The organism is Butyrivibrio sp. AE3003, from assembly GCF_000686065.1.
Taxonomy (GTDB): Bacteria; Bacillota; Clostridia; order Lachnospirales; family Lachnospiraceae; genus Butyrivibrio; species Butyrivibrio hungatei_A.
Genome location: NZ_JMLX01000001.1, coordinates 2,941,251 through 2,998,921, shown reverse-complemented (window position 1 = coordinate 2,998,921; position 57,671 = coordinate 2,941,251). Strand labels below are relative to the sequence as shown.

Below are 57,671 nucleotides of genomic sequence, written 5' to 3'. Positions count from 1 at the left end.
TGTTGGTCAGCACATCCATTCTGTGCTGCTCGTTGATCATTCCTGTGTAAGCAGTATAAAGACCTTTTACCATTCTCTTTCCCTCATACCGTCCTGGTTATTCTTTATAGTTCAATCCTTGATATATATTATCGCAGATCATCAATCCTGATGATAACCTACAATAAACTCTACATAACGGCCGGTTCCGATGGCAACCGCTGTCATAGGATCCTCTGCTGTCATAGTATTGATTCCGGTCTTGGAATAGATAAGATCCTCAAGTCCGCGAAGAAGTGCTCCGCCACCTGTAAGAACTATTCCTCTGTCAGCAATATCCGCTGCAAGTTCCGGAGGTGTATTCTCAAGAACGCTGTGAATAGCCTCGATGATCTGAGATGTAGGCTCTCTGAGTGCCTCTTCTGTCTCTTCAGAAGATACTCTTACAGTTTTGGGAAGACCTGTAACAAGGTTACGTCCTCTTACATCCAGGAAATCATCTTCCGGTCTCGGATAAGCTGAACCGATCTTAATCTTTATATCTTCGGCAGTTCTGTCACCGATAAGAAGATTGTGCTTCTTTCTCATGTAACGAACAATTGCCTCATCAAAATCATCTCCTGCGACCTTAACGGATGTGCTTACAACCGTTCCGCCGAGTGAGATAACTGCAATATCAGATGTACCTCCACCTATATCAACAATCATGTTTCCGCAAGGCTTTGTAATATCAATTCCTGCTCCGATCGCTGCTGCAATAGGTTCCTCGATAGTCTTAACATCTCTCGCACCGCAAAGTCTTGTAGCATCTTCTACGGCTTTCTTCTCTACTTCCGTAGCTCCACTGGGAACACATACAGCGATAAAAGGTTTTCTATGAATTTTCCTTCCGATAGCCTTCTTAATGAAGTATCTCATCATCTGCTCAGTGATTTTGTAGTTAGAGATAACTCCCTGTCTCAGAGGTCTTACGGCAACAATATTACCGGGTGTACGGCCAAGCATAAGCCTCGCATCCTCACCGATTGCCTTGATTTCCTCTGTGTCTCTGTCATAAGCTACTACAGAAGGTTCCTTAAGAACTACTCCCTTGCCTCTTATGTAAACGAGAACAGATGCCGTTCCTAAATCAATTCCGATGTCTGCATACTGCATAATTTAAGGTACCCCTTTCAAAACTGTGTGTCATTTATTTTAGCGCATAAGTGCGGATAATAAAATGTTAATAATACATTGCCATTATAAACCATCTTATAAAGATTTAAAAGGGGCTACCTCTATTAATATCGGACATTTCCTATCAAAACTTAAGTATCCTGTTAAAATCTTAAGTATTTTAGCCATGTGCTCAAAAAAGAGTTTCGAAAACACCTAAATTACGCGCATTTCAGGAAATACCATACTAAAATTAATCATTATTTTTTCAACATCTTTTTTATGTATGCTCCGGTATATGACTTCTTACACTTAGCAACTTCTTCCGGCGTGCCGCAGGCAACAACCGTTCCGCCGCCCGAACCGCCCTCGGGTCCCATATCTATGATGTAATCTCCTGTTTTGATGACATCCAAATTATGCTCGATAACAACAACCGTATTTCCCTGTTCTACCAGCTCATGCATTATCTTCACAAGCTTCTGAACATCGGCAAAATGAAGTCCCGTCGTAGGCTCATCAAGAATATAGACTGTCTTGCCCGTTCCCACCTTACTAAGCTCCGTCGCAAGCTTTATTCTCTGCGCCTCACCACCTGAAAGCTCTGTACTGGGCTGTCCAAGCTTAACATATCCAAGTCCCACATCGTAAAGAGTCTGTATCTTTCTCTTAATCGTCTTAACATTCTCAAAGAAAGTAAGCGCCTCTTCAACCGTCATATCAAGGACATCATAAATATTCTTTCCTTTATATCTGACTTCAAGAGTTTCGTGGTTATAACGTTTTCCTCCGCAGACCTCACACGGAACATATACATCCGGAAGGAAATGCATTTCAATCTTGATAATTCCGTCACCGCCGCAGGCTTCACATCTTCCGCCTTTAACGTTAAACGAGAACCTTCCCTTCTTGTATCCTCTTGCTTTCGCATCGGGGGTACCTGCAAAAAGATCCCTTATCATATCAAACACGCCCGTATATGTCGCAGGGTTTGATCTCGGAGTTCTTCCGATAGGCGACTGATCTATAGCAATGACCTTATCAACCTGCTCAAGCCCTTCAATTCCCTTGTGTTTTCCGGGTATACATCTAGCCCTGTTAAGATCTCTCGCAAGATGCTTGTAGAGTATCTCATTGACAAAAGAGCTCTTTCCGGAGCCCGAAACTCCCGTAACTATGGTAAGTACGCCAAGCGGAACATCAATATCTATATTTCTTAAGTTATTCTCACTCGCACCTAGCACCTTAAGCCATCCCTTCGGCTCTCTTCTGACTTCCGGAACGTCGATCTTAAGTTTGCCTGCCAGATACTGGCCGGTTATCGACTCCTCAACTTTCATGATATCTTCGGCAGTTCCCGTAGCAACGATCTTACCGCCTCTTGAGCCCGCTCCCGGTCCCACATCGACGATATAATCAGCCTCTCTCATAGTATCTTCATCATGTTCTACTACAATAAGAGTATTTCCAAGGTCTCTGAGATTCTTAAGCGTATTAAGAAGCTTATCGTTATCCCTCTGATGAAGTCCGATACTCGGCTCATCAAGGATATAGCATACTCCGCAAAGGCCCGAACCGATCTGTGTAGCGAGTCTTATTCTCTGTGCCTCGCCGCCTGAAAGTGTTCCCGTGGCTCTCGAAAGCGAAAGGTAACCCAATCCTACATCCACAAGAAATCCCACTCTCGCCCTGATTTCTTTCAGAACCTGTGCACCGACAAGTTCCTGATGCTCACTAAGTTTGAGATTTACAAGGTAGTTCTGAAGTTCATCAACCGACATTGATGTGATCTCATAGATATTCTTATCGTCTATGGTAACCGCCAGTGATTCCTTCTTAAGCCTCTGTCCGCCGCAAAGCTGACAGGGCGTGATTCTCATAAACTCCTGATATTCAGCCTTCGCCGTCTCAGAAAAAGTCTCTCTGTATCTCTGTTCAACATTCTTGATAAGTCCGTCAAAAAGAATCGGGTAATCACCCTCACCTCTTGACCCCTTGTAGTGAACATTGACAGTCTTGTCAGCTCCGTGTATGAGCATATGTCTTACCTTCTCGGGAAGATCGCAGAAAGGAGTATCAAGGCTGAATTTATAAGCTTTGGCAAGCGCTTTCAAAGTCGCATTACTAAAACTTCCCTCCTTATTTGCAGACTGCCATCCCATAACAACGATACATCCGTCATTTATTGAAAGAGTCTTGTCGGGGATCATGAGATCTTCGTCAAACTCCATCTTATATCCAAGTCCCGCACAGTCAGGGCAGGCTCCGAAAGGATTATTGAACGAAAAACTTCTGGGTTCAATCTCGGGAATACTGATCCCGCAATCGGGGCAGGCAAAATTCTGGCTGAAATTAAGCTCTTTTCCATCCACCACATCAACAGTAAGAAGTCCCTCCGCAAGCTGCAGGGCACTCTCTATTGAATCGGCAAGTCTCTTCCTTAGATTCTCGTTGTCATCTCTTATGACAATTCTGTCAACTATTACTTCTATGTTATGCTTGATGTTCTTATCAAGCTTGATTTCTTCAGAAAGCTCATACTGACTTCCGTCAATTCTTACTCTGACATAACCCGCTCTTTTTGCCCTGTCCAGAGTCTTGGCATGCTCACCTTTTTTGCCTCTTACAACAGGTGCAAGAAGCTGGAGCTTGGTTCCGTCACCGAGAGCCATGATCTGGTCGCACATCTCATCAACCGTCTGTCTTCTTATCTCTCTTCCGCAGTTCGGACAGTGCGGTATACCTATTCTTGCATACAACAACCTGAAATGATCGTATATCTCGGTAACCGTTCCCACAGTCGATCTGGGATTCTTGTTAGTGGACTTCTGGTCAATCGAGATTGTAGGAGAAAGTCCTTCGATTCTCTCGACATTAGGCTTATCCATCTGTCCCAGAAACATTCTTGCGTAAGATGAAAGCGACTCCATGTACCTTCTTTGACCTTCCGCAAAAATAGTATCAAAAGCAAGTGAAGACTTACCCGATCCCGACAGTCCCGTAAAAACTGTCAGAGTCTCCCTCGGGATCTTAACACTCACATGCTTAAGATTATGTTCATCTGCACCGCGGACTCTGATGTAATCATGAATATCCGTGGGAAGAATTCTCTTTGCTGTCGTATTCTTTTTTGTCATTCTACTGTTATCCGGCATATATTTATCTCCTGTCACCTATCTCAGGTTATTTACCTTCCGTCAGATCATTATATATTTTCTTGAGTTCAATCATTTGGTCTCTGAGTGTCGCCGCCGTTTCAAAATCCAGCTCTGTGGCCGCACGTTTCATCTTCTTCTGAACCTGTCCGATAAGTTTCTCAAGTTCATCCTTATCCATTGCCTCAGGATCTTTTTCAAACTTAACTTCTTCCTTGGCGATAGCCTTGGTAACTGCGATAAGCTCTCTTACCGCCTTCTTTATTGTCTGCGGAGTTATTCCGTGTTCCTTATTGTATTCTTCCTGTATCTTACGTCTTCTCGCCGTTTCATCGATAGCTTTCTGCATCGACTCCGTCATATTATCGGCGTACATGATAACGTGTCCTTCCGCATTACGCGCAGCACGTCCGATTGTCTGAATAAGCGACGTCTCCGAACGAAGAAATCCCTCTTTGTCCGCATCGATTATCGCAACAAGTGATATTTCAGGAATATCAAGTCCCTCTCTCAAAAGGTTGATTCCGACAAGAACATCAAAGACATCAAGACGCATATCTCTGATTATCTCAGCTCTTTCAAGCGTATCGATATCGGAATGAAGGTATTTTACCCTTATTCCCGACTCTGCAAGGTACTCTGTCAGATCTTCAGCCATTCTCTTGGTGAGCGTAGTCACAAGAACCTTATTCTTCTTATCTATCTCTGTACGAATCTCACCTATGAGATCGTCAATCTGTCCCTCAACAGGGCGTACGGAAATCTCGGGATCGAGAAGTCCCGTAGGCCTTATTACCTGCTCGGTTCTTAGAAGTTCATGCTCTTCCTCATATTTTCCCGGAGTAGCGGAGCAAAAGAGCATCTGGTCAATGTGCGATTCGAACTCCTCAAAATTTAGCGGTCTGTTATCAAGCGCAGACGGAAGCCTGAATCCATAATCAACAAGCGTAAGTTTCCTGCTCCTGTCTCCGTGATACATAGCACCGACCTGCGGAATCGTCATATGCGACTCATCAACGATTATCAGGAAATCTCTGTCAAAGAAGTCCAAAAGAGTAAGCGGCGGTTCACCAGGCGCCATAAAGTTAAGGTGTCTTGAATAGTTCTCAATTCCCGAGCAAAAGCCCGTCTCCTTAAGCATCTCTATATCAAAATTGGTTCGCTCAGAGATTCTCTGGGCTTCAATAAGTCTGTCCTCTCCCTTAAAGAACTTGATCTGTTCCTCAAGCTCTTTCTCAATTTCAACGCACGCCATGTTGATCTTCTCCTGAGGAACAACATAGTGTGAAGCAGGATAGATCATAACGTGCGAAAGCTCACTTCTTACCTTAGCTGTGACAGGTTCAATCTCAGTAATCCTGTCTATCTCATCGCCAAAGAACTCTATCCTTATCAGATAATCATCCGCATTAGCAGGGAAAACCTCTATCGTATCGCCCCTTACCCTGAAATTGCATCTTCCGAGCTCAAGATCGTTTCTCGTATACTGTATCGCAACAAGCTCTTCTATCGTCTTGTCTCTGTCCTTCTGCATTCCGGGTCTAAGTGAGATTGACATTCCCTTAAATTCATCAGGGCTTCCAAGTCCGTATATACAAGATACGCTGGCAACAACGATAACATCCTTCCTCTCCGAAAGTGACGCCGTTGCCGAAAGCCTGAGCTTATCAATCTCATCATTTATCGACGAATCTTTTGCAATATATGTATCTGTCTGAGGAACATACGCTTCAGGCTGATAGTAATCGTAGTAGGATACAAAATACTCAACTGCGTTTTCGGGAAAAAACTCCTTCATCTCGCCATAGAGCTGGCCTGCCAGAGTTTTATTGTGGCTGATGATCAGCGTGGGTTTATTTAGCGCCGCTATGACATTTGCCATAGTGAACGTCTTACCCGATCCCGTAACACCAAGTAAAGTCTGAAATTGATTGCCTTCCTTAAAACCCTTAACCAACTCCTCTATTGCTTGGGGCTGGTCTCCTGTGGGCTTAAACTCAGAGTGTAATTTGAAATCCATATCTCAGTTCCCCTCGATAATTTGATAAGTATCTTCTACCAAACAAAAAAGAAATGATATACCGCTGTTACAGTATATCATTTCAGAATTCACGCGTCTATAAAAACTTGAACACATGTTCGCAATATTCACTTCGCCACAATATCCCGAACCAGCTTCGCATCATCGCCCGCAACAATGAAATATCCAAATCTGGAAGAGCTGTCCACAACTTTTCTGTCGGTAATCTCTTCAACACTACTCTCAATAACAAGATCCTGATATTTTGAGCAAATCTCCTGACAATAATCGGCATCTTCCCGGCAGAAAACAAACTTGATTCCCGCTGCGTTGTGCTTCTTGCCGGAAGTGAGGTCGGGCACGTTTCCAAGAGCCACATCGATGACTGCTTTGACAAAATCAATGCCGGTAGTCAGCTGCACAAGTGAACTTCCGATGCAGTCGCCGCCCATTCTCCCGCCAATTTCGACAATCTTTATAACGCCGTCTTCGCGGATAAGAATCTCGGAATGTGACGCGCCGTTCTCTATCTCAAGCGCATCAAGTGCGCCATATATGACGTTTCTGATGTTCTCATAAGTCTTTTCATCTACAGGTGCAGGTTCAAAGTGTCCGGTCTCGATGAAATTCGGGCTTCCCGTTGTGAACTTCTCGGTCACGGCAAGAAGTGTATGTTTCCCGTTGTATGAGATACACTCAACACTGTACTCTTTTCCCTCAACGAATTCCTCGATGATCGCGGTCTTCTCAAAGCTCACATCTCTTGCAGATGCTATCGCAGCCATGATTCCAGACTTTGACTTAAGCTTTGTAACAGCTCTGCTTCCGGATCTGTCCGTGGGCTTTACGATTATCGGATATTCAAATCCAAGCTCATCAACATTGACCGAGTCATCAGCCAAAACGTATTTAGGGCACGGAACATTCTTTTCCGTAAGGGCATTTCTCATTGCAAACTTATTGGTCGACTTGTACGTGCATGAAAGCGAATTGCCCGAAAGCCCCATCTTATCTGCAACATAGTTTACAGTGAGCATCGCAAGATCGGATGCAATACTGCATATTCCGTCAATTCCTATCTCTTTGCACTTCTCACAGATAGCCTCTTTTTCAACAATACTTATCGGATAAAAGAAATCGGCCGTAGCTTCGCCTACATCTCCAACGCCCCATGCGAACACATGAGTTTCAAGTCCCATTTCTTTTGCCTTTAAAATCAGCGGATTCTGAAGATATGAAGCGCCGATGATCGCCAGTTTTTTCATATACTACTCCTCTTCGTGTCGGTTAAGCATTTCGTCAATAATATAAATAGGTCTTCCTTTACTCTCGGAAAATATATTTCCAATGTATATCCCGACTATTCCCAAGGCGCTCAGCATAAGTCCGCCCATCATATATATCGATGCAATGACCGAAGGCCAGCCTATATCCAGATCTCTCACAGCGTAATTTCTGATAACAAGATAGATCAAAAATATAAATGCCGCACATGAAAGTGCAAATCCCAGCTTAACCGCCATAAACAGCGGCTTGTTGGACTGCGCGGTAATAAGGCTGATCGCAAGATTAACTTTTTTGCTGAAAGTATATGACGACTTTCCCGCAAATCTTTCATCCGACTCAAGCTCGATGGTTGTGTCATTATAGCCAAGCCACATGAGGAACATGATGTAATCTCTGGTCTGCTCTTTCATCTTAAGAAAAGAATCTACGACTTTTCTTTTGGCAACACTGTAATTACCCACCTCGAAGTCGTACTTCATGTCTGAGAGCTTATTATATACAGCGTAAAAAGATCTTGATAAAGCTTTTACAATAAAGGTATCCTTTCTTTCTTTTCGCTTGGAATATACGATATCGTAACCTTCCTCTATCTTGTCCAAAAACAGTGGCAAAAACTCAGGTCTGTCCTGAAGATCGCAGTCCATTACAGAAACAAGATCTCCTGTCGACTTCTCAAGACCTGCGGTTATCGCACGCATCTGTCCAAAGTTCCTTGAAAGTTTTATTCCCACAACGCGCTTATCCTTAACGCAGAGCTTCTCGATCTCTTCCCACGATTTCTGCGGGCAATGGTCGTCCACCATAATTATCTCAAAGGATTTTCCTGCATCTTCAAGCGTTGCAACAAGCCTCTTATATAGTTCGGGTACCGCCTCCCTGCATCCGTATACAGGGATAACTACTGAAATATCCATAAATATCCTCGTGTTTTCTTTTTGAATTTCATAGTTATAAATATGAAACCAACATAGGATATTTTATCATATTACAATCAAAGATTAAACGAATCATATGTATAGACCATATCCTGTTCAATCACGAAATCATCGCAAAAAGTATTCCTCTTTGTATCGATATGATCCAGGAGCTGCGTCGTGCACATTGCGGCAGTCGCATCTCCCTCAGGTATTTCAGGCTTTGCGCCGCCTTTCGTAAGCAGACTTGCAAGTCCCAGTATCATCATGATTCCTATAAAGATCACTCCGAATGTGTATAAAAAAATAATCATTTCCCCTCCTGAAAAAATTCTTTATCAATAAATTCAGCTATTCTCTCTTTTGCATTATATAATCGCCCCTTAAATGCGGGCACACGCTCTTTTGCATCGCTCCCAACGTAATTCATGACAGGTTCCGCGTACAAGATTACTCCCGACATTGTCGCAGCAACGACCGCTACTGCGACGCCTCTCTTTATATATCTGACAACAATGTCACGTTTTCTTTTCACAATACTGTCCAAAAGAGCTTTCTCTATCTCTCCGCAGGATCTGAACCTGTCATCGCGCCCGGGCTTTATACATTTATTTATTATCTTCACGAAATCGCCTGAAAGTCCCGGCGCTCCGTTTAGCTTAAAGTTTTCAAGTGCCGCTTCGTTCTTGATATCTATCCCCGTTGTCATCTGCAAAAGAGTCATCCCAAAGCAATATATATCCGTTTTTGGATCTGTTTGGCCCAGAGTCCCGTACTGTTCGGGCGCCGCAAATCCCACGGTTCCAAGATAAGATGTGTCGGACTTTTCGCCTTTTCTATAGATCCTCGCCGCTCCGAAATCTATCAGATGCACCTTTCCGTCCTTGCCGATAATGATATTCGCAGGCTTAAGGTCCCTGTATATTACTGGTTCCCGCAATCCGTGAAGATACTTAAGTATCCTGATAAGCTCAATAGCGATTCCAACGGTCTCTTTCTCGGAAAAAACTCCGTTCATCCGAAGTTTCTCCGAAAGGCTGTTTCCCGAGATATACTGCATGACCATAAATCCTTCTTCATAATCTACAAGTTTCTGTATTCCCGGATAATTGAACCTCTTTAACATTAACGCCTCATCTTCCAAAGACGACTTTGCCTTGAAACTCTCCTTCTTAAGAGCTTTTACCGTAACCTTTTTGCCGGTACGCATATCACGTGCCGCAAAGACTGCGCTTGTTCCGCCCTCTCCGATTTTCTTTATTATCCTGTATCTTTTTATATCTTTCATGCACCAAGCTCCATACAAAGCGCCGCAACAGATATATTGTCCGTTTCATTTCTGTCGTATGCTGTCTTTACAAGCTTTTTACATGCATCCAGCATATCCTCCGATGTAACGCACATCTGCGGGCAAAGCATACTGTAAAGCTCACTCTTTTCCATTGTTCTCCAGAATCCGTCCGAACACGCTATCACGGTAGAATCATTTTTAAAAGTTCCTCGTGTTATATCGGGTTCGGGAGTTTTCATTGAACCAAGACATCTTAGGAGCACGCTCTTTTCCCTGTCATTTAACGCTTCTTTCTCCGTAATTTTCCCTTCATCCAGTTTTTTCTGCAAAACGCTGTGATCTTTCGTAAGCTTTATTACATCCCCCTTTGAAACAGCATATATTCTGGAATCTCCGATATTCATGATCATGTATCTGTCGCCTATCTGCAAAAGAGCTGTCAGCGTCGTTCCAAGGTTGATCTTCCTGTGCTTCGCATATCTTCTTAATTCTCCACCAATCCTTGCAATAAGTCTTCGCCACGATACTTCTATCACATCCCACAGTCTGTCCGCCTCAAGGTCCTGCATAAGAGACAACTCCTCATGGAACCAGTTTTCAAGCGACCTGACCACTTTACAGCTTGCAACCTCCCCCTTCGGCAGACCTCCCATTCCGTCACATACCGCGACAAAAGAGATTCTTCCAAGTTTCTCTGAATTTGCAACTTTCACCAGCACAGAATCCTGGTTTACCTTACGGTTTCTACCCGCATCGGTATAAATACACGCTTTGACTTTCATAACTTCCCTGCTTTCAAAAATGGAAATACTACTCGAAATGAGTAAGAAAATAAAAACCTGTGCCAAAGATTTAGCACAGGTTCAGATAATACTATTTATTTTTTTATTTGTCAATAAGCTCCTTCATGACTTCGATTGCCTTCTCTTTCTGATTGTCAATCTTGTCTCTCTGAGCCTTCTCAATATCAAGTTCAACCTCAACATCCGGTTCGATTCCTATTCCATGGATGTTGTAGCCGTTGGGAGTATAGTAATCACTTACAGTAAGTTTAACGGCAGTTCCGTCATTAAGATCGAATACACTCTGAACGATTCCTTTTCCGAAAGACTTAACACCTACAAGCTTACCGATTCCGTAATCCTTAATTGCACCTGCAAGTATTTCTGAAGCACTTGCTGAGTACTGGTTAATGAGAACAACAACCGGAATGTCTATCTGACGTGTTCCGTCGCAGGTATAATTCTGCTGATGACCTTCTCTGTCCACAGTATATACGATATTGCCCTTAGGAAGGAGCTGTCTTGCTATATCGCAAACAGTAACGAGGTTTCCTCCGGGATTACTTCTAAGGTCGATCATAAGTCCCTTGATACCGCTTGCACGAAGCTCTGCAAGTCCCTCAGTGAACTGATCCGTTGTGATCTCATCAAACTCTGAGATCTTAAGATATCCGATTCCGTCTTTAAGAAGTTCGGTCGTAACTGTCGGAACCTGTATCTCATTTCTGATAACATCGACTTCAACATTCTCAACAGATCCGTCTCTTACCAAAGTGAGATGTACGGAAGTTCCTTTTTCGCCCTTAATCTTGGCAACAACTTCATCAAGGGTAAGCCCCTGTATACTTTCTTTGTCGACTTCAGCGATGATATCGCCTTCCATGAGACCTGCGTCAGCAGCAGGGCTTCCTTCCATAACGCCCGTTATTACAGGCACATTTTTTTCCTGATCCATTCCGACATATGCGCCGATTCCGTAATAAACGCCCTTAGTCACAGCCTTGAGCTCTTCAAGTTCGTCCGCCGTGTAATAAACAGAATAGGGATCTCCCAAAGATTCTATAAGACCCTTGTATATTCCCTCGGCTTCAGTAGCCTTATCCACATCGTCCTTATAGTAATTGGTATCAACGAGATTCTCAAGCATCTTAACCTTTTTGATTGTTTCACTGTTAAGAACTCCGTTTTCGTTCTGACCACCGGAACGAACTCCCGTTGTCAAAATAAACATGATAGCACCTGCTGAAAAAACAAAAAGTGCGCAAAGTGCTCCGATGAGGATTCCGCTTATAAACCTTCTTTTAAGCTTCTTATCCGCTTCCGTTTCATTACTTACCGGCTCTTTGGCCAGCTCATTGTTCTCGATATTTTCGTTTTCCAATGTTCTTTATCTCCTGTCCGCTTTTATTTTAGATAATTCCATGGACTAACATACGCTCCGTTAAGTCTTACTCCGAAATGAAGATGGTTACCTGTCGATCTTCCGGTCGAACCAACTGCAGCAATCCTGGTTCCGGCTGTGACATCCTGTCCCTTGGAAACATATAGTGCAGAACAATGCATGTAGATTGTATAAAGACCGTCTCCATGATTGATCATTATATAATTACCCATTGTCCCGTTGTAGTCGGCGGCAACCACCGTTCCGGCATAGGCCGCCAAAATGGCCGATCCTGCAGGTGCTGCAAAATCCACACCATTATGCATCTTTTGTATTCCAAGTGTTGGATGGATTCTCATTCCAAATTCATCGGATACTCTGGAATAATTCGGACAAGGAAATGTAAACATTCCGCCGTCGTATTTATGTCTGCTGTTTAATGCGGCCTCATCCGCAGCTACCTCTTTTTCAAGAGCAGCAATCGTTGCGTTCTCAGCCTTTATCTCCGCCTCATACTCAGCGATAGCAGCCTCTTTGCTCTTAATATCCGTCGATACATTATTGAGCTCAACTCCCTTGGCGTCAATAAGAGTTTGCATTTTGCCTTCTTCTTCCTCTTTATTTGACTTTGCCAGATCGAGAGTTTCTTTTTCTTCCTCAAGAGCCTGTTTATTGAGCGCTATAAGCTCAGTAGTCGCCACATATTCGTTGAGCTTTTTTCTGTCATAAGAAGCGATCATCTCAATATACTCAGCCTTATTGAGCATGTCGGAAAAACTTCCCGTGCCCGCAAAAAGTTCAAAGTAAAGCTTATCTCCACGCTCATACATGAACTTTATTCGCTTCTTCATGGCATCATATTGAGCTTCCTGAGTGCGTTCCGCTTCTTCTAAGTCTTCACCCGTCTTCTTGATCTCAGCCTCTTTTTGCCCGATAGTATCGTTAAGAGCATCTATCTTCTTCTGTATCTCTGTCAAGGAAGCATCAAGTTCTGAGATATATTTTTTTTAGATCCGACTTATCTTTTTCAAGCCCTTGTTTTAACTTTTCAAGATCGGTCTTAGCTGTATTCAGGCTATCTCGCTGTTCTTTCTGCTTTTTGATCTGATCTTTTTTGGCTTTAATACTTTCTTCCGTGACCTCTGCCGACACTATAATACCATTGGCTTCAAAAGTAAATACCATGATCATGAAACAAGCCAGCACTCGAAATATCCCTTTAAGCGTGCCTTTTTGTAATCTGTTCAACTTATCTGATCTTCCTTCTAATAACCTGATCACACATGCAAATGTTTTCTGACTGTTGTAAAGCTACCCAAAAAGCCTATTCCGATTCCTATTGCCATAGATATGGGAACGAGTTCGTTATATATCTTCTCAACAGGCAGGAACGGCAAAATATTTGAAAGCATTGCAAACTGGGTGTGAACATAATCAATTGCGCTACCGTATACATAATAGAGAATCAGTAATGGTATGAGCGAACCGATAATTCCGATAATGATGCCCTCTACCACGAAAGGTGCTCTTACAAAGAAATCCGTCGCTCCGATATATTTCATAATGTTTATCTCGTCTTTTCTGACAGCAATACCCATAGTTACCGTATTGCTGATAAGGAAGATCGAAACAAGCAAGAGAATTACTATAATTCCCATAGAAACATACGCCATAAGCTTGTTGAGTCCGCTAAGTGTATCAGCGGTGATCTCAGATCTGTTGACTGTTCTGACAACATCAAGGCTCTCTATGTATGTAACCAATGCTGCCTGCATTGAAACATCATTAAGATAAATCTCAAGGCTGGCGGAATCTGCAAGAGGGTTCTCGGTAAATCCGTCTGTATACTCACCGATATAATCCTTCTTGAAATCTTCCCATGCAGCTTCGGGATCTATATAATTGATCTCTCTTACTTCCGGACGTTTCTCAAGATCTGATTTTACTGCAAGAATCTGATCTTCATTTACTCCTTCGTTAAAGAAAACAGTAACAGAGACGCCTTCCTCTGCCGTATGAACAAAATATTGAATGTTGTTGATTATTGAAAAAACCAGACCGAACAGGAATAGACATGCGCCTATTGTTGCAATAGAAGCAAGGGTATACCATTTATTTCTACCTAAGTTCTTAAATCCCTGTCCAATGGTATAAAAGAAACTATTAATCCTCATCGATGTATGTACCTTCTTCCTCGTCTTCTATGATAACACCCTTTTTCATGGTTATAACTCGCTTCTTCATGGCATTTACTATTTCTCTGTTGTGTGTAACAACAATAACAGTTGTGCCGCTTTCATTGATCTTTTCCATAAGCTTCATTATTTCCCATGAATTATTGGGGTCAAGATTTCCGGTCGGCTCATCGGCCAAAAGAATCGTTGGCTTGTTGATAAGCGCTCTTGCGAGAGCAACTCTCTGCTGCTCTCCTCCGGACAACTGATTTATCTTGCTCTTATACTTACCCGCAAGATTGACTGTCGCAAGTATAGAAGGAACATTTCTCTTTATTTCCCTTGTGGATGTCTGGACAATTCTCTGGGCGAATGCTACATTTTCGTATACATTTCTATCCTTAAGAAGTCTGAAATCCTGGAACACTATTCCGAGATTACGCCTAAACTTTGGAATCTTACTGTGCTTAATCTTATTCAGGTTATAACCCAAAACCGTAATTTCACCGTTTGTAGGTACAAGCTCTCTCAAAAGAAGCTTAATGAGCGTAGATTTACCGGATCCGCTATCTCCTACGATGAATACAAACTCGCCTTTTTTAATGTGAAGAGTGACGTCGTTAAGTGCCGGTGCACCCGATGAATACGACTTCGTCACATGGTCGAGGGTAATAACCTCGCCTTCGGGTATCTGCCTACCCGATTTCGTCTTTCTAAATCCTTTTTCCATAGCATCTCCCCGAAATTTGTGTTTATATAAAAAAGATTCTTCCTATCGTTCAAAATAGGATTATGAAATTCTGTCCATGTATTTCATGTATCTGACAACCATAAGAGCGATCTTAAATGTAATCGCATCGTCAAACACCCTAAGATCAAGCCCCGTACTCTTCTGCAGCTTATCAAGTCTGTACACGAGTGTGTTTCTGTGAATGAAAAGCTGTCTTGAAGTCTCTGATACATTAAGGCTGTTCTCAAAGAACTTATCAATGGTTGTGAGTGTCTCCTGATCGAAATCATCAGGATTTCTTCCGCCAAAGATTTCTTTGATAAACATCTTACATAGCGGAATGGGAAGCTGATAGATAAGTCTTCCGATTCCAAGTTCGCTGTAGCAGATAACCTTTCTTTCGTCAAAGAAGATCTTGCCGACATCCAGTGCCATCTTCGCTTCCTTGTACGATCTACTTACCTCTTTGATCTCGCCTACCACTGTTCCGTATGCGATCCTGACGCCTGTAAGTCCGTCCTTAGTAAGAGTTGCGATCATCTCTTCCGCAATCTTCGAAATATCCGACGGCTTAGCGTAATCGTTCACATCCTTAACTATGATGATATTGTCCTCGTCTACTTCAGTAACGAAATCATTTGCATTTCCGAAGTGAGTTCTGGCAAGCTCAAGAGCATTGCTGTCTCTTCCGCTTGATGTCTCAACGATCATAGCTATTCTCTTCGCATCCGACTGAATGTGAAGCTTCTTTGCCCTACTGTATATGTCAACAAGAAGAAGGTTATCAAGCAAAAGATTCTTGATAAAGTTATCCTTGTCAAAACGCTCTTTGTACGCGATAAGCAGACTCTGGATCTGGTACGCGATCATCTTGCCCAGCATATAGATGTTCTCGCCGGTTCCCGTACAGATCAGAATATATTCAAGCTGCTGCTCGTCATATATCTTAAAATACTGATATCCCTGTATCTCCTGTGAATCTGCCGGAGATTTCACAAAATCTCTGGCAACAGCCGCAACATTACCAATTTCCTGTGATGTAGCCGCAACTTCCTTGCCATCAATGTCCAGAACATATAACTCAACGTGTGCTATGTTCTTAAGTCCGTCAATTGTGTTTTGGAGAATTTGATTTGAAATCATTTGCCACTCTTTCCGCAACCTTTCGGCCGCTGAATAATATACATAGCCATTTTAATATATATGTACAATAAAATCTACCTTTTACATGCCATTTTTTGTACATTTTTTTGTTTTGCTCGTCAATATTACCAAAAAAGAATCCCCTTTTTGGTATCATATTATTTGAAATAATGCTAAGTTTTTGATGTAATATTATCGATATACAAAATAAGAAAAAGTGTTTTATACACAAAAACAGGAGGTGCTATATGGACATACCTTCCTTATCGATGGCTTTATCTCAAAATCGCATACTCACAGATGTAGGCGTAGCAATGCTATCCAAAAATCTGGACACTATGGAAGCAGCCGGACAGAATATGATCGCAGGTATCGAATCTGTATCGGAAACTTCCGTTAACCCCAATATCGGTTCAAACATCGATATAAGTCTTTGAAATACGCCATCAGAAAACTTGCCCGTGGCATTAAGCTACGGGCATTTTTATTTCTTATTTTTTCTTTTTGAGAATTATGCCGGAAAACCACCAATCGGACCGGCTCCCCCGGATTTATACATCAAACGCCCTGCAAAGCAACAGCGCTGTAGATCATAAAGCTTATTGATAAGATCATTACAATTACAAGAGGAACAGTGAAAAGAGACTGCTTCTTTTCCTCAACCTGAATCCCTGTCATATTCATGATGTCAGGCTCCTCTTTTTTCTTCCAAAATCTCAATTTGTCGATATAATCCTGTCTACCCTCAATCTTCGCCATCTTTTTAACTATTAAAATAGCAAGCGCGGTAAATATGATCGAAAATACTAACAGGAATATAAGCATGAGCGCCTGCATCACGCCTTCGGGAAGCTTATCCGCCAAAGTTTCGGCATTCGCTACTTCCTCACTACTATCTAACGCAAAATATATTGTCATTACTTCATAGGAATTAAACACCGCATGCGCTATAAACGACGGGATGACACTGCCTGTCGCTTCAACCATGAGACAGAACATAAATCCCATTACGGCTCCGTATGCAAACTGGTTAAAGTTAAGATGCATCATTCCAAAGAGCACTGCCGAAAGGATCATTGATGCAAGCACCCTGCCCGTTCTTCTGTAACTCTGGAATATAACTCCCCTGAATATGATTTCCTCAACAAACGGTCCAAATAAGCCTATTGAAGCAACCATAAGCACCATCGGGTATTCAACCATCTGATCGCTTATAGAAGCAACTGCGTTATCCACAAACATCATGGATATTGCGTTTACCAAACCAACAAGTGGGAACAACGTAATAACATAGAGTACCGACAATAATGCCGTGCTGATCTTTACCTTCTTGAGCGGTATGACCGACAGCAGCCCCTCACCGCTATAGAATATGACCGCAACAGACGGAATAAGTATCATCAACTCGCAAAGTGCATTATTTATCGGGAGTGACAGGTTTTTTCCCGTAAACGCCTGCCAAAAAGAAATGTAAATCATAATCACGAACGTTGACAATACCATGAAAAAGAACGCAATGTTCGCTTTTTTGTAATCCATACCCATATTTTATTTCCTCACAATTGAATCCGGTTTAATCTCAATCTTGCCTTCTTTGAGAAGTCTACCGACAGCTCTTTTGAACTCATTCTTACTCATACCGGTCTTATCACGAATAAGCTCAGGTGCTGCTTTGTCGTTAAAAGGAATCTTTCCGCCACCCTTTTCAAGCATATCAAGAAGCTTTTCTGCATCGGCGTCCATCTGAAGATATGCTTTTTCTCTAACGCTTAAGTTAAGCCTTCCGTCTTCCCTGACAGATACAACTCTGGCATTTACGCTGCTTCCAATCTCGATATTGCCATATAATTCCTTCTTTGGAATAAGCCCCGAATAAATATCGTCAACCGCAACAAATGCCCCAAAATTGTCGCTTAATTCATAAACCGTTCCCATAACCTTATCATCTTTGGAATAAGGGCTCTTATCCAAAAGATAATTGTATACATTCATAGTAACACAAAGTCTGCTACTCTTATCAATATACATTGCACAAAGAACTTCTTCGCCCGCTCTGACTTTCCTTGTCTGCTCCTTGAATGGAAGAAGGACGTCTTTTTCAAGTCCCCAGTCCATAAACGCTCCGATCTTACTCGTCTCTTTTACCTTGAGCATTCGTACGTCGCCAAGCATTATCTTAGGTGTTTTGGTCGTTGCGATAAGTCTGTCATCGGAATCCTTGTATATAAACACTTCCAATCTGCTTCCGATATCGCATCCCTCGGGTACCTGTTTTCCGGGCAAAAGAACTTTTTCGTCACTTCCGCTCTCCTCCGCAAGGTATACACCGAAATCAACTTTCTTTATTACTTCAAGTTCCTGTTTTTCTCCAAGTTTGATCATTTAGGTTCCTCCGTCCTCTTAGTATCTGCAGTAATCAGTTCTGCATTATCATGTTATATATTTATATTACCGTATCAAGCAGTAATAAGCTCAACTACGCATACAGGTTTTCCGTCTTCTCCGTTAAGACTTACTATATACTTATCATTATCATCTTTTTTACTCATAATAACAACAGGGCAAAGAACATCTCCAAGCCTTGACTGTTTTTTGTACTCGGCGCGCATGGCAACAATCTTAAGATCACGCTTAGGGAGACAGTCCATGGCGATTCTTACGTACTGTCCGTTATTTACGTGATTGTTGGTATCAAGGTTGTGCTGCTTTACCTGTATCTCTTCTCCCCAGAATCTTTCATCTTCTTCGGAAATCTCAATCTTTCTGTCTTCATACTTCATATCAAGTTTAGGCTCAAGCGGATACGCTTTTAAAATTTCATCTGTTATCCTACTTGGAAAGCCTTTTTCTATGTCTACAAGGGTCCAGATTGAATTGGCGACCGCAAGTCTCTCTCCATCCTTTGTATCCATGAAGAAATTTCTATAGCCGATAGCACCTCTGAGTTCATACGGAACAGTTCCGATAACAACATCCTCGCACAGCTTGGGATATCTGTTCACAACGATCTGCCATGACGAAAGAACCCAGACAATTCCCTTATCCCTAAGATATTCCATTGATGCCGGTCCGTCCTGTGTCTGAAACGTGGAGCAATCCTGAAAATAATCTATTAGTGACTCAAGCGTAAGCTCTCCGCTTCTGTCTATTTCGCTGTATCTTATCCTTGAATTGAATGTATACATGCATTTCTCCTTCTATAGTCGTCAAACAGCTTGTATTCACGGAAGACAAACCTTTTTGACATTCTACAACATGTAACAAATTATATATCATGCAGAATACTCCGTATGACCTGAATATAAAAATTAAAGCGAGATTGTCTCCAATCTCGCTTTATCAATATAGCTGGGCTAGTAGGATTCGAACCTACGTAATGACGGAGTCAGAGTCCGTTGCCTTACCGCTTGGCGATAGCCCACCGACAAGAAATGATTATACGTGAGGTATCATAAAAATGCAAGTACTTTTTGAAAATTTCTTATCAAATTGAAGCAAATTTTTTAAATTCACTTCAGCTCTTATATTTCGTGCCGCGTCCCTTCCCAATTACCGATACATAATTCTTATCAACAAGCCCTTTTAATATATTCGCAACTTTTGTTCTCCCAAAAGGTACTGCGTCTGTCATTCTGCGTCTTTGGCTTCAACTTCTTTTAATGTATTCCTGTAATCGTCAAAATCCTCAAACACATATACTGTAATACCGTCATCAGCATATACCATATGGGATTCATCCAAAAATAACGGCGTATATGCCGGATATTCGGGATCGTCAACCACTCTGCCATATGTCAGTACAAAAAATCTTCCTTTGGGAAGCTCACTCAAATGTCTTTTATCCTGGAGCCACTGCTCCACAGTCTTATCAGCATCATCTAGAGCTGAAAAAGTAGTATCTTTCGTAATCCAAACCTCAGCCTTGCCATCAGTCAGCTCTGTAACACTATTCCCAATCCAAAATGGAACAAATCCCTCAGTGGGCATATTCTCATCCCAGATGTCTTTTACAACCATATAATTAGAACCATTAGGTACAAAAGGCAACCTTGATTCAAACGGATTCTTTACTGTAATCTTTGAAACCAGGCAGAATGTTACGATCAAATATCCTGTTATTAAAGGAAATACCTTAGAAACCTGCTCATTCTTAATCACTCTTTTTGTAATAAACAATATCGGATATAACAAGGTCATTAGAGGGATCCAATATGTTACGCTGTATTGGTCGATGCATATCGAATACACAAAACCACAGAAAACAATAGATAAAGCCGTAAACAACAGATAAAAACGAGTCAGAAAATCTAATTCCTTTATCTTTGAAAACAGAATAATCACACAAGCGACAATAAGTGTGCAAAATCCTAAAGCCAGAAAATTCACCGCGCCATATATTCCCATAAAGGAAACATCATTAAAACAAAAGCCGTACAATGAAAATAAATCACTGATTGTCTGCAAAAAATTCCCAATCGAGATTTCTTTCCACTGATACGTAACCTGATCTCTAAAATGGTAAACACTGCGAAATATGCAATAATTAACCGCCATTCCCATAAGATATGACAGAAAAGCCAAAACGGTTATTAAAAAAAGCTTATAAGGCTTTTTTTGATTCATAAGATAATTATTTACCAATTCAACCATTCCCACCAACACAGCAGGAATATAGCATATAAGTGCCTGTCTCGCACCACCCAATCCTGCAAGCAGTGCAACAATAAGCAGAGACGATAAATATATAATCTTAGATCTACGCTCAGTTGCCTTATATAATTCAGACATAAGACCAACCGAAAGAAAAGTCAGACAAATATGAGGTATATAAAAAGCGCTATAAACAATCATATAGCCGTAACTGGCACCAAAAGGAAGAAATAGCATCCACAATGTCCATTTTCCTTCTCTTTCATAGCCAAGCGCTTTCATCATAAACTGATAACACACAGCCAGTAAAAGCAGCATAACGATATCAGATGCAATTCTTACAGCCTTCCAGTTATTAGGAATAAACATGAATACAAGCTTATATATAAGTTGCGTATTTATTACTCGGAGTTCTGTTGAATAGAACCAGTTTTTCGCCAGTATTCCGCCTTCATCCGCAAGCAATTTGCTCAACACCAGCTCAGATGAAGTATCACCATTCATAAGGGTATAGTAGTTGTAATTAATATAATAAATTGCAAACCCTAATGAAAATGCAGCCAGAATCCAAGGAATCATCTTGCTACGCCTTACTTTTGTCATATCAAAAGCACCTATATTCATGTTATCCCCCAGCAATTATGTTTAGCCTAAATATCAGCCCTCAAAGAGAAGATCTGCGTATGTAGGAATAGGCCAGTCTTTCTTATCTACGAGCATCTCGAGCTTATCGGCAGGAGTTCTGAGAGCTTCCATGATAGGAAGAACCTTATCCTTGTAGAAGAAAGCAAGTTCGCGCTGATCCTTGATCTTGCGTGCTTTCTCTTCGCTTGCCTTAAGCTTGTCGAGAGCAGCTTTCATCTTGCCAAGCTGCTCCTGGATTTCCTTGAGCTCGGCAACTTCAACAGATGCATCAACACCTGCTGCCTTGATCTGATTAACATCTGTCGCAACTCTTCCGGCATACTTCATAACAGCAGGAATGATCTGCTTCGAAGCCATATCGATCATTGTAAGTGCTTCGATGTTGATTGTCTTAGCATATGATTCAAATATGATCTCTCTTCTTGATTCAAGCTCTGTCTTTGTATAAACGCCGAATCTGTTGAAGAGATCGATAGCTTTCTCTGTCGTGAGTGTATCTGCAGCTTCAATTGTGGACTTGATATTGGGAAGTCCGCGTCTCTCAGCTTCTTTTACCCACTCGTCAGAATATCCGTCACCGTTGAAGATGATCCTCTGGTGATCTGTGAGATATTCCTTGATAAGGTCATGTACTGCCATATCGAAATCTTCAGCCTTCTCGAGGATATCGGCAGCTTCACAGAATGTCTCTGCTACGATTGTATTAAGTGTAGTGTTGGAACTTGCCATAGAATCAGAAGATCCAACCATTCTGAATTCGAACTTATTTCCTGTAAATGCAAAAGGAGATGTACGGTTTCTGTCTGTAGCATCTTTCTCAAACTGAGGAAGTGTTGAAACACCGGTCTTGAGCTTGCCGCCCTTTTTGCTGGACTTTGCAACACCTGTCTCAATAAGCTGTCTTACAACGTCCTCAAGCTGCTCTCCGAGGAATACGGAAATAATAGCCGGAGGAGCCTCGTCAGCACCGAGTCTGTGGTCGTTTCCAACGTCTGAAGCGCTCTGTCTGAGAAGATCTGCGTGTGTATCAACAGCCTTTAAGATACATGCAAGTACAAAAAGGAACTGTACGTTTTTATTGGGTGTATCACCGGGATCGAGAAGGTTTACACCGTCATCTGTGCAAAGAGACCAGTTATCATGCTTACCTGAACCGTTAACACCGGCAAAAGGCTTCTCGTGAAGAAGGCATCTCATGTGATGATGCTCAGCAACACGTTTCATGGTCTCCATAATGATCTGATTGTGATCTACAGCGATATTGGCTGTCTCATAGACGGGTGCAAGTTCATGCTGTCCGGGAGCAACCTCGTTGTGCTGTGTTTTATCGGGAACTCCGAGTTTCCAGAGCTCAACGTTGAGATCGTTCATGAACTCACCGACTCTTTCTCTGATAACTCCGAAGTAATGATCTTCCATCTCCTGTCCCTTGGGAGGCATAGCACCGAAAAGAGTTCTTCCTGTGAAAAGAAGATCCTCTCTCTTCATTGCTTTATCCCAGTCAACAAGGAAATATTCCTGTTCCGGTCCTACGGATACATTAACTTTTGTGGCTGTAGTATTACCGAAAAGCCTTACTATTCTGAGTGCCTGCTTGTTAATTGCCTCCATCGATCTAAGGAGTGGAGTCTTCTTATCAAGCGCATCTCCTGTATATGAGCAAAAGGCAGTGGGAATGCAAAGTGTAACGCCTGCTCCGGATTCCTTAAGGAATGCAGGTGAAGTGATATCCCATGTCGTATATCCTCTTGCCTCAAATGTGGCTCTGAGTCCACCTGATGGGAAAGATGAAGCATCAGGCTCACCCTTTATCAGCTCTTTTCCTGAAAAAGAAGTAAGCATCCTTCCGTCTTTATCAGCGCTTCCTACAAATGAATCATGTTTCTCGGCTGTAATACCTGTAAGTGGCTGGAACCAGTGCGTAAAATGTGTTGCTCCGTTCTCAACAGCCCACTCTTTCATAGCATTTGCGACAACATCGGCAGATTCTTTTGATAATTCTCCGCCATGCTCCGTAACGCTAACAACCTCTTTGTAAACATTCTTTGGAAGTCTTTCTCTCATCTTTGCAAGAGTAAAAACGTTCTGTCCGAATATCTCTTCTACGTTCACCCTATTGCTCATCAGTGCCCCTTTCTATACTGCAAAATTTAACTGTTTAAAAGTTTACATCAACTTTTCAAAAACTACTACCAAAATATTATTATTTTTTCTCATTTTCTTTTGAAGGGACTCTGAGTATGTCATATTTCTCCGCAGCCTCAGAAAGTTCCACATACAAAACCTGCTTGGGATGAGGGCAGGATTCCACGCTCTCTCCATCCTCGTTGTACATCGCCTTCACCGTAACTTTTACATCGGTTCCGTCAGGCTTCATGATCTCAATCTCATCTCCGACAGAGAACTTGTTTCTCTGCTCAATCTTAGCATAACCCCTGTTATCGATTTCATTCACGATTCCAAGGTAGATGTACTCATTTACATATGTATTGACGTCATAGATCTGCGTCTCATCGCTGGGCTTTCCGAAATAAAAGCCTGTCGTAAATTGTCTGTATGTGCACTTAGAAATCTGCTCCTTGTACCAGGGCATGTTCTCCCTGTACTTCTCTTCGGATTCAAAGAAATCATCTATTGCTTTTCTGTATGTTCTTGCAACAGTCGCAACATATAGAGCGGTTTTCATTCTTCCCTCAATCTTGCAACTGTCAACGCCCGCATTTACAAGCTCAGGTATATGCTCTATCATGCACAGATCTTTGGAGTTAAAGATGTAAGTACCTCTGTCATTCTCATATACCGGAAGGTACTCGCCCGGTCTTTTTTCCTCAACAACGGCATACTTCCATCTGCAAGGATGCGTGCAAGCTCCGTGATTGGCATCTCTTCCTGTGAAATAGTTGGACAAAAGACATCTTCCCGAATATGAAATGCACATAGCCCCGTGAATGAAGCACTCCATCTCAAGATCCTCAGGAATCCTCTCCTTGATCTCTTTTATCTCATTAAGCGAAAGTTCTCTTGCCGCAACAACTCTCTTCGCGCCAAGATCATACCAGAAATTGTATGTCTCGTAGTTTGTGTTGTTAGCCTGAGTTGAAACGTGAATATCTATCTCGGGGCAGATTTTTCTTGCCTTCATAAATATACCCGGATCCGCGATTATAAGCGCATCGGGCTTAAGTTCTTTTAACTCATGAAGGTATTTGTCAACGCCGTCAAGATCGTAGTTATGTGCCAAAATATTCACGGTGACATGAACTTTTACACCGTGCTCATGGGCGAACTCTATTCCTTCTTTCATCTCCTCGGGGCTGAAATTCTTAGCCTTAGCTCTGAGCCCAAAGGCATCGCCGCCGATATAAACGGCGTCCGCTCCAAATATTACCGCAGTTTTAAGTACTTCCAAACTGCTTGCGGGAATAAGTAATTCCGGTTTTTTCATTATAATCTCCATACCTTTACAACTTTACAGACAGTGCCATACCGTCGCCAACTGTCAAAATAACCGTGTTTAATGCATCATTGTGTTTCAGTTCATACAGATACTCTCTCATTCTTGCATGAATGGTGCGGTCTCTCCTCGTAACAGCAAATCTTGATTCTATAACATCGCCATCCTGAAGCACATTATCAGAAACGAGCAGGCCTCCCTTATTAAGTATCCTCAGACACTCGGGTAAAAAATTTATATATTGCGCTTTAGCCGCATCCATAAAAATAAAATCATACCCTTGGGAAAGCGTTTTTAAGATCTCAGTCGCATCACCCTCCAAAAGTGTGATTTTATTGTTAGAATCGTATTTTTTGAAATTCTCTTTTGCTACGGGAATTCTTTTCTCGTATTTCTCTATGGTGGTTATCTTGGTGTCTTTACCCGAATATTCCGCCATCAAAAGTGCCGAAAAGCCAACAGCGCAGCCGACCTCAAGAATATTCTCGGGTCTTGCCTGCGCCATCAGGAACTTAAGAAGTGCCTGCGTGTCCTTCCTTATAATGGGGACATCGCCGGCCTTCGCTTCTCTTTCTAGTTCATCAAGAAATGGAGTGTTACCTCTGTCCAGCGAATTGATAAACGCTGTCATCCTATCCTGATCAATCACTCTCTTTCTCTTCTCCTTCGCTTTCTTCGGTATCTTCGCCTTCTGTTTCTACAGGCTCTTCCTCTTCCTCAGGAGCAAGATCTTCCTCTTCCTCCAATGCCTTGTTTCCGCCTGAAGACGAATCGGTTGTAGCTTCTACCCATGTCTTGCCATCCTCGCTAAGTACAAGGCCTGACATTGTCTTGAGCATATCTTCGGGAGTCATCTTAGTATTAAGCTCATATGTACCGGCTTTTTCTTTTCCTTTACAATCAGAAAACTTCTCCTGCATCTTAAAGAGTCTCTTATCTTTTATAAGACCTGCATCAGCAAGCTTCTCTGCTATAGCGCCGGCATCGTCTCCGTCTTCAATGGTAACGCTGACTGTTTCTCCGTCACCGTCTCCGTCATACACTGCTGTCTGATTAAAAAGATGATAACCGTAGTAATAAGCTGTCTTTGCGCCTCCAATTATGATAAGCGCTACTACAACTACAAAAACAATCTTTGTTGTGGAATCAAAAATTCCATATCCCAGTTTTCTTGAATTCATATAGCTATTCCCCTTAAGTGATACGACAAATAACCCGTTCGTATCAGAAATTTGTGTCCATGATTATCGGCATTATCATGGGTCTTCTCTTTGTCTTCTTCCATATGTAATCGCTGAGGACTTCTTTAACAATATTCTTAAGCTTGCCCCAGTCAGTCACTCCCTTTTCAAGAGCTTCGGTAACTTCGTCCAAAACAAGATCCGTTGCATCGTCGATCAGCTTGTCCGACTCCCTTACATATACAAATCCTCTTGAAACAATACTCGGTCCGGAAACAAGCTGGCCGCTAGCCTTATCAAGTCCGAATACTACTATTACTATACCATCCTCGGCAAGGTGCTGTCTGTCTCTGAGGACAACATTTCCAACGTCTCCGACTCCAAGTCCGTCAACAAGAATTGCTCCCGCAGAAACCTTTCCTTTTACTTTAGCACTATTTTCATCAAGTTCAAGTATATCACCTGAATGCAATATGAAGATATTTTCTTTTGGTATTCCAAGTTCTTTTGCAATCTTTCTCTGTGCGATAAGATGCCTGTATTCACCGTGAACAGGGATAGAATACTTAGGCTTAACAAGCGTATAGATAAGCTTTATATCTTCCTGACACGCGTGTCCGGAAACATGTACATCCTGGAAAATTACATCAGCACCCTTCATCTGAAGTTCATTGATTATATTTGTTACAGCCTTCTCATTTCCCGGAATCGGATGAGATGAGAAAATAACCGTATCTCCGGCACCGATAGAAATCTTTCTGTGCTGTCCGCTTGCCATTCTGCTGAGGGCAGCCATACTCTCTCCCTGACTTCCGGTTGTAATGATAACTGTCTTGTTGTCAGGATAGTTCTTGATATTATCGATATCGACAAGTGTGTCATCCGGAATCTGAAGACACTCAAGTCTCTGGGCAATATCAATGATGCTGACCATGCTTCGGCCTTCAATAACAACTTTTCTTCCGCACTTGTGTGCTGTATTTATGATCTGCTGAACTCTGTCAACGTTGGATGCGAATGTTGCGATAATTATTCTTGAATTCTCATGTTCTTCAAAAAGATTGTCAAAAGCTCTTCCGACAGTCTTCTCAGAAGCAGTAAATCCCGGTCTCTCAGCATTTGTAGAATCGCACATGATTGCCAAAACGCCTTTTTTACCAATCTCAGCAAATCTCTGAAGATCGATTGGATCTCCAAAGACGGGTGTGTAATCAACCTTGAAATCTCCGGTATGAACCACGGTTCCAGCAGGCGAATAGATTGCAAGCGCCGCTGCATCTACAATAGAATGATTTGTTCTGATGAACTCGACTCTAAACTGGCCGAGATTGATAGACTGTCCGAATTTTACAACTTTTCTTCTGGTGCTCTTAAGTAAATTATGCTCCTCGAGCTTGTGCTCGATAATTCCCATTGTAAGCCTTGTCGCATACACAGGGACATTAAGCTCATGCAAAATGTAAGGAAGCGCTCCGATGTGATCTTCGTGGCCGTGAGTGATCACAAAGCCCTTCACCTTATCGATGTTCTCCTGTAAAAAAGTAACATCGGGGATTACAAGGTCGATTCCCAACATATCGTCATCAGGGAAAGACAGACCGCAATCCACTACAATAATACTGTCTTCATATCTGAAGGCAGTGATATTCATTCCAATCTGCTCAAGACCACCCAAAGGTATGATCTGCAGTTTGGACTCGTTTTCAGTTTTTTTCTTGCTCAATAATTATTCCTCCACTTCTATGGCGGATGCGTAGAACCGGATATTAACCTTTTGCCCGTTAAATATCGAGATCTATGCCATCCTCAGAAAGCAGCTTACGAAATACACCTGCAACTGCATCCAGTTCCAAGTCGTCGTCTACAATAACATAAACCGCTTCTTCATCTTTTATATCGGAGTCGTCGCGCAAAATCAGCGCCTCTCCGTCACCATCTTCTTCATCTGTGACAAGTAAATAAGTCTTTGCACCTATCACTGTCTGCTCGAGGCAATAAAACTCTACAGCTTCACCACCGTCGGGACTAAATATAATCTTTTCCAAAATTAATCACCATTATTCTTTTCTGTTATCCAGATAATCCTGAAGGATAACTTGCGCAGCGATCATATCGACATACTCTTTTCTTTCACGACCTTTTATTCCGAGTTCGTCCATAATCTCATCGGCTGCTACTGTTGTAAGTCTTTCATCCCACATTATCACGGGGACATCGGTACGTCTTTCTATTCTATCCTTGAATTCAAGGCACAACTGCGAACGCTCAGAAGGCGTCATATCCATATTGACGGGGAGGCCCAAAACTATCTTCTCTACGCCGTAAGTGGTTATGAGTTCTTCTATGCGTGCCAGTGTTCTTCTAAGTTTGTTTTCTTCTTTCCTACGGATTATTTCTTTTCCCTGCGCAGTAAGAAGCAGCTCATCACTCAAAGCCACCCCTACAGTTCGAGATCCGTAATCAAGACCCATTATTCGCATTGATACTACTCTCTTATTATTTTCTTGCCCACTCGTTGCTCTTGATATACTCTGTAAGCATCTCTTCCACAAGTTCATCACGCTCAACCTTCATAATAAGGCTTCTTGCTCCCTTATGGCTTGTGATATAAGTCGGATCGCCTGACATAATGTAACCTACGATCTGATTAACCGGATTGTATCCTTTCTCAAGCAGGGCATCATAAACAACCGAAAGAACTTTTTTAACACCCGTATCAGGATCAGCTTCGACTTTAAAAAAACTGAGTGTTACCCAAATTCTGTTCTGCCATATTTTTATCTCCATTCATCATAAAAAATTTTATATTTTGAAGCTGCCATAAAACCGGCCGCTTAAATTCTGATATTTCACTATATATCTTAATATTACACTACTGTATTCAAATAAGCAATGTATCGGTATTCAGAAATCTTCTCGGAATCACCTTGGAAATCTCACCACTTATCGCACCATAAGCGTTTGCTTCGCTCTCGGGAACCGCAACTCTGACATACCTGTCAGTATGACCGATAACATATGTAATCTTATTTATCTCTTCGGTATCTTCCCAGAGAACCGAAAGTTCTTTGCCAATGAACCCTTCTCGGTAGCTCTTTGACTGTGCTTTTGTAAGATCCAGAAGTACATCACTTCTCTCACTCTTCTGCCTGTCAGTGAGCTGTTCCTTCATTCCGGCAGCAACCGTGCCTTTTCTCGGCGAATACTTAAAGACATGTATTTCGTAGAAGTTAATGTCTTCCACAAATTTTCTGCACTCTTCAAATTCTTCCTCTGTCTCGCCCGGAAAGCCGACAATAATATCGGTTGTTATCGCAGGATCCCCGAAAACCTCTCGAAGATACTCCACTCCGTTCTTAAAATCTGCTGCCGTATAATGCCTGTTCATTCTCTTAAGAACAGAATCAGATCCGCTCTGAAGCGAAAGATGGAAATGAGGACAGAGCTTATCAAGTGCGCCAAGTCTTTTGGCATTTTCTTTTGTTATGATCCTCGGTTCCAAAGAGCTTAATCTTACTCTCTCAAGTCCTTCGATGTCATTTATCTTTTCCACAAGATCTATTACAGCCGATTGTCCTTTATCAACTCCGTATGAACTTATGTGGATTCCGGTAAGAACCACTTCTTTGCAGCCCTTCTGTACAAGTCCCTTTATCTCGGAAAGAATCTCTTCCATATCTCTGCTGCGTATTCTGCCTCTCGCATATGGGATAACGCAGTAAGTACAGAACTGATTGCATCCGTCCTGAATCTTGATATACGCCCTTGTTCTTCCGGGAAGTTCGTTTAGAGTCATGTCTTCATATTCGGAAGTTTTATTTATATCTATTATGGATGTTCCGCCAAGAGTCTTGTCATCAGTCTCGTTCTTGATCTCCAAAAATTCATCAAGGATCTCGACTATCTCTGACTTCTTGTTATTACCGACCGCAAGGTCTATGCATTCATCTTTTTTGACACCTTCAATACCTGTCTCAACATAACATCCGACCGCCACGACAACAGAATCGGGGTTCTCTTTTTTTGCCTTATGAAGCATCTGTCTGGACTTTCTGTCGGCGATATTTGTGACCGTACATGTATTGATAATATAGATGTCAGCCTTCTCTCCAAAAGGCACGATTATGCCGCCCGCTTCCTTGATTTTCTGGGCCATAACATCCATTTCATAGTTATTTACTTTGCACCCAAGATTATGCAATGCAATCTTTAGGTTTCTGATGTTTTTTTGCATTGACTTTTACACTTTCTACGTTTACTATAAAGAAAAGAAGGAGGTATTTGCGCAATGAAGACCGTTAAGATTTCACTTAATTCAATCGACAAGGTAAAATCCTTCGTAAACGACATCACAAAGTTTGATTATGACTTCGATCTCGTTTCGGGAAGATATGTTATCGATGCTAAGTCTATTATGGGTATTTTTTCACTCGACCTTTCTAAGCCGATCGACCTTAATATCCACGCTGAGGACGGTGCAGACGAAGTTCTCGATATCTTAAAACCTTATTTGATCTGATAAAATACATCAGATCCCCAAAAAAGATTATTCAGGTCATCCCTTATGGGATGACCTTTTTTTGCGCAGAGCACTTACTTCTCAATCACAATAACTTCATCTGTCTCAAGAGCAGTCTTCACGAGTTCATCAATCTTTTCACTGAGATTCTCTTCATGTTTTCTGATAATATCAGCCCTTGGCTTTGTAACGGGATGCTTAGCAACAAAGATCGTGCAGCAATCCTCGTAGGGAAGAATAGATGTCTCATAAGCGTCAATCTTGTATGAGATATCCACAATATCCTGCTTATCAAAAGCAATAAGAGGTCTGTAAACAGGAATATCGGTAACAACTTCTCCCGTGCACATAAGACTCTGCATAGTCTGTGAAGCAACCTGTCCTATACTCTCACCTGTTACAAGTCCCATGCATCCTGAGTTCTGAGCAAGTGTATCGGCGATTCTCATCATATATCTTCTCATGATAATAGTAAGTTCATCATGAGGACACTGCTTGTAAATATACATCTGTATATCTGTAAAGTTGATGACATGAAGCTTTACTCTGCCTGTGTACTTTGCGATAACGCCTGCAAGATCGATAACTTTCTGCTTAGCCTTCTCACTTGTATAAGGAGGAGCGTTGAAATAAACAGCCTCAATATCAACACCTCTTTTTGCGATCATATATCCTGCTACAGGTGAGTCAATTCCTCCCGACAAAAGAAGCATTGCCTTTCCTGCGGTTCCAATCGGCATTCCTCCTGGTCCCGGGATAACTTCAGAAAAAATGTTGAGCTTCTCTCTGAGCTCTACATTTATAAGAATATCGGGATTATGCACGTCAACCTTCATCTCGCTGTACGCATCAAGGATCCTTGCACCGAGTTCTGCGGCAAGTTCCATAGAGTCCATGGGATAACTCTTATCAACTCTTCTTACTTTAACTTTAAATGTCTTGTTTTTTACAGGATAAACTCCGTCGACAAAATCTATTACAGCCTTCGCAACTCCGTCAACATCGGGAAGATTGTTCTCGCCGTCTCTTTCAATCGAAACCGCTGGACAGATTCCCGTAACACCAAATACAGTCTTAAGCTGTCCGACTGTCTCATCAAAATCAAAGTCCTTGGCCTCAATGTACATTCTTCCCGCAACTCTTGAAACCTCAAACTCACCGTCACACTTCGAAAGAACTCTCTTAATCTGCTTAACGAGAGCTTCCTCAAAGATATATCTGTTTTTTCCCTTAACGCCAATCTCGGCGTATTTAATTACAAAAGCATGATACTGCATATCTTTTCCTCTTTCTTAGGACATCAATGTCTATAAAACATTCGCATATTCTCAACCTGCGAGCAAAGTGTATCAAGAAAGAAATCAATTTCCTCCTTGGTTGTCATAAGAGACATGCTTATTCTTATCGTAGATTCAAGAAGTTCTCGTTCTACTCCGACCGCAACAAGTGTATCTGACACATGCGGATTATTTGACGAGCATGCGCTTCCCGCAGATACATATATTTTCTTACTGCTAAGCATGTTTAGAACCGTCTCAGCCGCAAGGCCTTTTATTGAAAGGCTCACAATGTGCGGCGCTCCATCTTCACAGGAAGGTCCGTTTATCTTTATATCCGTGATTCTCTCATTGAGCGAATCTATGAGATACTTCTTAAGTTCATATAACTTCTCGATTCGATTTTTGAAATCATCATGGCACATCTTTGCCGCAAGGGCAAGTCCTGCAATTCCCGGCACATTCTCAGTTCCCGATCTCATGCCCTTTTGCTGACCGCCGCCGTAGCATATAGGCACGATCTTGGTTCCTTTTTTGATGTATAAAAATCCTACGCCCTTTGGTCCGTGTATCTTGTGACCGCTCACAGACATCAAATCTATATTCATTGCTCTGGGACGAATCTGAACCTTTCCATATGCCTGAACCGCATCAACATGAAAAACAATATCTTTGTTTATAGCTTTAATAAGCTCTCCCGCTTCCGCAACCGGTTCAATCGTTCCGATCTCATTATTTACAAACATCATAGACACAAGAATTGTGTCTTCCCTTATTGCAGCTTTAAGATCATCAAGGCTTACCTTTCCTTCGTGATCTACAGGAAGATAAGTTATCTCAAATCCCTCTTTCTGAAGGTACTCCATTGTTACAAGTACCGCAGGATGCTCGATTGATGTTGTGATGATGTGCTTTCCGCGCCATTTATTGGCTCTCGCGGCACCTATTATCGCAAAGTTATCAGACTCTGTTCCGCCTGATGTAAAAACTATCTCATTGCTGTCAACTTTAAGCGTTGCCGCAATAGTTTCCCTCGCCTGAGCAAGTCTCTCTCCCGAAACAAGTCCCATGTGATGGACACTTGAGGGATTTCCGTATTCTTCTTTCATTACCTTGGCTACAAGATCCGCAACTTCATCAAACGCCCTTGTTGTAGCCGAGTTATCCAAATATGCTTCCATTTCTCATCCTTCTAAATGATACATAAGCCATGAAATAATCGTAAAACCTGCTGTCTCTGTCCTAAGAATTCTTTTTCCCAAAGTTATCGGAAGAACGCCGTTTTCTTTTGCAAGCGCCACTTCCTCTTCGGAAAAACCGCCCTCAGGTCCGATAAATACAGCAATGTTTTCACCGGGCTTAATACCCTCGATTATCTTTTTGGTTTCATCTATATGCTCTGCAAGTTCATAGGGTATGAGCTTTACATCGAGTTCTTTTGCATACTCTATTGCCTGCTTCATTGTCATCGGTTCTTTTACAGCGGGAATGACCGCTCTCTTACTCTGCTTGGCTGCCGCTTCCGCGATTGCCTGCCATCTCTTAACTTTTGACTCAGCTTTTTTTGCATCAAGCTTTACTATACACCTTTTTGTAGACATAGGTATAATCTCAAAAGCTCCGAGTTCAACAGCCTTCTGAATGATGAGTTCCATTTTGTCGACCTTAGGAAGCCCCTGGAAAAGATAGATCTTTGACGGAAGTTCATTCCCCACTTCCTCAACAAAGCAAAGCTTTCCCACAACGCTTGTCTTATTTATTTCTTCAATCTCGTAAAAGAGCTCGCGGCCGTCGTTTTCCTCTTTGATACTTACGGAAAACTGCTCACCCACTTTCATCCTAAGGACATTGGCGATGTGATTGTAATCGGATCCGACTATATCCACGCGTTTAAGATCGGGGCTCACCTGCGCGCTTTCAACAAAAAAATGATACATCAGTTTTTCCTCGATGTGATAGAAACCCAGTCTCCCTGATGATGAATCTCAAGTATCTCAAGACCCGCATCAAGATGTGCTTTTTTTACTTCTTCCTCTTTGGTATTGATGATTCCCGATGTAATATATACTCCGCCGCTCTTAAGCTGATTCAATATAACGGGAGTCAGAGGAACAAGTACATTTGCCAGTATATTCGCAACAACGATGTCATACTTATCATAGCCGACTTTATCCTGTATCTCTTTATCATCTATGATATTTCCAATCATCATCTCGAACTTATCGGGACTGATGTTGTTATTCTCCATATTCTCTTTTACCGCGGGAACTGCGCATTTATCAAGATCTGTTCCGACAGCATGCCCGGCACCGAACATAAGAGAAAGAATTGAAAGCACTCCGCTTCCCGTTCCGACATCGAGAAGTTCGGTCTCGGGAGTCACGTATTTCCTCAACATTCTGATACAAAGCTGGGTCGTCTCGTGCATTCCTGTTCCGAAAGCTGTTCCGGGATCGATATGAAGAACCATCTCCGCCTTCTCTTTGTCCTCATCCGTTTCTTTCTCCCATGAAGGAATAATGAGAACATCGTCTATATAAAACTTATGAAAGTACTGTTTCCAATTGTTGATCCAGTCAATGTCTTCCGTAACATCAACCGATATTGTTCCGTCACCGATATCTGTAAAAGCTCTGAGTTCAGCAAGCTTTTCCTTTATCTTTTCAAGCATCTCTTCGGGAGTTTTCTTAACCTTTACGTACTCGCCGTTATCATCGGGATACTCAACCGTAAGCATGTCATTATCATCGATTTCCAAAAAGAAATTGAGATAAGCGATTCCCTCTTCTATACCTGTTTCTTTTTCATCAGGCTCAAGTTCCGGCGCGTCAATAAACATCTGCTCTTTATCAGATGCAGTCAAAGGAGCGTTATCCTCTATCTGCGCGCCTTCAAGACCAATGTCTTCAAGGTAACTGATTATGATATCTTCTGCCTCTTCGTTTGTACGAACTCTAAAACGCATCCATTTCATATTTTTTCACCTATATATAATTGTAAATATTTTGTGATATACGAATTGCTTCATGGCATACGCCATTCTCGCAATTCTACAGAAATTCGGAAAACGCTAATTTACTTCGTAAATTGCTATTTCCTCATTTCTGTTCGGGTCATAAAGTCGAAATGCTACTCATGCAAGCATGCACGCATTTCCGACTTATGACTCCTATATCACAAAAACTTCCGTAGCTATTTCTAACTACGGAAGTATACCATACTTTAAAACATAAGGAAAATTTATTTCCAGAATGATTTCTTCTTCTTACCACCGGGGCCGTCATTTCCGGGATCCTTGTCCTTGGAATCCATCATGCGCTCGGCCGCTGTAAGAGAATCACCTGTGAGCTCATCAAATTTCTTAAGAATGTCTTTCGCTTCTTTCGAGATTTTCTCGGGGACCTGAACAACAAGTGTTACATAGTGATCACCGCGAATTGTCTTATCTCTGAGTGAAGGAACACCTTTTCCGCGAAGTCTGACTCTTGTATCTGTCTGAGTTCCTGCCTTAACGTCATACGCAACCTTACCGTCAACGGTATCGATAAGAACCGTTCCTCCGAGAGTTGCAACCGCAAATGATACAGGAACCATAGAGTAGATGTCATATCCCTCTCTCTGGAATATAGGATGATCTGAGATGATAACTTCAACAAGAAGATCTCCTCTCGGTCCGCCGTTTACTCCGGGTTCACCCTTATCACGGATTCTTACGCTCTGTCCGTTATCTATACCTGCAGGAATTGTAACCTGAATTTTCTTTCTGCTTGCGATATATCCTGTTCCGTGGCAATCTGTACACTTATCCTTGATAACCTTACCTGTTCCGCCGCACTCAGGACATGTCTGAACATTTCTTACCGTGCCAAAGAAAGACTGCTGGGTATATACGATCTGTCCTTTTCCTCCGCACTTAGGGCATGTTTGCGCTGTAGTTCCGGGCTTAGCACCTGTTCCGTGACATGTCGGGCAGGGATCTTTTATTGTAAGTTCAAGCTCTTTCTCGCAGCCAAATACAGCCTCAAGGAAAGTGATCCTTACACTGGCACGCAGATTGGCGCCCTTGGAAGGGCCGCTTCTTGCGCCACCACGTGACCTTCCGCCCCCGAAGAAATCGCCGAATATGTCTCCGAAAATATCTCCAAAGTCAGCACCGTTAAAATCAAATCCTCCGAATCCGCCGGATCCCCCTTCGAATGCAGCATGACCGAACTGATCGTACTGTCTCTTTTTCTCAGGATCACTAAGTACAGCATACGCTTCCGAAGCTTCTTTGAACTTCTCTGCCGCAGCTGAGTCTCCGGGATTCATATCAGGATGATATTTTTTAGCAAGTACACGATATGCTTTTTTAATCTCATCATCCGAGGCACTCTTACTTACTCCGAGAACCTCATAGTAGTCACGCTTTTGCTCTGCCATAACACTCCTCAAATATCATCAAATTTTCTCTCTGTTTCGAAATGCTCCGAATAGCCAGGCGAATATTCGTCTGGCTATCAGAAACTTTATCATAAACCTTATTATACTTCTCTGTAGTCGCCATCAACAACGTTGTCGTTGTTATCAGCTGCATTTGAAGCTCCGCTCATGTCAGGACCTGCGCCTGCTGCACCCATATCAGGGCCTGCACCTGCTGCCTGAGCACCTTCATACATCTTAGCAAAGAGTGCCTGAGCATCAGTCATAAGCTTCTCTTTCTGGCTCTTAAGAGCATCGATCTCGCTGTCTGAAAGTTCTTTATCCTTTGTGCTCTCAAGTGTTTCCTTAAGAGTCTTGATGTCATCTTCAACTACCTGCTTCTGAGATGCATCTATCTTGTCGCCAACTTCCTGAAGAGCTTTCTCAGTCTGGAATACAAATGAATCAGCATCGTTACGCGCATCAATTCCTTCTTTACGCTTCTTATCCTGTGCTTCATATTCCTGAGCCTCCTTAACAGCCTTATCGATGTCCTCATCAGACATGTTTGATCCTGCTGTAATTGTGATGTGCTGCTCTTTTCCTGTTCCAAGATCCTTAGCAGATACGTTAACGATACCGTTTGCATCGATATCGAATGTTACCTCGATCTGAGGAACTCCTCTCATTGCCGGAGGGATTCCGTCAAGTCTGAACTGTCCAAGTGACTTATTGTCCTTAGCGAACTGTCTCTCACCCTGAAGAACGTTGATGTCAACGGCTGTCTGGTTGTCAGCTGCTGTTGAGAATACCTGGCTCTTCTTTGTAGGAATAGTTGTGTTACGCTCGATAAGTCTTGTAGCAACACCACCCATTGTCTCGATTGAAAGTGAAAGAGGTGTTACGTCAAGAAGAAGGATATCGCCTGCGCCTGCATCTCCTGCGAGCTTACCACCCTGGATAGAAGCACCGATAGCTACGCACTCATCAGGGTTAAGGTTCTTTGAAGGCTCCTGGCCTGTAAGCTGCTTAACTTTCTCAACTACGCAAGGAACACGAGTTGATCCACCTACAAGGAGAACTTTTCCGATATCTGAATTTGTAAGACCTGCATCTTTCATAGCGTTCTGAACAGGGATTGCTGTTCTCTCAACAAGGTCGTGGATAAGCTCTTCAAATTTAGCTCTTGTAAGATCTACATCGAAGTGCTTAGGGCCATCAGCGCCTGCTGAAATGAAAGGAAGGTTGATATTTGTTGTTGTTGACGAAGAAAGCTCTTTCTTTGCCTTCTCTGCAGCTTCTTTAAGTCTCTGCATAGCCATCTTATCGCCTGAAAGGTCAACACCCTCTTTGCTCTTGAAGTCCTGAACCATCCAGTTGATGATAGCCTGGTCGAAGTCATCACCACCAAGGTGTGTATCACCGTTTGTAGAAAGAACTTCGATGACACCGTCACCGATCTCGATGATTGATACGTCGAATGTACCACCACCAAGGTCATAAACCATAATCTTCTGCTCTTTCTCGTTATCAAGTCCGTATGCAAGTGCAGCTGCTGTAGGCTCGTTGATGATTCTCTTAACCTCAAGACCTGCGATCTTACCTGCGTCCTTTGTAGCCTGACGCTGTGCGTCATTGAAATATGCGGGAACTGTGATTACAGCTTCTGAAACTTTTTCGCCGAGGTACTGCTCTGCATCAGCTTTGAGCTTCTGAAGGATCATAGCTGAAATCTGCTGAGGAGAGTACTTTTTTCCATCAATGGTACGACCGTTGTCTGTACCCATATCTCTCTTGATTGAAGAGATTGTATTGTCTGCATTTGTAACTGCCTGACGCTTAGCGGGTTCACCAACTATTCTCTCGCCATTCTTTGTGAAAGCAACGATTGAAGGTGTTGTTCTGGCTCCCTCTGCATTAGCGATAACAGTAGGCTTTCCGCCTTCCATAACTGCTACGCAGCTATTTGTTGTACCTAAGTCGATACCGATAATTTTACTCATTTCTACTTTTCCTCCGTTATAAAAATTGAATTATTTACGTATTGATATACAGTGATATTGATTTGTCTTTTTCTATACCACTCACTGGGTAACACCAACCATGCTGTGTCTGAGCACGGTGTCGTGGAACATATATCCCTTTTGAAGTTCCTGTGCAACAATTCCGGATTCATATTCCTCGCTTTCCACCTGCATAACCGCGTTGTGGAAGTTGGGATCGAATTCTTTTCCCACAGCTTCAATCGGGGTTACTCCAAGATCTTCCATCTGCTTCATAAGCTGTTTGTAGATCTTGTTCATACCGTCTGCAAAGGCTCCGTCTTTCTCATCTTCGGGAACTGCCTGAAGTCCTCGCTCAAAATTGTCAATTACAGGAAGAAGTTTCTCAAGGATGCTTCCCTGTCCCTGCTCAAACATCTGAGCTTTCTCTTTGTCGGTTCTCTTTCTGAAGTTATCAAACTCTGCGACCTGTCTGATAAGTCTGTCATTGAGTTCATCTATCTTTTCCTTAAGAGGATCCTTTTTCTCTTTTTTGTTGAAAAGACCTTTTTTCTTATCGTCAGTCTCTTCTTCGGAAGTCTCTTCGTTATTCTCCTCGGAAGCTTCTTTATCCTCGGCCTCGGCTTCCTCTTTGGCAGCTTCTTCCTTCTTCTCTTTAGCTTCCTCTTCAAGCTCTTCAATGATTTCTTCGAGAACTTCCTTCTCCTGCTCGTTCACTTCCTTTGTAGGTTTATCGTGAACTTTTTTCTTATCTGTACTGCTCAATTTAACTTTGCCTCCTCATCTAGCTCTTTTTCCTATAAAGTTCATCAAGAGCGTATCTCATATTCTTAAGTGTCGAAATAACTTTGTCGTAGTCCATTCGCTTAGGGCCGATTATTCCGACGGTACCTTTCATTCCGTCACCAAGTTCGTATGTTGCGGTAACAACGCTACAATCCTTCATCGCCTGAACCGGAGTTTCGTTTCCGATATAGACCTGAATGCCTGTCTCTTCTTCATCAGCAGAGAGCGTGTTCTCAACGATACTGTTAAGATCTTTGGCATCCTCAAACGTGCTTATCAGCTCACTCGCTTTGGCACTGTCCGTAAGTTCCGGATACTTGAAGATGTTCATCGTTCCGCTTGTATATATCTGAAGATCGTCATCCGCCGTGATTGACTCTGCCGCAGCATCAATGACGTTTCCTATGATCTCACTGTGTATTCCGGCTTCCTGCTTAACCGCCGCTATAAGTCCGAGGTTGATGTCTTCAACCGCAAGTCCGTCCAGTCTGGTATTAAGCAAAATGTTGAGTTTCAACATCGTGGCGTCATCAAGCATTTCCTCGACGTTTATAATCTTGTTCTTGATGACATTGCCCTCTATTACTATGGTTGCAAGAAGATGTTCTTCATCAACCTTGGATATCTGTATGAATTTAAGTTTGTTCTTCCTGATCTGAGGCGCCGAAATCATTGTCGCATAGTTGGTATCAACAGCCAGTGTCTTGGCAACCTTCTTAAGAAGTGTCTCAAGCTTCTCTTCTTTATCGAGAAGCATCTCTTTCATGTTCTCTACTTCCTGCTCTTTGTCTCGAAGCATCTCATCTACATAGACACGGTAGCCCTGATCGGAAGGAATACGTCCCGCAGAAGTGTGAGGCTGAATGATAAGTCCCATCTCCTCGAGATCTGCCATCTCATTCCTTATAGTAGCGGAACTCAGATTAAGATCCGTGTACTTGGAAATCGTACGGCTTCCCACAGGTTCGCCTGTCTCAAGATAATTTCTGACTATCGCATGAAGTATTTTTCTTTTTCTCTCGTCTAATTCCAAAGTGTCCACCTTCCTATGTATTCACCGGTTAAATTCATTGGACGGTAACTGTTTTCTCATGTGTTAGCACTCACTTGACTTGAGTGCTAACATCTTCTGTATCATAAATTATCACTCCGGACCATTAATGTCAACATACCTTTTCTAAAAAGTATATAAAGTGGTGGCTTACATGACGCCGGGACTTGAAGGCATATGTTCAAAAATGCTTGTGTTCGGCTGCGCAGTGATTTTCATAATTTTCCAAGAAACGGGAATGCCTCCTTTCGACGTTGCTCAGAGAAGTCGGCATTCCCGTTTCTTGGAAAATTCGAAAATCATCTTGCTCGTCCGAGATCTGCACATTTTCGAACATATGCCTTCAAGTCCCGGCTGGTTATGGAAAACCACTACTAAATAAAGTGCTTCTTTATAGTATATGATATCTTAGATGAAACTACAGAAATCCGCACTTGCTGCAGATTTCGTGAGAAAGTGATTCAAGAGTCAACCAAGCCCCATCGCCGAAGTCGATTTTAATTGGCTTGGTTGATGCATTCTTGAACTTCATGTTCAAGAATGTATAGATTCCTGAAGTACATAATTTGAAATAATGATTAGACCATGGTTTCCAGAAGGTTGGGAATTACTTGGATTTTCTTTTTTATAAGAAAATCACTTAGTACAAAAAGGGTTATCATGTAGGTTATGGCAAGGTGGCTAAGTCCCCTGTAAAAAAGAGCGTGTTCGAAGCCATACCATGGGTTGAGCCAGGATATTCCAAGTGGATTAAGTACACTGGCTAGAATGGTTGCTATAACAGATATCAGCATTGAACAGAGACGGCTTTTGAACAATATGATAAAAAGTCCGACTATATTTATCAGTGTAAATATAGTCAACAACGAGAGAGCGAGCCACTTCCACTCTTTTAACAGAGTAAGCAAAGGATTTCCGCCTTTTAGGGCAACAAATATCATGGTTATCGCAGTTGCCAATATGAAATAAAAAAGATTTATAAGTCTGACAGTCAAAAGTTTCATCGTATAGATCTTTTTTATTGAAATATTAGTGAAATAAGAATTTGCGATTCCACAATTTGTCTCTTCTATAGAGAAGCTCTCCGAAACCACAACTGATATAAATATAGGGAAAATAAGGGTCGAAAAAAGATCCATCGCAGTAACATGTATGATATCGCATGTTATTTCTTTTACCATGAGCCCCAAATATCCCTGAAACAAAACAGACAGGATTGTCAGAACAACTCCGATTACGAGTATCCCGGAACCTTTAATTTTTCTTAGTTCAAATCTTAAATAATCCATGTTCCCTCCTATGAGTAGAACTTTTTCCCACTTATATATACAAAAGTAGCGCCGATTGCAACATTCAGTAATGAGGATGTAGCAAGGAACTTTGCATTATATACATTTCCGGATTCAAATGCGTACGTTCCGGCAACCGTTCCGATGTAATTTGCAATATGCACGATTTTTCTGATCGATCCGAGGATGTAGATAAGCAGAAGTCCTGATACAACGGCTATGGGGAAATTTTTGACATATAGTTGAATACAGTATTGAAGTATATAACAGAATGCATTTATGAAAAAAACTATGATCAGAACACTTCCAAGCATTCTGAAATCTATATCTGCGCGAATTAAGAGCTTTGAAATCGGAATGTATAAAACAATAGAAAAAAGTATGTAGATGCTCTGATACAGCATAAATACGATGAATTTGGCCACAACAAGTTTCTTGCCGTCAAACAGTTTTGTCATCAGAAGATCCCAGGTATCATTTATATATTCTTTTGTCAAAATCATGTATCCGACAAACATCGCGCAAAAGAGCCCAACAAGCGTATTTATACCGATGAAAAAATATAGATTCACTCCGTTTTTTCCGTATAATGCAAGTACATCCTCGTTAGTCACATCAAACTTGCATAAGACCGCTACAATCAAGTTACATAACACCGCAAAGCCGGTTATCACATATGGTACGCACTTGTCAGCCTGTATCTTTTTTATTTCTTCTCTTATAAGACACTGCATATGCCACCTCTTCCTTTTCCGGTAATCGTCAGATATATGTTTTCAAGGCTGTTGTTTGGCGACACCTCATATACTTCAACATTTGCATCAATAAGAAGTTTTAACAATGCAGGTATTTTTTCTTTTGCCATCTCCATAAAGAATGCATCATTTTTTCTTACATATGTCAGTCCAATCTTGCCAAAAAGCTCCGCTGCTTTTTCAGAATCATTTGTCCTTATACAATATTCCAGTCCTTCAGTTTCATAAAGTTCATCAACGCTTCCTTCAAATATCTTTTTACCTCTGTCGATGATACAAATTCTGTCTGAAAGCTTCTCGATTTCCGCAATGTTATGACTGGAAACAAAAACCGTACATCCGATTTGATGAGCCAACTTTCCCAGCATCTCTCTAATCTCAAATATTCCTTTGGGGTCGAGCCCGTTAGTCGGCTCATCAAGAATAAGTACCTTGGGATTATTCAGAAAGGCAATGGCAAGCCCAAGTCTTTGCTTCATTCCAAAAGAAAACTTAGAAACTTTTTTGTCACCAACAGCGTCAAGCCCAACAAGCTTAAGAACTCTGTCTGCTTCTTCAACAGTTTTCCCAAGTATTCGTTGAAGATATGCAAGATTTTCTCTTGCCGTCAGCTTGGGATAATAATTGGGTTTACTGATAAACACGCCTACATCCTGCATTATACTGCTATCCAGATGTTTCATTTCTTTTCCGTTGTATCTGACGACGCCTGAATCAGGCTTTAAAAGTCCAACCATCATCTTCATGGTCGTTGTTTTACCGGCACCGTTTGCACCTATGAAACCATATATATCTTACCTTCCGGAATCTTAAGAGACAAATTATTTACCGCAATTTGATCTCCAAATCTTTTAGTCAAGTTCTCTATAGTGATTTCCATATTTTTCCTTTTTATTCACTGTCATCCGATGCCGTGTCGGGATCATACTCAAGTATGTCTCCCGGCTGGCAGTTTAAAGTTTCACATATAGCTTCCAGTGTTGAAAACCTGATAGCGCTGATCTTTCCTGTTTTTATCTTAGATAAATTTACATTGGATACTCCGACTTTTGCCGACAGTTCGTTCAGAGACATTTTTCTGTCAGCCATTACGCGGTCCAATCTAAGTATGATTTTACCCATATCAATTACCTCACATTTCCGGAATTATAAAGTTTCATCGGATTCTTTCTGAAGAACATAACCGTAATCAAGGATGCAATATATGCTCCAGAATACAACTCCTGCAAGAGCTGCAGCTCCGAGACCTACTGCAAAGAATGTGTAAACAGTAATTATGATAAATGCTGTCTTGAGTCTCTTCATAACATCTCCGCTAAAAGGTGAATCACTATTTTCAATGAGCTTAAATACTTTCATTATTATGATGAAGATTCCGGCAAGGATAGCAATTGTAACAGCTGTAGAAAAGAAAGTTACCGCAAATGCTTCCGCAGCCATACCCTTATACATAAGAATTCCCACAACGTTAAACATTCCTAAGATGCCATGTTTTCCCATATCTTCAACCTGCTCAAGACTAAAGAGTTCAGTTCCGTTCTCACTGAATACATGTGCTACTACTTTTCCGCTCACTTCTTCAGTTTTTATACTACTATTGATATTGCTCTTACAGGCAAGCATCACTATACCGCCAACAAGCATCACTACAGCAATCACAGCCATAAGAATTCCAAGTACTTTTGCAACTTTTCCGGTTGTACTGCAGCTCTTCTTTACATTAGCAAGTTTAATTTCCTGTTCTCTCATTTTTATTCTCCCATCTGCGAATCCCTATGTTCGCGCTCAATTATTATTTGTTGTCTTATTTCGGCGCATGGCCGTTTTTCATTCTTGTTGTTTGTTCTTATTTATTTTCTTATTTCGTTTGTGAAAGCAACTTTTTTCTTTAACCTCTTTTGGCAACTTCATGTGCGTTCACGTTTGTATCTAACTTCAAATTATCTTGATTGCATTTTCTCGAGAATTTATGAACTTTTCATCACCGCGTCCGGTTATTTCCTGTTCATGAGTATAATATAGCATCCTGTTTTATACCTGTCAATAACTTTTTAATGATAAACATTAAATATTTATCTTGTTTGTTTTATTTTTTATCGTAAAGAGCAGCAAGAGTGGCAAAAAGGCTATATCTTGCAATTCAATTACAAAGCTTGTTATATCTTTATCTTCGAAGAAAAAGCTTTGTGATACAAATAGGCTCTTTCGCCCCTCCGTTACTCAGATTCTCTTACACACTTTATACCCGTAAAATCCATCTCACATCCATTTGTCTCTACGTGTATAAATTAATTTCCAGATTCTATACCCGTAGAACCACTCCCTTATTCGCTTATTCTTACGTGAACATGTCAATTCTGGATATCTATGCCCGTAATGCCACTCCTAATCCGCTTATTTCTACGTGCACAAATAGCTCTCCGAAATTCTATGACCGTATAGCCTTTCCTACAATCGCTTATCTCTACGTGTACAAGCTCAGTTCTGCCATTCGTCTCGCGTAAAGATCTCCCAGTGCTGCTGTCATCAAATACTTCGACCTTTTTACGAAGAAGAAATTGTCATTCTGCCAGGCGGAGGAATGAGCCGTACCGGGCGGTACGGCGATTGACGGCAACAACGTAGATGACAATTTAGACAAGTAATAAAGTCGGCTTATTTGGTGACATCAGCACTAGGCTATACTCTTAAAAACGAACGCAAGATGAACAGATTGCACATTCAGCAGACGTAAAATAAAAACGTAAAACAAAAGAATAAAAAATATTTTTAAATGAACAAACCATATTGACATAAGGTCATGTTTCGAGTTATAGTCTTCTTCGGTTTTCATCAAACCGATTCTAATATTTCAACGCGGCAATAATTTCATCGTCGCATTTTCCAATTTATAACCAGTGTTTACATGAAAAAAAAGAATAATGGTGGTACTATGCAAGATTTAAAAGAAGATATGAAAGCACAACTAAAGGAACTTGACGAGCTCATCTCAAAATCCAACAAAAACCTACTTAAACTGAAGAATATACCCGATCGAGGAATTGTTGTCAGCAAGAGTAACGGTTATGATCAGTATTATTGGGTTGACAGAGTTTCAGGAAAACGAACATATGCAAAAGCCGACGAACTCAATATTCTCAGGAACGTTGCGCAACAAAAATATGAGCATGCTGTTGTAACTAAGCTCAATACTCTAAAAAAAGAACTTGATAAATTTCTAAAAGTATATGATGTTTCCGAAATTGACAAGGTCTATACGCATATGTCAAAGGCCAGACAACTACTCGTATCACCTATTATTGATACAGAAGAAATATTTGTAAAAAAGTGGGAATCTGTTTCCTACGAAAGCTCAGAATTCATGAAGGATTTTGAATTTTACTCAGGTAAGGGTATTAAAGTACGTTCCAAATCTGAACTTATCATAGCCAATACATTAGAACAATGTGGTGTTCCTTATCGCTATGAATATCCTTTATATCTGAAAGGGATAGGAACAGTATACCCGGATTTTACATGCCTTAATATAAATAAGAGAAAAGAGATAGTATGGGAACATTTCGGAATGATGGATAATATTGCTTACTCCAACAAAAATATAGCTAAGATCCAAGCGTACAATCAAAACGGATTCTTCCCAGGCAAAAACATGATTATGACATTTGAAACCTCTCAAAATGCTATAAGCTCAAATATAATCCAAAATATGATTAAAGAATTTTTGCAATAAACCTTTAACTCATACTCGCTTCGATAAGCTCCATCCCCGCATAACAGAGAGCATCAAAGATGTAAGCAAGATTTCGCCGCTAAAGCTAAATTTCCTATGATAAAAAAAAGAAGCAACAACCGGATTACTCCGATCATTGCTCCTCTATTTCTTTTCTCACAGGCTGATGACAGCCGTCATGCACTTCTCATCAGATATCGATGTCACCTGAAATCTTGTCATCAACTACATAGTAAGCCTTATCTTCCTGAGGCTTAACGTAGATGCTGAGCTTCTTAACCTTTGAAGGATCGCCCTTAAGGTCGTACTGATAGTTATCCAAAGATTTCTGAACAAGCTCTTCGTTCGAGATGTGCTTGTATGAATACTGAATCTCGATCATTACATTAGGCTTTGTAGCTGCTTTTCTTGTTGTAGTCTTCTTTGCAGTTGTTTTCTTAGCAGTAGCCTTCTTTGTAGTAGTTTTCTTTGCAGCAGTCTTTGTTGCTGTTGCCTTCTTAGCTGTACTAGCAGCTTTCTTGGTAGTTGTCTTCTTGGCTGTTGCTTTCTTGGTTGTAGTCTTCTTTGCAGTAGCCTTCTTTGCCGGTGCTTTCTTTGTCTCGGCAGTTGTAGTCTTTACTTCCGGTGTTTTAACTTCTGTAATAAAAGTAGGGTTCTTGATAGTTGCAACAGGTTTTACAACTGCTTCCGCCTTCTTAATCTCTGCCATTTTTCGTTATCCTCCTCAAAATCGCAAATGATCCATGAAACTCGTTAAAACAATAAAGTGATTACGAAATAAAGTTTACCACCAATAAACTGCATTGTCAAAGCATCTACAGATAATTGCCCTTTATATCATCCCAATTTATCTAGTGTAGCTTCATATGCCGATATCAAAGTGGCTGAAAAAAGCAATCCCGCGCATATGTCACTGAACCAATGCACACCTGCCAACACTCTTCCAACAACACCTATGAACATTACCGCACAGGCGAAGACTTTAAGAACTGTCACAAGATTTTCGTCATCATAAAATCTTTCTCTCCATGCAGCGATAGCTGTTCCCATGATTGTGCAGATCATAAGCACATGTGTTGACGGGAATGACGCCTCAAGTTCAACTTCGTCGGGTAAAAGAACCGGTCTGTAGTTGAAAGGAACTTTATCAAAAAGCACATACATGATAACAAGTATCACATACAAAAATCCCATTATAAGAATATCTTTATCAATCTCGGCAAGAGTTCTTTTTTCCTTTACAAGCTGAAGAAAACCTGTTGCCGCAAAATATACCGCTGTAAGAATAGCGATCATCAGCATCAGGTCGGTTATCTTATCCCACATAGGATTGTAAGAGATAAGGTCGAGAACCACCTTGTTGATTGCGGAAAAGCCAACACTGGTGCCCTCCGGACCAATAGCCTGCTTGTCAACAAAAGTCACAAGCACCGTATATATAATCGAAATAATAAACAATAATATTGTCTTCCCGTAGCCTCTTTTTTTCATGGCACCTCCTCCATATAGTCAAAACTTATTTCTTATATACTTCGTTTACGAACTTACGAAGTCTCTCCATTGCCCTCTCAACTTTCTCCGTCTCTATGCAATAAGCCATTCTGAAAAAGCCCGGTGCCCCAAAACCGTCTGTGGGTACGAAGATAAGATCGTACTCTTTAGCTTTTTTGCAGAATTCGATAGAGCTCTCTTCAAGCGCCTTAGGCATTATATAGAAAGTTCCGCCGGGTTTTACAACCGTAAATCCAAGCTCAACCAAAGTATCATAGATAATGTTCATGTTTGTCTCATAAACGGAAAGATCTGCCGTCATGTCGCACACCTTTGCAACAGCCTGCTGGATAATTGAAGGAGGACAGTTATGTCCCGTTCCTCTTGAGATCTGTCCGCACATGGGAACGATAAATTCTGCGCCTTCGCACTTAGGATTAACCGCAACGTATCCGATTCTTTCTCCGGGAAGAGAAAGAGATTTGGAGAATGAATAGCAGCTCAAAGTGTGATCGTAGAACTTTGATACATACGGAGCGTCAGCGCCCTTGAACACGATCTCTCTGTATGGTTCATCGGACAAAAGATATACCGTATGTCCGAACTCTTTTGACTTAGCTGTAAGAATCTCGGCAAGTCTTGTAAGTGTCTCTGTCGAATATGCAACACCTGAAGGGTTGTTGGGTGTGTTCACGAGAACTGCCGCAACGTCAGCTGTAAACATCTCTTCAAATTTATCAAAGTTGATCTGGAATGTCTCAGTGTCTGCGGGAACAACCTCAAGCTCAACTCCCGCACCTGTTATGTACGGATTGTACTCAGGGAAAAATGGTGCAAATGCAAGCGCCTTGTCTCCGGGCTTTGTGATTGCTCTGATTGCATGTGAGATTGCACCTGCTGCCCCTGTTGTAGGGAAGATGTGCTCAGGTCCGTAGTTCATTCCAAATCTTTTATTCAAAGACTGTGCAATCTTTTCTTTATACAAAGGATTACCGAGACTTGGAGTATATCCGTGAAGTGTCATGGTATCTTCCGTCTGAAGAAGCCTAATCATCTCATCTGTAAATTCCTGAGGAACCGCAACCGAAGGATTTCCCAAGCTGAAATCAAAAACGTTCTCGTATCCGATTTCTTTTCCCCTCGCGGTAGCGTACTCCGAAAGCTCTCTAATTACTGACTTTGCGCCAAGCATTGATTTATATGTCTCGTTAATCATAACCTCGTCTCCTAATATTAGTCTAAATTCCTAAATAAAAACTTTGTATTTCAGTATAACACAAAAAAGGAGCTCCATCATTGGAAACTCCTTTTTATCCGTTTTATTGATGATACGCTAATAGCCAAATAATTCATTCCTAATAGTAAATACAGTGAAACGAGATTTCTTGCAAAAAATATCATGCATAATGAAATAATTATATTAATCAGAAAAGTTATTTTTAGAATCCACTCTGCTTCTCCCATACTCTGAAGCATCGCTCTCAAAAGAACAAAAATGTAATTTATGCCCTGAATAATTATTGATACCATAATAATAACCGAGGTATTCTTTAATCCTCTGTAATCTTCGCCAAAAAAGCCTAATATCGTATATCTATTGGCATAAACAATTAACGCAAATAAAAAATACGCCGCCGCACCTACTTTGAATACTGATTTCGCAACATCTCTTTTATTATAATTATCATCGTTAATAAGTACATTGATAGCTGATGAATAGCCATATGCAGGCATAAGAACGATATTTATCAGTTGCTGAGAAATATTAAAAATCGCCAACGTAATTGCTCCCATACGTCCCACAATCATATTTGTCAAAAACACAAGAACAACACCTTCCAACAGTTCTTGCGCAATTAGCGGAATATTATACTTGATAATATCTCTCATCTTTTTCAGACTGACACAATTAATCCTGCAGATATATCGTCTTTTTAATATAACTATCACTTCGGATAGCAATGTCACAACAAGCGCAATTACTGTACTTATAGCCGCGCCAGTTGTACCAAGTTTAGGAAAACCGTGCTTTCCAAATATCAAAAGATAATCCAATATGATATTAACTATGTTGCCTGCAAGCGATGTAAAAAATATGCAACTTGTCGTCTTTTGAATTTTAAATACCGCATTACAAATAAAGATCTGCATGTTCAGCAAAAAACTGACGCTGTATATTTTTAGATATCCAGCCCCTTCATAAAGAGTTTTATCTTTCAGACCAAATCCAATTTTTAAAATCGAGCTGGAAAACCCTCCAATTATCAGCATAAAAAACATACCAATCAGTAAACTGATCATATAATAATTAGCGAACAATTCCTCACGTACCGACTCTTTGGAATCAAAAAACTGTATCACAAATCCAATTGATAAAACTCCCAGTACACCAACTATACAATTAAGCACCGAAACAACCAAACCAACTCCCGCAAAACTCTCTATGGAAATATGCCCCACAAATATTTGGTCAATCATTCCCATCACCAAACTCGTAACGGAAGTAAACATCAACGGAATACTTATTTTATTGATTTTTGCTATCAAACTTTCTTTTTTCATCATTTATACACCAAGTTCCATATGTATTTCATTCTGACAGTAGTTCAGAAATGAAAAGGTATCCTCTCGTGCATTTTCAAGAGAAATACCATAGTTATCCGATAAATATGCTATTATCTCCGACACTTTTCCTCCATTGGAAATCATGTATAATATTTCTGCACCTATCCTATTTATCTTAAAAAAAGCCAAATCTATCGGATCAAAAGTCGAATAGTATTCGCCTTCTGTTCTTACTATATATACTCTATTAATATGCAACTTAAAACATTCAGGCAAGTTCATCCAAATCCTCCTCAAAGCAAGTTAAATCTGAGCCCATATAAGATCCAGTCAAATTAAATGCCGATGACCGGCATCCACCACCGCACCATTCATTTTTACACTTACTACATTTTCCAGTTATATTTTCAAAACAAGCATTCCTAAACCTGTTAAAAACTTCCGAATCGTCCCATATTGATTTAAATGAATGCTCTTTAAAACTTCCAGCACAAAAATCTGGATTACTAAGCATTAATTCACAACCAAATACTTTACCCTCTGGAGTTACACATGCCGCTTTTATTCCAGCCATGCATGATAGTTCTCTTTTTTCTGTTTGCATAGTAATATCTTGATTCCAAAATTGCAACAGATCTAATCTATCATAATATTTTAAGGGATAATAATATAGCCAAAATGTTTCACTTTCATTCGGTGGAACAATCTTGAAATTTATATGAATCTCATCGTTAGCTTTCATTTCACTTAGCTTCAAAAATAACGGATACCATTTTTCTTTTGAAACAACATTCTTATCTGTAGCTCTACCAGTAGGACACACGACCATAACAGTCATATAATCCATGCCTAGCGCTTCATTAAATCTGATTGCGTTTATAAGGTCCTCAACATTTTTCTCATTTAATGTAAACAATGTCGAAACTGGCAGATTATATTTTTGCAATATCTTTATTCCTTCTAGAACTTTATTAAAAGTACCTTTCCCCCTATGATATTCATGTATTTCAGCACAGCTTCCATCTAATGTCACACATATTCTATCAAATGAGTACTTCGTTAACTTGTAAGCTAATTCATCAGTGATTAACGTTCCATTTGTATTAATTACAGTCGCATAGTCATATTTGCATGCTTCTTCTAAAATATCGAAAAAATCCTCTCTAATCAAAGGTTCTCCACCACTTATAGATACTCTTAATACATGTAAATCATCTAGTTCCTTAAACAATCTTCTATAATCATCTAATGACATTTCATTATTTGTTTCAGCATTGGGGCCTGCTGACGCAGAACAATAATCACAATGTAAATTACACTTTTGTGTAATACTTATATCCACTATTGCAGGTGTTTTAAAATATTCTCTCATGTCTTACCTCTTTCTAGAAATTGTACCTACATCTACTAGATGTAGGTACTCCATTAAAAAATTAGTGTTTTCCCCAAAGCATTGAATGCACTGCTTCAGGTGATTCATATGTGTTAACCATAACAATTCCCCTCCTTTTTATTTTTATACATAAAACTTCACCGTTTAATGCAAAGTTTTTGTATCTAACACACATTATGTTATGTACACTGCAAACCTTTATCCAACCGCCCATATCAATATAACGTCTACATTTCCTCGAGAAAATAGGTTCTTAGTGAATGACTGTTATCCTTTATAAACGACATGTTTTTTCTTGTAATAAAAAACTCCGGATGTAATTCCGAAGTCTTCTTGCAATCTATATAACTATATTTACGACATATTTCCCGTCTTTTATTGAATTACTGTATACGCCATTATATTTGTTTATCACCGCTTTTACACTTTTCATTTCCAATCCATGCTTTTGTTTATCATCTTTAGAAGTGGATATAACTCCATCTTCCGAAAGCATTTTTAATACCGTATTATTTTCAACAATAATTCCTAATTTCTCCCCGATATTCTTTATTTTCACATCGATATGCCTACAACCAAACTCAACTTTCTCGCACCCATCTACTGCATTTCTGATAATATTATAAAAAATCGTACACAGGTCAAAATCACTTATTTCTTCTCTAATACAAGAGACTCCATCAAAGCTGAATTCTATATTCTTTTCAGCCATAATTCTTATCTGATCATATATCACTGCATCAACAGCTACATTCCCTGTATAACTTCTTTTCTCATTCACTCCAATTTGATTCTCTATATCTGATAAGAATTTGAGTATTTGTTCATATTTATTCTGTTCTATATATTTTCGTACAACCGCCATATGGGCGCGAGTATCGTGCCTGAATTTTCTTATATCTTCATCCCTTCTTCGTAACTCCTCGAAATATTTTTCCTGTGCCTTGAGCATATAAATATACTTGCTTTCATTCTCTTTCATTGCCATACTTCTCTTCATGACATAGCTCTGCCATACCATAACCATAACAAACAAGAAAAAGAATATAATCATAAAAAGACTTGTCTCCACCAACTCATATCTATCCAAGTTTTTCTCGATATACGAATCTTTCAGCGACGATATTATTATAAAACATCCTAAAAAACTTATTAGAATAAGCCCCCACTGATAAGAAAAAAAAGAATACTCAATCTTTTTTTCAAAATGATATTGACAACAACATGATAAAAAAAGGGGATAATAAGCACCATGCATTTGGGCACAAGAGTGTTTCCAATCGCAGTCCCATACAAAATTTTTCCATTCCCGGTTAACGAAAATATGCCTAATCTTATTGTCTCCGAAAAAGTATCCATTATAATCCAAGATAATACTATAAATAATACGCTCTTCAATCTACTTTTCTTATGAACAAGCGCAATAAGAAATAACGAACATATATTAGGCATAATGTAGAAATATCTATCAAAACCACATACGTTATAATATACCAGACAACAAATAATTGAAGCAAACATCCATACCGGCATCATCACATCCTTCTTTATTCTGATATCAAAAACCAATCGCAAAAACATATAATATTTCAATAGATCCAGTAAACTATATTCTACTAACCATACGTATTCTTTCATGCATTAAGCTCCATAATCAGATATTTCTGATAGTTTCTTCTTAAATCAGCCTTATAACTTCTTCCAATCGGAATCTTCTCATCATTAAGCAGATTTATTTCTGCAGCATTCATATTTTTTACATAGTCTAAATTTACAACATATGACTTATGCACTCTCAGAAACGGCATACCACATAATGTTTCTTCACACTTCTTAAGTGTATGTGAAACAACAATTGTCCCGCGATTTGAATGAATATTGCAATAGCTCGAATCCGCTTCCACATATAGGATATCTGACTTTCTATAATGGAATGTTCCACTGTTATCAGAAAAACATATTAAAGCTTCTGGCATCATTCTAGAATATATCGCACCGAGCTTGGAATGTAATTCATCTGCGTTAATCGGTTTTGTAATAAAACCTACCGGTTTAAAGCCATAAGCATATATTGCAGCTTCCGGATGACTTGTAACAAAAATAATCGTTTTTATATTAGGCATCTTTTCAATCTGAGCCAATGCATCCAGTCCGCTAAGCTTTCCCATTTCGATATCGAGAAACAGCAAATCTATCTCTCGACTACGCTCTTTAACAATCTCTTCACCTGAATAATATGAATAAAAATTAAGACCAACTTCCTTATCACCAAAAAAGTTTTTACAAGAATCTGCAATTTCGTGATGCCATAATTTAACATCATCACAAATAGCGATATTGAATGTACCTATATCCTTCATGTCTTTCTCCTGCCTGCCAATAGTCACATACAAATGGCAATTTACCACATAATAATTTCATTTGCAATATCAAATAGCACAAATAAACAGACGCAAAAGCAACAAAAAGTTGCACAAACCCTCTTTTCATGCAACTTTCCACATATATTATCTTTTACATTTTTATGGATAAATATTCACTTTAATCTTGCGTCTCAGCCTTTCACCATCCTGCGCCTATTCTCAAAATGCTCAGCAACTTCATCATCACTTATCCATCGTTCCTCTTCTCCAGACGCAAAGCCTGCATTAAGTTCACTAATAAGACTAACCTTAGCCGCAGAATCAGAACGGATTATCTCATATTTCAACCCTCCCTTTTTCTCCAGGATCCCCCTAAGTTCAACAAACGTATCCTGAATAGGTGCCACTCTTCCGTTCCCAACATCCTTATCTGCCTCTGAAACGATTTCCAGAAGTTCATGTCTATCCTTCATTCTCTTGTTCGCCTCCTATTGCAAAAAGAACCTATAAGCCGAAATCACTTCTATCTTAAAACCTCTTTTTCCAATGTTTTATCGTGTATAAACGACACCTACACTACAGCAACTCTTCCATCGCTGCCAATATCTCTTCCGTATCCTTCAGTAGCATATCTTCCGCCTTCTCGCTGTTCTTATCCTTCTTGTACTTATAGATAAACACAGGGTTTCCGGCAGCATGGAAGCTCATCTTGCCCTCGTATCTTGCGAGGAGCTCGGGGATCTTCTCGCCTTTTATCTTGGCGTTTGGAGTTACCTTTATCTCTATCTTGCCGTCGCCGCCCTTAATTTCGGGAACAAAGAGCTTGTGCGCGGCGGTTCTTATAAGTGAGATCCTGAGGAGATTAAGAGCAGTCTTTGGAACTTCTCCGAATCTGTCGACGAGCTCATCTCTCATATCGTCGCTCTCCGTCTGGTTCTCTATGCTCGCGATTCTCTTGTATATCTCAAGCTTCTGCTCTTCGTTGAGGATATAGCTGTCGGGAATATATGCGCTGACATCAAGGTCGATGACAGTGTTGATGTCTTCTCTTGTATCTTTTTCGCCGGGGTTCTTCTTATGGCGGACAGCTTCTTCGAGCATCTTGCAGTAAAGGTCATATCCAACAGACTGCATGTGGCCGCTTTGTTTTTTGCCCAAAAGACTTCCCGCGCCTCTTATCTCAAGGTCACGCATGGCAATCTTAAAGCCGCTTCCGAGGTCGGTGAATTCTCTGATCGCAGAAAGTCTCTTTTCCGCAACCTCTTTTAACACCTTATCTCTCTTGTACATAAGGAAGGCGTAAGCTGTGCGGTTCGAGCGTCCGACTCTTCCCCTCAGCTGATAGAGTTGGGAAAGTCCCATTTTGTCTGAGTCGTGGATGATCATGGTATTTACATTGGAGATATCAAGGCCCGTCTCGATAATAGTCGTCGAAACGAGAACGTCGACAGTTCCGTCGATGAAGTCGTACATGATACGCTCAAGTTCTGACTCTTTCATCTGTCCGTGCGCAAAAGCAACGTTCGCTTCGGGCACAAGTTTCTGGATCCTTGCCGCAACATCCGCTATGTCATTGACCCTATTGTACACGTAATAAACCTGACCGTCTCTTCCAAGTTCTCTAACTATCGCTTCTCGCACAAGCTCGTCGTTGTATTCCATAACATAAGTTTGGATTGGAAGCCTGTCGTTAGGAGCTTCTTCGAGGACAGACATCTCTCTTATTCCAACAAGCGACATATGAAGCGTTCGCGGAATAGGCGTTGCCGTAAGTGTCAAAACATCAACGCTCTCTTTTATAGTCTTTATTTTTTCCTTGTGTGTAACACCGAAGCGCTGCTCCTCGTCGACGATAAGGAGCCCCAGGTCCTTGTACTGAACGTCTTTTGAAAGAAGCCTGTGCGTTCCGATAACTATATCAACAAGACCTTTCTTAAGGTCGGTAACTGTCTTTGCCTGCTCTTTTGCAGTCCTAAATCTGGACATCAGGTCAACTCTTACGGGGAAATCTCTCATTCTCTCGCTGAAAGTATTATAATGCTGCTGGGCAAGAATTGTCGTGGGCACAAGAACCGCAACCTGCTTTCCGTCCTGAACCGCCTTAAACGCCGCTCTAATCGCAATCTCAGTCTTTCCGAATCCGACATCACCGCAAACGAGTCTGTCCATAATAACAGATGATTCCATATCGCGCTTGGTCTCTTCTATCGCATTCAGCTGATCTTCCGTCTCCTGAAAAGGAAATGCATCTTCAAATTCCTGCTGCCAAACCGTATCCTTACTGAACTCAAAGCCCTTTGTCTCCTGCCTCTTCGCATAGAGTTCGACAAGATCCTGCGCAACTTCTTCTACCGCTGCCTTTACCTTGTTCTTGGTATGTGTCCACTCCAAGGTACCAAGTTTGTTGAGCTTTGGCTTGTGGCCGTGACCTTCTTCGCCACCCGAAGCATACTTCTGAATAACGCCGAGTCCCGTTGCAAGAACGTAGAGATTGCCGCCGTCTCCGTATTCGATCTTTATATAATCCCTGACAACATTGTCAGTCTCAACCTTTTCTATACCTTTGTATATACCAAGTCCATGCTCTTCATGAACTACGTAATCGCCGATCTTAAGGTCCGCAAAGTTAGATATCTTCTCACCGGTATACTTGGCCTTTTTCTTTCTCTTTTTCCTTATATGCTCGGTAAAAATGTCGCTCTCCGCAATCACGGCAAACTTAATCCCCGGATACTCAAATCCCTTGAGAATCCTTCCGTAATAAGTCATTATCTCGCCTGGTCTCAGGACTCTTCCCGGATCTTCGCTGTAAAATGCGGTAACAAGATTATCCCTGAGGTCCTCGACAATTCTTTTTGCCCTCGTTCTGGAACCTGAGAGAATAAGCACTCTGTAGCCTTTTTTCACATAACTTTTAAGATCGCTTACGAGAGAATCGAAGCTGTTATTATAGGGAGCCACACTCCTTGCGTTAATGTCCCAGCTCTTTTCCGGTGAAAAGAGATTCTGGGATTTGGGCATGGCAAGTGCGGAAACAAGCACTCTTCGGCCGTTTCCCATTCTCGATATGCAGTTATCTATTGAATACAAAAGATCCATCTGCCCCGGAAGGACGTATCCCTTCTCGGCTCTGTGCGTCATGCTCTCTTTAAACTCAGCCTCGACAGCCATCGCATGCTCCAGAACCCTCTGTGGCTCGTCGATAAAGATACAGCTCTTTCCCTTCGGGAACATCTCCTGAATAGTGACGGTGTCGTCATAAAAATAACGGATGTAACTCTCGAGATTGACTACTGAGTGGAGTTCAAAGAGCTGCTCGTTTAATTCTTCCGTCTGTTTTTTTATCCTGTGAGCTTCTTCCGTCTTGAATTCAGCGCGAAGTGTTTTGCAGACTTTCTCGGTATCTTCGTTAACCCTGTCCATTCCTTCTCTGAGCTTTTTCTCATCAAGGATGATCTCTGATGCCGGGTAAATGTCGATGGATTCAAGCTTTTCAAGCGATCTCTGCGACATAATGTCAAAGCTTCTGATTGACTGGATCTCATCTCCCCAAAGCTCTATTCTGAAAGGATTTTCTTCCGTGAGGTCAAAAACATCGACGATGTCTCCTCTTACAGAAAACTCGCCGGGTCCCTCTACCTGATAATTTCTGACATATCCCATTGTAACAAGACGCTTTGCGATCTCGGTTTCATCAATCGGAACGTGCCTGTCTATGGATAGAATGTTTTCTTTTATAACTTCAGGTTTTATCTGAGGCGCCATAAGCGCTGAAAATGTCGTAACAACAGTAACGGGTCTTCCCTCAAGAAGCCTTCTCATGCAGCGTATTCTCTGTCTTACAATCTCGTTACTGTGCACATCGGCCTGGTAAAAGATAAGATCTTTAGCGGGATACACAGTGACATTCTTGTCATAAAACTTGTAATCCTCATATATCTCTTTTGCCCTAAGATCACTGTAAGTTACGATTATTCTGTACTTAAAGTCAGCCCCAAGACTGCTTATAAAGTGGAGTTTCTGGGAGTCTACGCATCCCGTCACTTCCGCACAGGCAAAGGGCTTCTCAAGATAGTTATTCAGTTCTTCGAATTCTTTTAATTCGTT

General features: G+C 41.1%; 54 protein-coding genes, 1 tRNA gene and 1 pseudogene (2 of these 56 cut by a window edge). 3 read left to right on the top strand and 53 right to left on the bottom strand.

Annotated elements, in window-relative coordinates; genetic code table 11:
- The 15 genes from CD00_RS0114400 to CD00_RS0114335 form a co-directional block, all read right to left on the bottom strand.
- Positions 1 to 73, bottom strand: the 5' end (the start) of a protein-coding gene (locus CD00_RS0114400) for a flagellar hook-basal body protein (RefSeq protein WP_026656600.1). 758 nt of this gene lie to the left of the window's left edge; the window shows 73 of its 831 coding nt (coding positions 1-73); it begins with the start codon at positions 71 to 73; its stop codon lies beyond the left edge, outside the window.
- A 68-nt stretch (positions 74 to 141) separates the two neighbouring features.
- Complete coding sequence (locus CD00_RS0114395; RefSeq protein ID WP_026656599.1) at positions 142 to 1,134, bottom strand: rod shape-determining protein; 993 nt, start codon at positions 1,132 to 1,134, stop codon at positions 142 to 144.
- A gap of 260 nt (positions 1,135 to 1,394) precedes the next feature.
- Positions 1,395 to 4,271, bottom strand: coding sequence for an excinuclease ABC subunit UvrA (gene uvrA / locus CD00_RS0114390; protein ID WP_051594296.1), 2,877 nt, complete (start codon positions 4,269 to 4,271; stop codon positions 1,395 to 1,397).
- A 46-nt stretch (positions 4,272 to 4,317) separates the two neighbouring features.
- A complete protein-coding gene (gene uvrB, locus CD00_RS0114385; RefSeq protein WP_026656596.1) occupies positions 4,318 to 6,309 on the bottom strand; it encodes an excinuclease ABC subunit UvrB in 1,992 nt (663 codons plus the stop codon).
- Between the two features lie 128 nt (positions 6,310 to 6,437).
- Entirely contained in the window at positions 6,438 to 7,574 is a 1,137-nt protein-coding gene (locus tag CD00_RS0114380) for an ATP-grasp domain-containing protein (protein WP_026656595.1), read from the bottom strand.
- A gap of 3 nt (positions 7,575 to 7,577) precedes the next feature.
- Entirely contained in the window at positions 7,578 to 8,510 is a 933-nt protein-coding gene (locus CD00_RS0114375) for a glycosyltransferase family 2 protein (protein WP_026656594.1), read from the bottom strand.
- A 77-nt stretch (positions 8,511 to 8,587) separates the two neighbouring features.
- Positions 8,588 to 8,824, bottom strand: coding sequence for a hypothetical protein (locus CD00_RS0114370; protein ID WP_026656593.1), 237 nt, complete (start codon positions 8,822 to 8,824; stop codon positions 8,588 to 8,590).
- The gene (locus tag CD00_RS0114365) at positions 8,821 to 9,798 is read right to left on the bottom strand and encodes a serine/threonine protein kinase (RefSeq protein WP_026656592.1); all 978 of its coding nucleotides are present in this window, start codon (positions 9,796 to 9,798) and stop codon (positions 8,821 to 8,823) included. The genes CD00_RS0114370 and CD00_RS0114365 overlap by 4 nt, the downstream gene beginning before the upstream one ends.
- On the bottom strand, positions 9,795 to 10,583 hold the full coding sequence (locus CD00_RS0114360) for a PP2C family protein-serine/threonine phosphatase (RefSeq protein ID WP_026656591.1): 789 nt from the start codon (positions 10,581 to 10,583) through the stop codon (positions 9,795 to 9,797). The genes CD00_RS0114365 and CD00_RS0114360 overlap by 4 nt, the downstream gene beginning before the upstream one ends.
- A 103-nt stretch (positions 10,584 to 10,686) precedes the next feature.
- Positions 10,687 to 11,964, bottom strand: coding sequence for a S41 family peptidase (locus tag CD00_RS0114355; protein ID WP_026656590.1), 1,278 nt, complete (start codon positions 11,962 to 11,964; stop codon positions 10,687 to 10,689).
- A gap of 23 nt (positions 11,965 to 11,987) precedes the next feature.
- Complete coding sequence (locus tag CD00_RS18550) at positions 11,988 to 12,941, bottom strand: murein hydrolase activator EnvC family protein (RefSeq protein ID WP_242838980.1); 954 nt, start codon at positions 12,939 to 12,941, stop codon at positions 11,988 to 11,990.
- Between the two features lie 7 nt (positions 12,942 to 12,948).
- Positions 12,949 to 13,212, bottom strand: coding sequence for a hypothetical protein (locus CD00_RS20765; RefSeq protein WP_242838979.1), 264 nt, complete (start codon positions 13,210 to 13,212; stop codon positions 12,949 to 12,951).
- A 29-nt stretch (positions 13,213 to 13,241) separates the two neighbouring features.
- Positions 13,242 to 14,138: a permease-like cell division protein FtsX gene (gene ftsX, locus CD00_RS0114345; RefSeq protein ID WP_026656589.1), complete on the bottom strand. Its 897-nt coding sequence runs from the start codon at positions 14,136 to 14,138 to the stop codon at positions 13,242 to 13,244.
- The gene (gene ftsE / locus CD00_RS0114340) at positions 14,128 to 14,868 is read right to left on the bottom strand and encodes a cell division ATP-binding protein FtsE (RefSeq protein ID WP_051199175.1); all 741 of its coding nucleotides are present in this window, start codon (positions 14,866 to 14,868) and stop codon (positions 14,128 to 14,130) included. The genes ftsX and ftsE overlap by 11 nt, the downstream gene beginning before the upstream one ends.
- Before the next feature lie 60 nt (positions 14,869 to 14,928).
- On the bottom strand, positions 14,929 to 16,011 hold the full coding sequence (locus CD00_RS0114335) for a PucR family transcriptional regulator (protein WP_026656586.1): 1,083 nt from the start codon (positions 16,009 to 16,011) through the stop codon (positions 14,929 to 14,931).
- Positions 16,012 to 16,259: 248 nt separating this feature from the next.
- Here CD00_RS0114335 and CD00_RS0114330 point away from each other — a divergent pair, with 248 nt between their 5' ends.
- Positions 16,260 to 16,448: a YjfB family protein gene (locus CD00_RS0114330; protein WP_026656585.1), complete on the top strand. Its 189-nt coding sequence runs from the start codon at positions 16,260 to 16,262 to the stop codon at positions 16,446 to 16,448.
- A 121-nt stretch (positions 16,449 to 16,569) separates the two neighbouring features.
- Here CD00_RS0114330 and CD00_RS0114325 read toward each other — a convergent pair whose 3' ends face one another.
- The 14 genes and pseudogenes from CD00_RS0114325 to mtaB all read right to left on the bottom strand — a co-directional run bounded on the left by CD00_RS0114325 (position 16,570) and on the right by mtaB (position 30,175).
- Entirely contained in the window at positions 16,570 to 17,550 is a 981-nt protein-coding gene (locus tag CD00_RS0114325; RefSeq protein ID WP_185750463.1) for a CPBP family intramembrane glutamic endopeptidase, read from the bottom strand.
- Positions 17,551 to 17,559: 9 nt separating this feature from the next.
- Entirely contained in the window at positions 17,560 to 18,393 is an 834-nt protein-coding gene (locus CD00_RS0114320; RefSeq protein WP_026656583.1) for a CvfB family protein, read from the bottom strand.
- Between the two features lie 74 nt (positions 18,394 to 18,467).
- Positions 18,468 to 19,196: an acyl-[acyl-carrier-protein] thioesterase gene (locus tag CD00_RS0114315; protein ID WP_026656582.1), complete on the bottom strand. Its 729-nt coding sequence runs from the start codon at positions 19,194 to 19,196 to the stop codon at positions 18,468 to 18,470.
- Positions 19,197 to 19,359: 163 nt separating this feature from the next.
- Positions 19,360 to 19,432: transfer RNA gene (locus tag CD00_RS0114310), tRNA-Gln, on the bottom strand.
- A gap of 206 nt (positions 19,433 to 19,638) precedes the next feature.
- A complete protein-coding gene (locus CD00_RS0114300) occupies positions 19,639 to 21,285 on the bottom strand; it encodes a hypothetical protein (protein WP_026656581.1) in 1,647 nt (548 codons plus the stop codon).
- Positions 21,286 to 21,318: 33 nt separating this feature from the next.
- Positions 21,319 to 23,430, bottom strand: a complete 2,112-nt coding sequence (locus tag CD00_RS0114295) for a glutamine synthetase III family protein (RefSeq protein ID WP_026656580.1) — start codon at positions 23,428 to 23,430, stop codon at positions 21,319 to 21,321.
- Between the two features lie 79 nt (positions 23,431 to 23,509).
- Entirely contained in the window at positions 23,510 to 24,751 is a 1,242-nt protein-coding gene (locus CD00_RS0114290) for a peptidase U32 family protein (RefSeq protein ID WP_026656578.1), read from the bottom strand.
- Between the two features lie 16 nt (positions 24,752 to 24,767).
- Positions 24,768 to 25,409 (bottom strand): O-methyltransferase, encoded by a 642-nt coding sequence (locus CD00_RS0114285; RefSeq protein WP_026656577.1) that lies wholly within the window; start codon positions 25,407 to 25,409, stop codon positions 24,768 to 24,770.
- A complete protein-coding gene (locus CD00_RS19530; protein WP_051199176.1) occupies positions 25,402 to 25,941 on the bottom strand; it encodes an endolytic transglycosylase MltG in 540 nt (179 codons plus the stop codon). Before CD00_RS19530 ends, CD00_RS0114285 begins: the two co-directional genes overlap by 8 nt.
- A gap of 43 nt (positions 25,942 to 25,984) precedes the next feature.
- The gene (locus tag CD00_RS0114275; protein ID WP_026656576.1) at positions 25,985 to 27,664 is read right to left on the bottom strand and encodes a ribonuclease J; all 1,680 of its coding nucleotides are present in this window, start codon (positions 27,662 to 27,664) and stop codon (positions 25,985 to 25,987) included.
- A 58-nt stretch (positions 27,665 to 27,722) separates the two neighbouring features.
- Positions 27,723 to 27,986: a DUF1292 domain-containing protein gene (locus CD00_RS0114270; protein WP_026514412.1), complete on the bottom strand. Its 264-nt coding sequence runs from the start codon at positions 27,984 to 27,986 to the stop codon at positions 27,723 to 27,725.
- A 12-nt stretch (positions 27,987 to 27,998) separates the two neighbouring features.
- The gene (ruvX, locus tag CD00_RS0114265; protein ID WP_026656575.1) at positions 27,999 to 28,421 is read right to left on the bottom strand and encodes a Holliday junction resolvase RuvX; all 423 of its coding nucleotides are present in this window, start codon (positions 28,419 to 28,421) and stop codon (positions 27,999 to 28,001) included.
- A gap of 16 nt (positions 28,422 to 28,437) precedes the next feature.
- A pseudogene (locus CD00_RS0114260) lies at positions 28,438 to 28,714 on the bottom strand (IreB family regulatory phosphoprotein).
- Positions 28,715 to 28,822: 108 nt separating this feature from the next.
- On the bottom strand, positions 28,823 to 30,175 hold the full coding sequence (gene mtaB, locus CD00_RS0114255; protein WP_026656572.1) for a tRNA (N(6)-L-threonylcarbamoyladenosine(37)-C(2))-methylthiotransferase MtaB: 1,353 nt from the start codon (positions 30,173 to 30,175) through the stop codon (positions 28,823 to 28,825).
- A gap of 54 nt (positions 30,176 to 30,229) precedes the next feature.
- Here mtaB and CD00_RS0114250 point away from each other — a divergent pair, with 54 nt between their 5' ends.
- A complete protein-coding gene (locus CD00_RS0114250) occupies positions 30,230 to 30,460 on the top strand; it encodes an HPr family phosphocarrier protein (RefSeq protein WP_026656571.1) in 231 nt (76 codons plus the stop codon).
- Between the two features lie 74 nt (positions 30,461 to 30,534).
- Here CD00_RS0114250 and thiI read toward each other — a convergent pair whose 3' ends face one another.
- The 13 genes from thiI to CD00_RS0114185 all read right to left on the bottom strand — a co-directional run bounded on the left by thiI (position 30,535) and on the right by CD00_RS0114185 (position 43,771).
- Complete coding sequence (gene thiI, locus CD00_RS0114245) at positions 30,535 to 31,737, bottom strand: tRNA uracil 4-sulfurtransferase ThiI (protein WP_026656570.1); 1,203 nt, start codon at positions 31,735 to 31,737, stop codon at positions 30,535 to 30,537.
- 23 nt (positions 31,738 to 31,760) lie between these two features.
- Complete coding sequence (locus CD00_RS0114240) at positions 31,761 to 32,918, bottom strand: cysteine desulfurase family protein (protein WP_026656569.1); 1,158 nt, start codon at positions 32,916 to 32,918, stop codon at positions 31,761 to 31,763.
- A gap of 3 nt (positions 32,919 to 32,921) precedes the next feature.
- Complete coding sequence (locus CD00_RS0114235; RefSeq protein WP_026656568.1) at positions 32,922 to 33,674, bottom strand: RsmE family RNA methyltransferase; 753 nt, start codon at positions 33,672 to 33,674, stop codon at positions 32,922 to 32,924.
- Positions 33,674 to 34,711, bottom strand: a complete 1,038-nt coding sequence (gene prmA, locus CD00_RS0114230) for a 50S ribosomal protein L11 methyltransferase (RefSeq protein ID WP_026656567.1) — start codon at positions 34,709 to 34,711, stop codon at positions 33,674 to 33,676. The genes CD00_RS0114235 and prmA overlap by 1 nt, the downstream gene beginning before the upstream one ends.
- A gap of 266 nt (positions 34,712 to 34,977) precedes the next feature.
- Positions 34,978 to 36,159, bottom strand: a complete 1,182-nt coding sequence (dnaJ, locus tag CD00_RS0114225; protein ID WP_026656566.1) for a molecular chaperone DnaJ — start codon at positions 36,157 to 36,159, stop codon at positions 34,978 to 34,980.
- A 101-nt stretch (positions 36,160 to 36,260) separates the two neighbouring features.
- The gene (gene dnaK / locus CD00_RS0114220; protein WP_026514403.1) at positions 36,261 to 38,141 is read right to left on the bottom strand and encodes a molecular chaperone DnaK; all 1,881 of its coding nucleotides are present in this window, start codon (positions 38,139 to 38,141) and stop codon (positions 36,261 to 36,263) included.
- Between the two features lie 81 nt (positions 38,142 to 38,222).
- The gene (gene grpE / locus CD00_RS0114215) at positions 38,223 to 38,906 is read right to left on the bottom strand and encodes a nucleotide exchange factor GrpE (RefSeq protein WP_242827221.1); all 684 of its coding nucleotides are present in this window, start codon (positions 38,904 to 38,906) and stop codon (positions 38,223 to 38,225) included.
- 19 nt (positions 38,907 to 38,925) lie between these two features.
- On the bottom strand, positions 38,926 to 39,960 hold the full coding sequence (gene hrcA / locus CD00_RS0114210; RefSeq protein ID WP_026656564.1) for a heat-inducible transcriptional repressor HrcA: 1,035 nt from the start codon (positions 39,958 to 39,960) through the stop codon (positions 38,926 to 38,928).
- Positions 39,961 to 40,556: 596 nt separating this feature from the next.
- Positions 40,557 to 41,267, bottom strand: coding sequence for an ABC transporter permease (locus CD00_RS0114205; protein WP_026656562.1), 711 nt, complete (start codon positions 41,265 to 41,267; stop codon positions 40,557 to 40,559).
- Positions 41,268 to 41,275: 8 nt separating this feature from the next.
- The gene (locus CD00_RS0114200) at positions 41,276 to 42,001 is read right to left on the bottom strand and encodes an ABC transporter permease (RefSeq protein WP_026656561.1); all 726 of its coding nucleotides are present in this window, start codon (positions 41,999 to 42,001) and stop codon (positions 41,276 to 41,278) included.
- Complete coding sequence (locus CD00_RS18540) at positions 41,986 to 42,801, bottom strand: ABC transporter ATP-binding protein (protein ID WP_330370487.1); 816 nt, start codon at positions 42,799 to 42,801, stop codon at positions 41,986 to 41,988. Before CD00_RS18540 ends, CD00_RS0114200 begins: the two co-directional genes overlap by 16 nt.
- Before the next feature lie 112 nt (positions 42,802 to 42,913).
- Positions 42,914 to 43,144 carry a helix-turn-helix domain-containing protein gene (locus CD00_RS0114190; protein ID WP_026656560.1) on the bottom strand — a complete coding sequence of 77 codons (231 nt, stop codon included), beginning with the start codon at positions 43,142 to 43,144 and terminating at the stop codon, positions 42,914 to 42,916.
- Positions 43,145 to 43,168: 24 nt separating this feature from the next.
- Positions 43,169 to 43,771 (bottom strand): hypothetical protein, encoded by a 603-nt coding sequence (locus CD00_RS0114185; RefSeq protein ID WP_026656559.1) that lies wholly within the window; start codon positions 43,769 to 43,771, stop codon positions 43,169 to 43,171.
- Positions 43,772 to 44,954: 1,183 nt separating this feature from the next.
- Between CD00_RS0114185 and CD00_RS0114180 the strand changes: the two genes are divergently transcribed.
- On the top strand, positions 44,955 to 45,752 hold the full coding sequence (locus tag CD00_RS0114180; RefSeq protein WP_026656558.1) for a hypothetical protein: 798 nt from the start codon (positions 44,955 to 44,957) through the stop codon (positions 45,750 to 45,752).
- A gap of 190 nt (positions 45,753 to 45,942) precedes the next feature.
- On the opposite strand, the gene CD00_RS20250 is transcribed toward CD00_RS0114180, so the two are convergent.
- From CD00_RS20250 to mfd, 11 genes are all read right to left on the bottom strand, one after another.
- On the bottom strand, positions 45,943 to 46,461 hold the full coding sequence (locus tag CD00_RS20250; protein ID WP_051199177.1) for a DUF6465 family protein: 519 nt from the start codon (positions 46,459 to 46,461) through the stop codon (positions 45,943 to 45,945).
- A 128-nt stretch (positions 46,462 to 46,589) separates the two neighbouring features.
- Entirely contained in the window at positions 46,590 to 47,243 is a 654-nt protein-coding gene (locus CD00_RS18525; RefSeq protein ID WP_051199178.1) for a phosphatase PAP2 family protein, read from the bottom strand.
- 25 nt (positions 47,244 to 47,268) lie between these two features.
- The gene (locus CD00_RS0114165) at positions 47,269 to 48,459 is read right to left on the bottom strand and encodes a pyridoxal phosphate-dependent aminotransferase (RefSeq protein ID WP_026656557.1); all 1,191 of its coding nucleotides are present in this window, start codon (positions 48,457 to 48,459) and stop codon (positions 47,269 to 47,271) included.
- Between the two features lie 77 nt (positions 48,460 to 48,536).
- Complete coding sequence (locus tag CD00_RS0114160) at positions 48,537 to 49,808, bottom strand: MATE family efflux transporter (RefSeq protein ID WP_026656556.1); 1,272 nt, start codon at positions 49,806 to 49,808, stop codon at positions 48,537 to 48,539.
- A complete protein-coding gene (locus tag CD00_RS0114155; RefSeq protein ID WP_026656555.1) occupies positions 49,809 to 50,090 on the bottom strand; it encodes a PqqD family protein in 282 nt (93 codons plus the stop codon).
- Positions 50,077 to 51,180 carry a radical SAM/SPASM domain-containing protein gene (locus CD00_RS0114150; protein ID WP_026656553.1) on the bottom strand — a complete coding sequence of 368 codons (1,104 nt, stop codon included), beginning with the start codon at positions 51,178 to 51,180 and terminating at the stop codon, positions 50,077 to 50,079. The genes CD00_RS0114155 and CD00_RS0114150 overlap by 14 nt, the downstream gene beginning before the upstream one ends.
- Before the next feature lie 61 nt (positions 51,181 to 51,241).
- Positions 51,242 to 51,415 carry a hypothetical protein gene (locus CD00_RS20440; protein WP_207640505.1) on the bottom strand — a complete coding sequence of 58 codons (174 nt, stop codon included), beginning with the start codon at positions 51,413 to 51,415 and terminating at the stop codon, positions 51,242 to 51,244.
- Between the two features lie 126 nt (positions 51,416 to 51,541).
- On the bottom strand, positions 51,542 to 52,189 hold the full coding sequence (locus CD00_RS0114140; RefSeq protein WP_185750462.1) for a sensor histidine kinase: 648 nt from the start codon (positions 52,187 to 52,189) through the stop codon (positions 51,542 to 51,544).
- A 646-nt stretch (positions 52,190 to 52,835) separates the two neighbouring features.
- Positions 52,836 to 53,561, bottom strand: coding sequence for a LytR/AlgR family response regulator transcription factor (locus CD00_RS0114130; protein WP_026656550.1), 726 nt, complete (start codon positions 53,559 to 53,561; stop codon positions 52,836 to 52,838).
- 194 nt (positions 53,562 to 53,755) lie between these two features.
- Complete coding sequence (locus CD00_RS19520) at positions 53,756 to 54,037, bottom strand: hypothetical protein (protein WP_051594222.1); 282 nt, start codon at positions 54,035 to 54,037, stop codon at positions 53,756 to 53,758.
- A 103-nt stretch (positions 54,038 to 54,140) separates the two neighbouring features.
- Positions 54,141 to 57,671, bottom strand: partial view of a transcription-repair coupling factor gene (gene mfd / locus CD00_RS0114120; protein WP_026656549.1) — the 3' portion only. The gene runs 24 nt beyond the window's last position; 3,531 of the gene's 3,555 nt are visible here — the last part of the coding sequence; its start codon lies beyond the right edge, outside the window; its stop codon occupies positions 54,141 to 54,143.

Coding starts and splice junctions, on each gene's coding strand:
- CD00_RS0114395 (WP_026656599.1), bottom strand. CDS start 1,134: ATGCAGTATGCAGACATCGGAATTGATTTAGGAACGGCATCTGTTCTC.
- uvrA (WP_051594296.1), bottom strand. CDS start 4,271: ATGACAAAAAAGAATACGACAGCAAAGAGAATTCTTCCCACGGATATT.
- uvrB (WP_026656596.1), bottom strand. CDS start 6,309: ATGGATTTCAAATTACACTCTGAGTTTAAGCCCACAGGAGACCAGCCC.
- CD00_RS0114380 (WP_026656595.1), bottom strand. CDS start 7,574: ATGAAAAAACTGGCGATCATCGGCGCTTCATATCTTCAGAATCCGCTG.
- CD00_RS0114375 (WP_026656594.1), bottom strand. CDS start 8,510: ATGGATATTTCAGTAGTTATCCCTGTATACGGATGCAGGGAGGCGGTA.
- CD00_RS0114370 (WP_026656593.1), bottom strand. CDS start 8,824: ATGATTATTTTTTTATACACATTCGGAGTGATCTTTATAGGAATCATG.
- CD00_RS0114365 (WP_026656592.1), bottom strand. CDS start 9,798: ATGAAAGATATAAAAAGATACAGGATAATAAAGAAAATCGGAGAGGGC.
- CD00_RS0114360 (WP_026656591.1), bottom strand. CDS start 10,583: ATGAAAGTCAAAGCGTGTATTTATACCGATGCGGGTAGAAACCGTAAG.
- ftsX (WP_026656589.1), bottom strand. CDS start 14,138: ATGAGGATTAATAGTTTCTTTTATACCATTGGACAGGGATTTAAGAAC.
- ftsE (WP_051199175.1), bottom strand. CDS start 14,868: ATGGAAAAAGGATTTAGAAAGACGAAATCGGGTAGGCAGATACCCGAA.
- CD00_RS0114335 (WP_026656586.1), bottom strand. CDS start 16,011: ATGATTTCAAATCAAATTCTCCAAAACACAATTGACGGACTTAAGAAC.
- CD00_RS0114330 (WP_026656585.1), top strand. CDS start 16,260: ATGGACATACCTTCCTTATCGATGGCTTTATCTCAAAATCGCATACTC.
- CD00_RS0114325 (WP_185750463.1), bottom strand. CDS start 17,550: ATGGATTACAAAAAAGCGAACATTGCGTTCTTTTTCATGGTATTGTCA.
- CD00_RS0114320 (WP_026656583.1), bottom strand. CDS start 18,393: ATGATCAAACTTGGAGAAAAACAGGAACTTGAAGTAATAAAGAAAGTT.
- CD00_RS0114315 (WP_026656582.1), bottom strand. CDS start 19,196: ATGTATACATTCAATTCAAGGATAAGATACAGCGAAATAGACAGAAGC.
- CD00_RS0114300 (WP_026656581.1), bottom strand. CDS start 21,285: ATGAATATAGGTGCTTTTGATATGACAAAAGTAAGGCGTAGCAAGATG.
- CD00_RS0114295 (WP_026656580.1), bottom strand. CDS start 23,430: ATGAGCAATAGGGTGAACGTAGAAGAGATATTCGGACAGAACGTTTTT.
- CD00_RS0114290 (WP_026656578.1), bottom strand. CDS start 24,751: ATGAAAAAACCGGAATTACTTATTCCCGCAAGCAGTTTGGAAGTACTT.
- CD00_RS19530 (WP_051199176.1), bottom strand. CDS start 25,941: ATGAATTCAAGAAAACTGGGATATGGAATTTTTGATTCCACAACAAAG.
- ruvX (WP_026656575.1), bottom strand. CDS start 28,421: ATGCGAATAATGGGTCTTGATTACGGATCTCGAACTGTAGGGGTGGCT.
- mtaB (WP_026656572.1), bottom strand. CDS start 30,175: ATGCAAAAAAACATCAGAAACCTAAAGATTGCATTGCATAATCTTGGG.
- CD00_RS0114250 (WP_026656571.1), top strand. CDS start 30,230: ATGAAGACCGTTAAGATTTCACTTAATTCAATCGACAAGGTAAAATCC.
- thiI (WP_026656570.1), bottom strand. CDS start 31,737: ATGCAGTATCATGCTTTTGTAATTAAATACGCCGAGATTGGCGTTAAG.
- CD00_RS0114240 (WP_026656569.1), bottom strand. CDS start 32,918: ATGGAAGCATATTTGGATAACTCGGCTACAACAAGGGCGTTTGATGAA.
- CD00_RS0114235 (WP_026656568.1), bottom strand. CDS start 33,674: ATGTATCATTTTTTTGTTGAAAGCGCGCAGGTGAGCCCCGATCTTAAA.
- prmA (WP_026656567.1), bottom strand. CDS start 34,711: ATGAAATGGATGCGTTTTAGAGTTCGTACAAACGAAGAGGCAGAAGAT.
- dnaJ (WP_026656566.1), bottom strand. CDS start 36,159: ATGGCAGAGCAAAAGCGTGACTACTATGAGGTTCTCGGAGTAAGTAAG.
- dnaK (WP_026514403.1), bottom strand. CDS start 38,141: ATGAGTAAAATTATCGGTATCGACTTAGGTACAACAAATAGCTGCGTA.
- CD00_RS0114205 (WP_026656562.1), bottom strand. CDS start 41,267: ATGGATTATTTAAGATTTGAACTAAGAAAAATTAAAGGTTCCGGGATA.
- CD00_RS0114200 (WP_026656561.1), bottom strand. CDS start 42,001: ATGCAGTGTCTTATAAGAGAAGAAATAAAAAAGATACAGGCTGACAAG.
- CD00_RS0114190 (WP_026656560.1), bottom strand. CDS start 43,144: ATGGGTAAAATCATACTTAGATTGGACCGCGTAATGGCTGACAGAAAA.
- CD00_RS0114185 (WP_026656559.1), bottom strand. CDS start 43,771: ATGAGAGAACAGGAAATTAAACTTGCTAATGTAAAGAAGAGCTGCAGT.
- CD00_RS0114180 (WP_026656558.1), top strand. CDS start 44,955: ATGCAAGATTTAAAAGAAGATATGAAAGCACAACTAAAGGAACTTGAC.
- CD00_RS20250 (WP_051199177.1), bottom strand. CDS start 46,461: ATGGCAGAGATTAAGAAGGCGGAAGCAGTTGTAAAACCTGTTGCAACT.
- CD00_RS18525 (WP_051199178.1), bottom strand. CDS start 47,243: ATGAAAAAAAGAGGCTACGGGAAGACAATATTATTGTTTATTATTTCG.
- CD00_RS0114165 (WP_026656557.1), bottom strand. CDS start 48,459: ATGATTAACGAGACATATAAATCAATGCTTGGCGCAAAGTCAGTAATT.
- CD00_RS0114160 (WP_026656556.1), bottom strand. CDS start 49,808: ATGATGAAAAAAGAAAGTTTGATAGCAAAAATCAATAAAATAAGTATT.
- CD00_RS0114155 (WP_026656555.1), bottom strand. CDS start 50,090: ATGAACTTGCCTGAATGTTTTAAGTTGCATATTAATAGAGTATATATA.
- CD00_RS0114150 (WP_026656553.1), bottom strand. CDS start 51,180: ATGAGAGAATATTTTAAAACACCTGCAATAGTGGATATAAGTATTACA.
- CD00_RS20440 (WP_207640505.1), bottom strand. CDS start 51,415: ATGGGCGGTTGGATAAAGGTTTGCAGTGTACATAACATAATGTGTGTT.
- CD00_RS0114140 (WP_185750462.1), bottom strand. CDS start 52,189: ATGGCAATGAAAGAGAATGAAAGCAAGTATATTTATATGCTCAAGGCA.
- CD00_RS0114130 (WP_026656550.1), bottom strand. CDS start 53,561: ATGAAGGATATAGGTACATTCAATATCGCTATTTGTGATGATGTTAAA.
- CD00_RS19520 (WP_051594222.1), bottom strand. CDS start 54,037: ATGAAGGATAGACATGAACTTCTGGAAATCGTTTCAGAGGCAGATAAG.